The organism is Sinomonas mesophila (assembly GCF_001999765.1).
Taxonomy (GTDB): Bacteria; Actinomycetota; Actinomycetes; order Actinomycetales; family Micrococcaceae; genus Sinomonas; species Sinomonas mesophila.
This window is the reverse complement of record NZ_KV908333.1, coordinates 1-48,340: the sequence shown is the minus strand read 5'-3', so window position 1 is coordinate 48,340 and position 48,340 is coordinate 1. Positions and strand designations below refer to the sequence as shown.

Here is a 48,340-nt window from a genome sequence, read left to right as displayed (position 1 = left end):
GTGTTGGAGTCAGCGGTGCCGTCGTTGGCCTTGTAGGTGAAGGTGTCGGTGCCGTTGAAGTTCGCGTTCGGGGTGTAGGAGAACGACCCGTCCGCGTTGAGCGTCAGGGTGCCGTTGCCCGGCCCGGCCACCAGGACCGCGGTCAGCGGGTCCCCGTCCGGGTCGGTGTCGTTGCCCAGCACGCCCGGGGCCGGCTCGACCAGGGCCGTGTCCTCCGCCGTGGAGTACGCGTCGTCGACCGCCGTCGGCGCGTCGTTGGCCGCGGTCACCGTGATCGTGACGGTGGCCGTGTTCGAGTCAGCGGTGCCGTCGTTGGCCTTGTAGGTGAAGGTGTCCGTGCCGTTGAAGTTCGCGTTCGGGGTGTAGGAGAACGACCCGTCCGCGTTCAGCGTCAGCGTGCCGTTGCCCGGCCCGGCCACCAGGACCGCGGTCAGCGGGTCCCCGTCCGGGTCGGTGTCGTTGCCCAGCACGCCCGGGGCCGGCTCGACCAGGGCCGTGTCCTCCGCCGTCGAGTACGCGTCGTCCACCGCCGTCGGCGGTTGGTTGGCGGCGGCGACTGGCGACAGTTTCGTGACGAAGGCATCGGCACCGCTATTGAAGGTCGTGTCGAACGCCCCAGCCGTGGGGAAGCCCAAAGAGAGGGTCTCGCCGGTCACGTAGGCGTCGCCGGTTGCATCCAGGGCGATCCCGTGAGCCTGATCGTTCGAAGCCCCGCCGACGAAAGAGGAGTAGTCGACTGCCGAGCCCGTGAGGTTGAACTTCGTGACGAAGGCGTCATCGGCGCCGTTGTACGTCGTGTCGAACGCCCCCGTGGTGGTGGGGAAGCCCGTCGAGGAGGTACGGCCGGTCACGACGGCGCTGCTCCCCGCCGTATCGACGGCGATACCCGAGCCGCGGTCGGCGGAAGTCCCGCCCAGGTAAGTGGAGTAGGTGAGCCCCGTGCCCGTGAGGTTGACCTTGGTGACGAAGGCGTCCTCGAAGCCGCCGAAGCCCGTGTCGAACGCCCCCGTGGTGGTGGGGAAGTCGAGGGAGTTGGTCGCTCCGGTCACGTACGCGCTCCCCGTCGCGTCGACGGCGATCGCGAAACCTGCCTCGAGCGGACCGAACACCGCGCCTCCGGTTCCGCCCAGATAGGTGGAGTAGGCGAGGTCGCTGGCGCCGGTGCCGGCGGGGATGAGCTTCGTGACGAAGGCATCGTCGGGGCCGGCAAAGGTCGCGTCGAATGCCCCGAGGCTGGTGGGGAAGTTCGAGGAGGTGGTTTGGCCGGTCACGTAGGCGTTGCCGGCCGCGTCCAGGGCGATCGCACTCGTCGAGTCGCCTGCACTCCCGCCCAGATAGGTGGAGTAGACGAGATCGCTGGCGCCCGCGCCAGCGGGGTTGAGCTTTGCGACGAACGCGTCAAAGCCCCCGATGGGGCTGGTGGCGAACGCCCCGGGAGTGGTGGGGAAGCCGAAGAGGGTCTGGCCAGTCACGTACGCGTTCCCGAGCGCGTCGACGGCGATGCCATTACAGCCCGTCGGGCCCGCCGAACAGATCGTGGGGTTGTCGGGACCCGATCCCCCGAGATAGGTCGAATAAACCAGGGCCGTGCCAGCGACGTTCAGCTTCGTGACGAAGGCGTCACTGGAGCCGCCAAGGCTCGTGTCGAATGCCCCGAGGGTGGTTGGGAAGTTCACCGAATTTGTAAAGCCGCTCACATAGGCGTTCCCCGCGGAGTTGACGGCGATCCCGGTGCCATTCTCAGTGGACGTTCCGCCCAAGTAGGTCGAGTAGACGAGGGATGTCCCCGTGGCGTCGAGCTTCGTCACGAACGCGTCAGCACCGCCGTTGGCGGCCGTGTCGAACGCACCTGTGGTGGTCGGGAAGTCCGTAGAAGTGGTCGTGCCGGTCACGTAGGCGTTTCCCGCGGAGTCGACGGCGATACTGAAGCCTCGGTCGTCCATGGCTCCGCCCAGGAAGGTCGAGTAGTCGAGGGCGGGGTCGATCACGAGCGGGTGGTGGGTGTCGAAGCCGGCGAGGGCGAAACCGTAGGCTTCCGTCTGTGTGCCCTGCTCGAGCGCGAAGCGGCTTTGGACGGCGACCTCTCGCCCGCCGATCGGTTGGTAGCTGCGGGGCGTGGAGTCGCTCAGAGTCCCCAGCGGCGTGGAGATCAACAGCTCGCCCCCTTGGCCGAGCGCGAGCCCGTCGGCGCCAGCGTAGGAGAGGCGGATGTCGGAGGGATCGGCTCCGGGCGCCACGTGGAACTCGTACTTGAGCGTTCCGTCCCGGCCGGCGAAGATCATGTCGATGCCCGGCCACAGCCCCCGGTAGACGACCTGCTTGTAGGTGGGCAGGTTGGTGTGGTTCTCGCCCGCCGCCAGGTAGTTCACCGTCCCGGGAGCGGGCTCGCTCACCTCGAGGGTCGCGTCCGGGCTGGAGCCGAGGAACCCAAGTTCAAGCGCGTGGCCGCGGTCGCCCTTGGACAAGGACAGGACGGCCTTGTCCTCGGTGAAGAAGAAGCCGAAGCCGGCTCCCTGCGCGTAGTAGCGCACGCCCTCATCGGTCTGGCCGGCATTCGCCACGAAGGACAGCGGCAGCTTCCCGTAGGCCTCGAGGGCACTGTCCGTGCTCACCGGTGAGAGGCCGGCCGATCCCGGAACCCCAGCCTGGGGAAGGCCCAGGGCCGCCTGAGCGGCAGGCACCGGCCCGGCCGCCGCAGGCGCGGGGCCTCCAGCGGCTCTCAAGGTCGCCTGCGCCAGCACGACCGACACGACGGCGACCATGGCCAGGACGATCAGGACCATGGTGGACCTCACCCGATGTCGGCTTGGCCGGTTGCCGGGGCCTCCGCCCCAGTCGGTCACTCCCACAGGCGAGTATCCGGTCAGCACTGTCATGGCCCTACCCTCTCGTCCGAGCGTCCCGACCCGGCGTCCAGCGCCCGGGCGGCGACCGCCAACGTGAACACGCCGCCGCCCGCGGCCCCCACGGGAGATCCAATGGCACGGCGTGCCACCATAGAACCCGAGACGGCCCTGAGCGCACACGAGTAGTGGGTACCTGTTTCAGGATGTCGCGGGCATGGAGAACTACGCGTAGGCGGCCATGCCCGGCCTTCCCCGCCCGCTCACCCCGCGTCCGTTGGCCACGGTCAGGTCGTCGAGGCGCCGGCCCAGGTAGTCAGGGTCACTCCCCGTCGAGGAACTCGGCATCGCCGAGGACGGCCTCGTGGAGGTCGCGGCCGTGGAGCAGGCCACCCGATTCAGGGATGTCCGGATCGGTCTTCAAGATTCCCAGATGGAGATCTCGCCCCAGGCAACGAGACACTAAGCAATCCGTCAGGTCCGGACAGTTCCCACGGCTCGAACTCGTTTGAGGAGGACGGAAAGCTCGGGTCAACCCTTGTCAGTTGTCCCGTTGAATTGGTCATGTCACCCACACTCCTGAATAGTCTTTGCGGTATGTGAGGAGCAGCCTCGGAACCATGCTTCCCCGAGAGCAAAGAACACGCATGCTTGTTGCGCCATTTCCGTCTCACGTCAGGAGGCCTCCTAGAGCCGGCCCGCGTGGCTGACCGAGCACCTGCCGCAATCCATTCACGAACTCTTCGAGGGATGCTGCTTCGAGCGCGAGCTTGATCTCAAGCGTTGGGTCGGTGAGCCCGAGCTCAGTCAATTGATCGGCGTGAAAGGTCAAGCGAAGGCGTTGCTCTGAAACACTCGCCGAAGCCAGGCAACCGTAGCCGGTAGCCCCAGTGGGCAGCACCACGCAATAGGTATCAAGGCCAAGCTGACGATCCTGGTCGTCCGGGTCGAGCGGCCTTTGGAATTCCAAGTGCCAGGCAGGCATAGCGGTTCGATCGGCGAGCACGACCGCCTCGTAGCCCAAGCCTACCTCGATCGCGTGTTGTGCGACGCGAGCGACAGTATCGGGGTTGTGATCACTCTCCAGCACGCCACATCCCTCCGGGCCACTGATAGATTCAGTGCGTTCCCTGATGAGTTCCGTCCAATGTCGTCCATATGTCAGCCTTCGATGAACAAGTAGCCATCTATAGCGTGAGCCTCCTTGGCCGCCTCAAGCACCCTCCGGGAGCTCGCGCTCTCCTCAGGCGAGAGCACATCGGAGTCCAGAACCCGTGGAAAGTCCTCCATCCAGGCCGCCAGTTGGAAAAAGTTCAACATCGCGTCCGCGTACGGCCAAATGAAGTCGACGTATCGCACCCCGAGAGTAGTCGCGGCGCGACAGAACTTCAGGAAGGGCTCCCCTGGCGGCTCCACAAAGGTTCTCACCGTTTCGTGCAACTGATTCTGTACGTGAATTGTGAGCAGAATGGCCATTCATCACCTCGGAATTCCATCTGCATCGTGATGGTTCCCGCCCACCGCGTCCCAGTTGGCGGCATTACTCAGTGCTGCCATATCGTCCGACTTCAGGGCAAGTAACAAGAGTCTGGAGAAAGTCCGAAAAGGACGAGGCGATGACCCGAGGGACCCGGTCCTCGTCGACATAGACGACGCGAGGTTCTCCATCCTTGCCGCATTCCGTATAGTCGAGCATCACTGTGTCATGACCTCTGGATGGGGTGTCGCAGACGACTACTCCGAGATCTGGATAGCCCCATTCACGGATCAGATCAGCACTCCCCTGTCCTTCTTCAGCGTCGACGCCCAACCTACCGCCGAGTCCAAGCACGGCTGAAACCTCGAAGTGAGTGGGGGCCCAGGAAGTCGGAAACTGGGTCGGATAGCAGCGTTTGCGGGGAACGCCTCCGTTCCGCTGTTGGAGGAGGTCAAGATACGCGTGAGGAAGATGCAATCCGAGGGAACGCTCAGCTCGGTCAACCAGGTCAGGGGTTAGCGGCGGGCCAGTATAGTACTCGTCATCTTCAAAGAATTCGTTAGCCATATCTACCTCAGTGAGATGCCAGCTGGCCGGGTCGCGATCATTCGAAGAATCCGTCTGGCGCGTTCTCAACCACCCACCGCATGTTCTCAAGGGTAACTCTCGCGACAACAAGCAAATGCTTCTCCGTGAAGAGGCGCCCAGCGGAAGGGTCCGCAGCAATATCCTGCTGCAAACGAACGGGGGCGTAGAAGATGACATTGATCAGGCGGTCGTCGACCCGCACGGCGCCGCCCCAGAACACGCCCTTGTATTCCACCTCCCAGCCATAGTCATCAAAGTCCGGCGGCAGTACGAGTTCTCTCTTCATGGCTAGTAGCACTCAATTCCTGACAGGCATGCCTACATTGACCTGATGGTCGTCACGCCTCGATACCGGCTTCATGGCGGAGATAAACCCACTCCTCCCCTGTCATGAGCTCCCGAGGAGCCAGCAGCGATGCGCCAACCGCCTTGAAGCTGGCGATCGTCGGGGGCGTGAAGTCAGCGATGACATACGTCTCGACCTCAGCGACAATCTGAATTTCGTCCTCCGTGGGCTGGTGTTCATAGATGAATCTGGCCTCTATCAACGGCTCGGTAAGCCGAATCGCGACGCCCCGCAGGGGCGGCGTCACCATATCCCAGAGTGCTCGCTGGAAGGAGAGCAGCACTTGGAGGCGAAAGTCAAGAGTGCCGGGCAATTTGGGGCCTTCCCGAAACGATCTGCGCTGCCGTCCGCACGGCATGACAACTGCACCTTATGTTGCAACCCCGCATCGCAACACGCTGTCATGGCGGAGCCATGACAGCGTGTTGCGATGCGGGGTTGAGAACTGGGGCGCACCCCGCGTCAGTCGGTCGCCACCAGGTCGTCGAGGCGGCGGCCCAGGTAGTCCAGCGTCACTCCCCCGTCGAGGAACTCGGCATCGCCGAGGACGGCCTCGTGGAGGTCGCGCGTCGTCGCCAGCCCCCTGCCCTCGACCCTGAGCTCCGCGAGCGCGCGCCGCATGCGCCGGGCGGACTCCTCCCGGTCCGCGCCCCACGCGACGACCTTTGCCAGCAGCGCGTCGTAGTGCGGCGACACGTGCGTGCCGGCCTCGAGATGCGAGTCGACCCTGATCCAGGGCCCGGCCGGCAGGGCCAGGTCCGTGACGGTGCCCGTCCGCGGGGCGAAGCCGCTGCGCGGCTCCTCGGCGTTGATGCGGCATTCGATGGCGTGGCCGGTGACCTTGACGTCCTCCTGCCCGAACCAGAGCCGCTCCCCCGCCGCGACCCGCAGCTGCGCGGCCACGAGGTCGATCCCGGTGACCATCTCGGTCACGGGGTGCTCGACCTGGATCCGGGCGTTCATCTCCATGAACCAGAACCTGCCCTCGGCGTCCAGCAGGAACTCCATGGTGCCAGCCCCCTGGTAGCCGACGGCGAGCGCGCCGCGCACGGCGAGGGCGCCGACGTCGTCCCTCATCGCCGGGGTGAGCGCGGGCGAGGGCGCCTCCTCGAGGACCTTCTGGTGGCGCCGCTGCACGGAGCAGTCGCGCTCCCCGAGGTGGACGCCGTTGCCGTGGGCGTCGCACAGGATCTGGACCTCGATGTGGCGCGCGCCCTCGAGGTACCGCTCGATGTAGAGCGAGCCGTCGTTGAAGGCGAGCTTCGCTTGGGTGCGGGTCTCGCGGAACGCTTTGGCGAGGTGCTCCCTGCCCCGCACGACCGTCATGCCCCGCCCGCCGCCGCCAGCGGTGGCCTTGAGGATCAGCGGGAAGCCGATCTCCTCGGCCACGGCGAAGGCCTCGGCCTCGGACTGGACGGCCGCCGTCGTCCCCGGCAGGAGGGGCAGGCCGGCCTCGGTCATGAGGGCCCGCGTCTCGGCCTTGTCCGCGACCCGGGCCATGGCCTCGGCGGAGGGGCCCACGAACGTGAGACCGTTCTCGCGGCACACCGCGGCGAGGTCGGCGTCCTCGGACAGGAAGCCGTACCCGGGGTGCATGGCATCCGCCCTGGAGGCCAGGGCGGCCTCGACGACGGCGGGCGTGTAGAGGTAGCTGCGGGCCGGCTCAGGCGGGCCGATGCACACGGCGGCGTCCGCCATCCGCACCGGCCTCGTGTCCCGGTCCTGCGTCGAGTGCACCACGACCGTCTCGAGGCCGAGGTCCCGGCAGGCACGGATGATGCGCAGGGCGATCTCGCCGCGGTTGGCGATGAGTACGCGTCTCATGCCGCGTCCGTCCCGAGCGGCACGAGCCTCACGAGCGGCTGGCCGAACTCGACCCGGTCCCCGTCCTCGGGCAGGATCGCGGAGATGCGCCCGCGCTCGGGGGCCGTGATCGTGTTCATGAGCTTCATGGCCTCGACGATCGCGATGGTCTGGCCCTCCTCGACGACGTCCCCCACGGACACGAAGGGGTCCGCCTCGGGCGAGGGCGCCCGGTAGAACGTGCCCACGAGCGGCGACTCGACGGCGATGCCGGGCATCGCCCCGCCGTCGTCCGCCCCGGCGGCCGGGACGACGGCGGACGGCGCGCCCGTCAGGGCGAGGGGCTGCGGCGCGGCCGCCGCCGGGGTCTGGCTCCAGTCGACCTCGACCGACGCCCCGCCCACAGCAAGGGCGATGCGGGCCGGCGTGCGCCCGGAGGAGTCCGCGATGGCGAGGGCCTCGCGCAGGAGGATCGCGGCAGCCGCGATGTCGGCGGCCGGTGTCGCGTCGGTGTCGCTCGTGGTCATGCGCTCTGCGCTCCCATCGTGTGGTGGTTGAGTGGTACGACGGCGGCCTGATCACCGAACGCCTCGAAGGGCTCGAAGGCCCCGAAGGCCCGGAAGCGGCCCTGGCGCCGCTCGACGAGTTCCCCGGCGCCGAGGGGCACGAGCTCCGTGAGGTGCTCGACGAGCGCGGCACGGAGCCGCTCGGCCGTCGCGGCGGCGTCGAGGTGGGCCCCGCCGTCGGGCTCGCGGACCACGGCGTCCACGACGCCGAGGTCGAGGAGATCCGCGGGCGTGAGCCGCAGCGCCTCGGCGGCCCGATGGGCCTGGCCGGCGTCGTTGAAGAGGATCGTCGCACAGCCCTCGGGGCTGATGACCGAGTAGTAGCTGTTCTCGAGCGTGAGCACGCGGTCCGCGACCGCGAGCGCGAGCGCCCCGCCGCTTCCGCCCTCGCCGGTCACGCAGGCGACGACGGGCACGGGCAGCCGGGACGCCTCGAGGATGGACTCCGCGATCGCGACGGCCTGGCCGTGCTTCTCGGCGTCGATCCCCGGGTACGCCCCGGGCGTGTCGATTAGCGTCACGACGGGAACGCCGAACGTCACGGCGAGCTTCATGAGGCGCAGCGCCTTCCGGTACCCGTCCGGCTCGGGCATGCCGAAGTTCCGCAGGACGGACTCCCTCGTGCTCCGGCCCTTCTGGTGGCCGACCACGATCACAGGCACGCCCTCGAGGAGTGCGAGGCCGCCGACGATGGCCTTGCTGTCGTGGCCGAGCCGGTCGCCGTGGAACTCCGTGAACGAGTCGAAGGCGAGGGCCAGGTAGTCGAGGGTCGTGGGCCGGCCCGAGGTGCGGGCGAGCCGGACCGTGGCCGCCGCGTCCTGCCGGGGCAGGCGCGAGGGGTCGCGCACGACGGCGGCAACCGCACCGAGGGCGCCGGCCGTACCGACTGCACGGTCCCACCCGTGCGTCTGGTGCCATGCGCCGAAGACCCGCCCGAGGAAGCCGCGCGCCTCGGACCGCGGCAGCACCGCGTCGAGCATCCCGTGCTCGAGGAGGAACTCAGCGGTCTGGAACCCCTCCGGAAGCTCCTCCCCGATGGTCTGCCGGATGACCCCCGGCCCCGCGAAGCCAATCATCGCGCCGGGTTCCGCGACGACGAGGTCGCCGAGCATCGCGAACGAGGCCGTCACCCCGCCGTAGGTCGGGTCGGTCAGGAGGCACACGCTCAGGATGCCTGCCTCGCGCAGTCGGCCGAAGGCCTGCCCGGTCTTGGCCATCTGCATGAGGGACAGCGGCCCCTCCTGCATGCGCGCCCCGCCCGAGGCGCACACGACGAGCAGCGGCAGGCGGCTCTCGAGCGCACTCTCGGCCGCCCGGGTCACGAGCTCGCCGACGGCGCTGCCCATCGAGCCGCCCATGAAGGCGAAGTCCATGACGACGACGACGGCGGGCTGGCCCTCGATCCTCGCCGTGCCGTACACGGCGGCGTCCGTGAGCCCGGTCCTGCGCCGCGCCCCGTCGAGCCGTTCGGGGTAGGGGCGGGTGTCGGTGAAGCCGAGGACGTCCACGGAGCGGACCTCCGGGAGGTCCTCGGCGGGGACGAAGCTGCCGGGGTCCGCGAGGAGGTCGAGCCGCTCGCGCGAGCCCAGCCGGTGGTGCCGGCCGCAGCCCGGGCAGACGCCGAGGCTGCGGCGCACGCGCGGCAGGTAGTGGAGCTGCTGGCACCCGGGGCAGCGGTGCCAGGTGGCGTGGGTGTCGGACGGGTTCATTGGACTGGCCTTTCTGCAAGGGGGTTGGCAATTCAGGGGCGATGCCGCGCCGTGGGGATCGGGAACCTGTCTGGGAGCGGTCGTCCGCGACGACGTGCTTCCGCAGCCGACCCTTGTCGGCGAGACCGGTTCTTGGCCGCGATACCGGTGCTGTCGGGACCGGCCTCGCGAGGAAGCGCCGGTCTCACGTTCCTGGACCGCGAAACCGGCCCTGTTGGCACCGGTCTCGCAGGAGACTCCGTCTCGCCGGACGGGAGGCGTCTCGGGTACGGATCTGGATGCGGAAATCGGGTTTCGGGTACACGGACGGCGCGCGTTGCTGTACCCGGAATCCGCATTCGGCGACGAGATCCGTACCCGAGACGGGCGTGCAACGTCACGCTCATCCCGGCCACCGCCTGACGTCGCGTTCTACTCCCGTAGTGGAGAGATGGGTGGCGAAGTCCGCGATGGCGCGCGCCACGGTCCCCGGCTCCTTCGCGTGGACGGCGTGGGGGCTTCCCGCGACGAACACCTCGGTGGCGGGGACTGCCGTCGCGCGGAGTGCCCGGTGGGCGGACTCGGCGCTCAGGAGACCGCCGGCCGCCGTGTCCCCGCGGACGAGCAGGAGGGGGCACGGGAGCGCGGCGAGCATCTCGCGCGGGTCCTGCTCCGCGTGGGCGCGGCGTTCGGTCCACCGGGCCTCGAGGCCGGGATCCGCGAGGCGGAGGGACGGGTTCAGGGAGCGCATGACGGCGCCGGGCCGGGCGAAGGCCTCCATCTCCGCCTGCAGCTCCGCGGCCGGCTCGTAGAGGGCGGAGTCCTCGACGCCCACCCCGAGCAGGACGTCGGCGAGCCGCGGGGCGGCGAGGGCGCTGACCCAGCCGCCGAGGGAGTGCCCGTACAGGACCAGCGGCCCGCTGGTGACGGCGCGGACGAACTCCACGAGGTCGCCCGCGAAGTCCGCGAGCGCGTAGCGGCCGGTGGTCCAGGACGACTGCCCGTGCCCGCGCTGGTCGAAGGCGAGGACGGTCCATTCGGGCCCGATGTGCGCCATGAGCCTGCGGAACGTCTGCCAGCGCGCGCCGAGCCCGTGCACGAAGCAGAGGGTCCGCGGGCCGCCGGGCCGGACGGCGTAGGCGAGGCGGCGGCCGTCGAGCTCGAGGGAGCGCTGCTCGAGGACTGTGCTGTTCAGCCGAGTCATACCGGCCGTGCTGGTCATGCCGGCCGTGCCGGTCGTATCCCTCACGCCGCCCATGCCGCTCCCCCGTGCCAGCGCAGGCCCATGCCCGCGTACGTCCACTTGCTCGTCTCGATCGCGAGGAGCATGAGCGTGTCGCCCTCGGACAGCAGGCCCGTCGAGGCGGCCTCGTCGAGGGCGAGCGGTACCGCCGCGGAGCCGGTCGCGCCCACGCTGCCGATGTTCTCGTAGACCTTGTCCCGCAGGGCCATCCAGTCCTCGGTCAGCAGGCCCGCGGCCTCGAGCTCGCCGGTGACATAGCCCGCGTTGCCCTCGGGGATGACGATCAGGTCGACGTCGGCCGCGGCGGTCGAGGTGGCCGCGAGCAGCTCCTGGATCGAGCGGGTGAGCATGTGCGGGATGAACCGGCCGGACTCGACGACGTCGACGTACAGGTCCACGAGCCGGCGCGCGGCCTGCTGCTCGTGCAGCGGCGCGTGCGTGGCGCCGCCCGAGATCTTCATGCCGGGCTTGCGGAGCCCGCCGACGGTGCGCAGGACGGAGCCGGAGATGCCGGCCCCGGCGGGCAGCGCGCCGTCGTCCGCGCCGTCCGAAGCCTCGAGCAGCACCGCGCCCGCCCCGTCCCCGAAGGTGTAGGCGAGGATGCGGTCCCGCATACGCACCTTCCCCGGCTCCTTGCCCCGGTAGATGGGGTGCACGATCGGGGAGATGACCTCGGAGCCGATCACGAGGGCGCGGCGGGCCGCCCCCGCCTCGAGCTGGAGGCGCGCGATGTCCATGGCCTGGACGAACCCCGCGCAGCCCGAGCGGACGTCGAGGGCGGTGGCCTCGGGGATGCCGAGGAGCTCGAGCACGAGGCTCGAGACCGCCGGCAGGTGGAACTCGGGGCTCGCGGTGGAGACGACGACGAGGTCTACGTCGGCGGGCTCCAGACCCGCGCGGCCGAGGGCGTGCAGGGCCGCGTCCGCGGCCATGCGGGAGTTGCTCGTGCGGTGCTCGCCCGTGACGGGGTCGATGATCCAGTGGCGCTCGGTGACCTGGAGCCCCTCGAGCACCTCGGCGGGGAGGTGGCCCGCGAGCTCCTCGATGGTGCGGTTCGGGATCGGCTCGCCGGGGCGGTGGGATCCGGTGGAGATGAGGTTGACGATGGGCATGGCGGTCCTTCCGTGCGGAGTTGTGCCGGAGAGCGGCGTTCAGAGCGGGGCGAGGACGAGGCACACGTGGGTTCCGCCCCACGAGCTCGCGCTCACGACGACGGCGCCCCCCGAGGTCCTGGTGCTGGCCGGGGTGCCGGCGCCTCCCGAGGCGCGGGCGCCGAGCCGGCGCGCCGCGAGCGCGGCCCGCAGGAGCCCGCCGACGCCGATCGGCTCGCCGACCGCGGTCCACGCGCTCTCCCGCCGCGCGTCCGGGCCGAGGACCCTCTGGACGGCCTCGCGCTGGGGGCGGTCGTGCTCCTCCCAGCCGCAGTCGGCGGCCCACACCTCGGCCACGTCCCCGGGGGCGAGCCCGGCCAGCTCGAGGGCCTCGCGCATCGCGCGCTCGGCGCCGCGTCCGCGGGGGTCCCAGAGCCCCGGGCCCAGGGCGTCGGACGCCGTCGCGTGCGAGAGCAGCTCGGCGGAGGCGGCCGCGCCCCGTCGCTGTGCCGACTCCGCGGTCTCGAGGACGACGGCGGCCGCGGCCTCGCCGAGCGCGAGCCCGCCCCTGAACGGCACCCCGAGCCCGGCGTAGGCGCGGGCGACGGACGCGGTGAGGACGTCGCAGGCGGTCGCGACGATCGCGTCCGCGCGGTGCGTGCGCAGGAGGTCGGCGGCGTAGGCGAGCGCCGTCGCCCCGGCGGCGTGGCCGGTCGTGACGGTCGACGTCGGCCCGAGGGTGCGCAGGTGGGTCGCCACGGCGCCGGCGGCGGCGTTGTACACGAGGTTGGGGTACACGCCGGGGTTCGCCGCGGAGGCGCCGTCGGCCAGCACGGGCCGGTAGAACGACTCCATGGCCTCCATGGGGCCGATGCCCGTGCCGAACACGACGCCCACGCGCTCCGGCTCCGCCAGGAGCGACTCGCCCGCCTCGGCGAGCGCGTCCCCCGCCGCGAGGATCGAGAGCGTGCTGAGCCGGTCCATGCGGCGCGAGTCCCGCCGGGAGACATAGGGGTGCTCCTCTGGGGCCTGGACCCGGCGCACGGGGACGCCGCCGAGGCCCCGGGGGGCCGACGGCGAGCGCCTCGCCTCCTCGACGGCGCCCAGGCCGCGCCCCGCCGCGGTGACGGCCCCGGCCCCGGTCACGACGACGCGGATGTCGCCCGCCGGCCCGGGCCGGGACGGCGCGCCGGGGAGGCCCAGGACGAGGCTCGCGTTGGCGCCGCCGAAGGCGAAGTTGTTCGACACGGCGAGGCGCAGGGGCCGCTGCTCGGGCGCGTTGGGAACGTGCCGGAGCGCGCAGTCCTCGTCGGGGGCGGTCATGTTCGCCGTCGGCGGCACCGTCTGGTGCTGGAGCGCCTGGACGGTGACGACGGCCTCGACGGCCCCCGCCGCCCCGAGGAGGTGCCCGACCATGGACTTCGTGCTGCTCACGGGAACGTCGGTGCGGGCCCCGGGGATCGCGAGGACGGTGGCCCTCGACTCGGCCGAGTCGTTCTTGGGCGTCCCGGTCCCGTGGCTGTTGACGTAGTCCACGTCCTCCGGGGCCGCCCCGGCCTGCTCGAGGGCCGAGCGGATGGCCCGCGCCGCCCCGAGGCCCTCGGGGTGCGGGGCGGTCGGATGGAAGCCGTCCGCGGAGAGGCCGTACCCGCGGACCTCGGCCAGGACCTCGAGGCCGAGCTCGGCCGCGAGGCTGCTCGCGATCAGGACCATCATGCCCGAGCCCTCGCCGAGGGAGAGGCCGCTGCGGTCCGCGGCGTAGGGGGCGGCCGGGCGCGGCGAGAGCGAGCCGAGGCAGTTGAAGCCCGCGTACGAGAGGTCGGCCAGGCCGTCGCTCCCGCCGGCGAACACGAGGTCCGCGCGGCCGTCCGCGACGAGATCGGCCGCCAGCCCGAGCGCGTTGGCCCCGGCGGCGCACGCCGTGTTGACCGTCAGGACCGGCCCGCGGACGCCGTGGTGCGCGGCGAGGGACTCGGCCATCGACTGCGGCGGCCCGTAGAGAGGCAGCCTCGGATGGGCCGAGGGCTCGCGGTACCACTCGAGGGCGGAGAGCATCCCGGCGTTGCACGTGCCCAGGACGAGCCCGCGGCGCTCGGGCGGGACGGCGTCGAACGCGATCGCCGCCTTCCCCGACGCCTCGCCGGCAGCCGCGAACATGAAGTCGAAGGACCGGTCGCGGAAGCCGCCGACCGTCCCGGACACGGGCGAGGCGGAGACCTCTGCCTTGACCTCTCCGCCGAGCCGGGTCGTGTAGCCCTCGGTCGGCAGGTGCTCGACGGCGGAGATCGCGACCCGTCCCGCGCCGGCACCCTCCCACAGGTCCTCGGCGGTGGTGCCGTGGGCCGTCACCGCGCCGAGCGCGACGACGGCGACGGCGCGGCGGGCGGGTCGGGCCGGCATCGCCCCCGGCACTCCACCGGGCAGGACAGCAACAGCGGCGCTCATGAGGAGGCTCCTTCGAGGTCGGGGACGGAGGCGGGGCGCCCCGCCTCCTGCGGTGCGGCCGCGAGGGCGACCGCCACGGACTGCCCCTCGAGCCCGCGGGCGAGCGCGAGGGCCACGCGCGCCTCATGCATGGCGGGGCCGCCGCGCACGAGCCGCGGCGGGGCGTAGTCCGCGAGGGGCTCGGTGGTGAGGGTCGGCGGCAGGGCCCCCGTCGAGAGGGCCAGCGCGGCGAGCGCGACGTTGAGGGTCCCCGCCGCGGAGAGCTGGTGGCCGAGCGCGGCGTGGGCGCAGGTGACGAGCGGCTCGCCGCAGACCTCAGCGATGGCGGACGCCTCGATCGCGTCGCCGACGGCGTCGGCGCTGCCGTCCGCGAGGACGAGGCCCACCTCGGCGCCGGTGAGCCCGGCCTCCCGGAGGGCCTGCCGCATGGCGGTGGCCAGGCCGGGTCCCTGCCGCCAGAACTCGAGCGGCGCGCCGCGGTCCCAACCCGCCCCGAATCCGGTGACCTCGGCGTAGATGCGGGCGCCCCGCGCGCGGGCGGACTCGAGGTCCTCGAGCACGAGCATGCACGCGCCGTCGCCCAGGACGGTCCCGCGGCCGTCGGCGGAGAACGGACGGTACGCCTCGTCGTCGTCCACCTGTGCGGGGGCGAGCACGCCGAGGACGTCCATCTTGATCATCGACCACCAGGAGGCGGCGTCGTCGAACGCGCCGGCGACGGCGACGGAGCAGTCGCCCTGCGCGACCGCCCGGAAGGCGTTTCCGACCGCCGACGCCCCCGCGTCCGCGGAGCCGGAGTAGAAGGCGTTGGGGCCAGCGAAGCCGTACTGCTCGGAGGCGAAGAAGAGCGCGGCGGCGGGAAGCCCCTCGAGGAAGAACAGCGGGTACATCTCCATGGCCGCCTTGCCGAGGGCCTCGGGGTCGATCCCGCCGCCCGGGCGGCGGGCCTTGAGCGTCGCGGGGAGGACGTGGGTCGCGTCCGAGATCTGGTTCTCGCTCGCCATGTAGACGCCGACCCCGGAGGGATCAAGGGCCGCCGGGTCCAGGGCGGCGTCCCGCAGGGCGCCCGAGAGGGCGGACATCGCGAGCTGGGAGGCCCTGTTCATGAGCTTGACGGCGCGGCGCTTGCTCAGCGCGGGGCGCACGTCGAACTCGGGGACCTCGCCCGCGACCTGGGTGAGCAGCGCGGAGGGATCGTAGGCCGAGATCGGCCCGATGCCGGAGCCGCCCGCGAGGAGCGAGCCCCACACCTGCGGGACCTCGCGGCCGAGGGCCCCGGCCATGCCGATACCAGTCACGGCGACGCGCCTCATGGGGGCATTGCGCCTCATGCTCATGCCAGCACCTCCCTCGGGGAGGGGCCGGGCACCACGACGAAACGGCGCACGTCCATGAGAATCCCCTCGGGGACGGCGACCGAGCCGCGGAAGGCGGCGCCGCCGTCGTCCGTCGCGTCACCCAGCGGCCGGTGCGGCGCCAGCGCCTCCACGGAGACCGTCAGCTGGTCGCCAGGGCGGCCCATCCGGCGGAACTTGGCGCGCTGGACCTCGCGCAGCGTCGAGGATTCCACGGCATCGGGGTCGCCCTGAGCGACGACGAGGGCGGCCAGGTCCGCGAGGAGCTGGAGGTAGAGCACGCCGGGGACGATCGGCGAGCGCTGGAAGTGGGTGTCGAAGAGCGGCAGCGTGCTCGGGACGTTCACGAGCGCGCGGCCGGACGCGGCGGTGAGGCCGGTGATGCGGTCCAGCGCCAGTCCGTCCCCCGGTGCGGGGGTCGGTGCGGGGCTGGGCAGCGCGAAGCCGGGACCCGCGCACAGGCGCGCGGCCTCCCGAGTGAGAGTGCTACTGGGCATGAGGGCTCCTGAGGACGAGCGCGGCGTTCGTGCCGCCGAAGGCGAAGGCGTTGACGAGGGCACGGTCGACCCGCTGGGCGCGCGCCGTGTGGGGCACGTGGTCGAGGGTCAGCGCCGGGTCGGGCTGGTCGTAGTTGATGGTGGGCGGCATGGTCTGGTCGCGGAATGCGTAGACGGCAGCGAGGACGTTGAGCGCGCCGGCGCCGGCGGTGAGGTGGCCGGTCATGGACTTCGTCGCCGTCACCGCGAGGGAGTCGGCGTGGCCGCCGAAGACCGCCCGGATGGCGGTGGTCTCCGAGATGTCGTTGCCGGGCGTGCTGGTGCCATGCGCGAAGACGGCGTCGACCGCCTCGGGCCCCGTGCCGGCGTCGTCGAGCGCGCGGCGCATGACGTCGATCGAGCGGCCGCCGTCCGGGGGCGCGTCCGTGATGCGGTAGGCGTTCATGGTCGCGGCGTAGCCGTCGATCCAGGCGAGGACGCGCGCACCGCGGGCGAGCGCCGCCTCCCCGTCCTCGAGGACGGCGAACACGGCGCCCTCACCCAGAACGAAGCCGTCCCGCGTGGCCTCGAAGGGGCGCGACCCCGACTGCGGGTCGTCGTTGTGCGTCGTCGTGAGCGCGTCCAGGAGGGAGAACCCGGCAACATCGAGCCAGGTCGTGAGGCTGTCCTGCCCGCCCGCCACGGCGAGCGTGATCTCCCCGGCGCGGATGCGCCGCACGGCCTCGCCGAGGGCGTGGGCGGAGGACGCGCACGCGGTGCTGATGCCGATCACCGGGCCGTTGGCGTCGGCGATCTCAGCGATCGCGGTGATGTCCACCCCCTGGCTCGTGGTCAGGACGGACGCGAGGTCCCGCCGGCGCTCCGGCCGGCCGCCCGTGAGCGCCAGCGAGTGGGCGATCTCGGCGAGCTCCTCGGGCTCGGGCCGGCCGACGTGGCCGCCGACGAACACGCCGCGGCGGTCGGAGGGGTGCGCCTCGGCGGACGGGGCGGCCTGGTCCAGCGCCTCCGCCGCGGCCGCCGCGCCGAAGCCGGCCGCCCGGCCGAGGTACTCCGCGCCGGAGACCGCGGGGACAGAGGCCGCGTCGAAGCCGCGCACGTGCCCCGCGATGCGCACGGGGAACGACGACGGGTCGAAGGTCTCGATCTGTCCCACGCCGGAGCGGCCGGCGACGAGCCCCGCCCAGGTCGAGTCCGCCGTCGTACCCAGGGGCGTGACGGCGCCGATGCCGGTGATGGCAACGGCCCTCATGCCGCGGCCCCCGCAGACGCGGTATCCGCAACGACGGTTCCCGCAAAGACAGTGGCCTGGCGGTCTGACGTTGAGCGGGTATCCTCGAGGCCCCCGGCCTCGGTGATCGCGCACATGATGTCCTCGAGCGTTACGACGATGACGCCGTCCACGCTCGCGGTCCCGCGGACGACCATCGACGTGTCGGTGGCGGAGACAACGTCCACCGCGATGTCGACGACGTCGCCGGCCAGGACGGGGCCGTGGGCCTCGATGTGCCCGAACTGCAGAACGAGCCCGCGCTCGCGGCCGCCGCTGCCCGCATAGATGAGCCACGCGGCGGCCTGGCAGAAGGACTCGACGATGAGCGGCACGGGCATGCGGGCCGAGCGCCAGTACGGCTCGGCGTGGCTCGTGAGCTTGCGGGCTCGGAGCCCGCGCCCCGGGTCGATCTCGGTCACCCGGTCGATGAGGTGGAATCTCATGGGGATCCTTTGCGGTGAGTGGTGGCAGGGGTGTGACTCCCCGTCCCAGGTCTGGATGCGGGGTCACGTCCCAGCGATGCGGGGTCACGTCCCTGCGATGCGGGGTCATTCCTCTGAGGCCACCGCTGGTGCGGCGGCGACGGCCACGCAGACGGCGATGCCGCCCGTGTGTGAGATGGAGAGGTCGATCGGGCCCAGGCCCTGTGCCTCGGCGGAGGCCGCGGCGGCCCCCGTGAGCCGGACGCGCGGCGACCCGAGCCGGCCGCGCAGGACCTCGATCTCGAGGGGCCCCACACCGCGGGAGAAGCCCGTGCCGAGGACCTTCGCGACGGCCTCCTTCCCGGCGAACCGGCCGGCCAGGTACTCGGCGCCCGTGCCCCCGGCCAGCTCCTCGGGCGAGAAGACCGCGCCGAGGAGGCCCCCGCCGTCGTGCACGATCCGCTCGATGCGGGCGACGGCGACGAGGTCCACCCCGATGCGAGGCTCAGGAGCGGTCTGCGCCATGCGCGGCGACGATCGCGGCGAGGTTGCCGACGGTGAAGTGGTTCATGACGTCCTCGGCGGGGAGCTTCCCGGCGAGGGCCTCTTCGTCGATCTGCGGCATGGTCTTCTTCAACTGGGCGAGGCCCACGCTGCTCACCATGCCCTCGGGCGTCCCGAACTCCTCGTCGGGGATGCCGCCCTGGATGATCTCGCTCAGCTGGGCGGCCTGGATCTTCACGCCGAGCTCCTGCTCGATGCGGAAGAGGAAGTCCAGGAGGTCGATCGACTCGGTGCCGAGGTCGACGAAGAGCGTCGACTCCGGGGTGACCTCGTCCAAGTCGAGCGCGAGGGCGTCGGCGACGATGTTCTGCACGCTCGTCAGGGCGGAGGATTCGGTGACTGCGGTCATGGTTGCTCCTTCTCGTAGGTGCCCGCCCGCCGTGTGGGTGGGCAGGGGCCATCGGGACACGGCCCTGCAGGGCGTGCCCTCGCGCGCCAGAAGCGCACGGGTCTGGTGTGGTGTTGTGGCGGCAGGCCGCCGATGTCAGCGGGCCGCCGTCGTCAGCGGGCCGCCAGTGTCAGCGAGTGCGGCCCGCGGAGCTGTTCGGATGGCCGAGCAGCAGCGTCGCGGTCGCGCCGCCGTCGACCGGCAGGAGCGCGCCCGTCAGCTGGGACGGCCCCTCCTGGGCGAGGTAGGCGACGACGTCCGCGACCTCGTCTGCGGGCGCCGAGCGCCGCGTGGGCAGCTGGGCGCGGATGCCCCGCCCGCCGTCCTTCGCCATGAGGTCGGACACGAGGTCCGTCTCCACGAAGCCGGGCAGGACGGCGTTGACGCGCAGGCCGAACCGCGCGTACTCGATCGCGCACGAGCGCGTGAACGCGTTGATCGCGGCCTTGGACATCGAGTACGCGGAGCAGCCCCGCCAGCCGTTGACGCTCATGATCGACGAGACGTTGATGATCGAGCCTCCCCCGCGCATCCGCGACGCCGCGGCGCGGGTGCAGTTGAACACGCCGCCGAGGTTGATGCGCATGATGTCGAGCCAGTCGGCCTCGACCATGTCGTCGATGAGCCGGTTGCGCGTGGCCCCCGCGTTGTTGACCAGGATGTCGAGGCGGTCCCCCGCGCCGATGGCCTCGTCGACGATGCGTGCGGCGTCCGCGGCGTCGGAGACGTCTCCGCCCACGGCCGTGGCCGTGCCGCCCGCGCGGACGATCTGCTCGACGACATCCTGCGCTGCGTCCTTGCCGGTCCGGTAGTGGACGGCGACCTGAGCGCCGTCGGCCGCGAGCCGCAGGCAGATCGCGCGGCCGATCCCTCCGGACCCGCCCGTGACGAGCGCCACGCGTCCTTGCAAGCGTTCCATTGTTCCCCCCAATGCCGGGACTCCCCATGTCCCGAGGCGAAGCGCCTCGCGTGGGCTCTCCGTGAACTACTGTCCCCGCATCGGAATGGAATGGGAAGGGGTTCAGGGTAATTTATCCAATGATTTTCTAAATTCCAAGCTCGGCCTACTGCGCCTGCAGTAGGGACCCGCTGAGCCGACCGCTGAGCCGGTCGGGTGTGCGCACGACGGCGGGCCGCACCACAGTGGTGCGGCCCGCCGTCGTGCGTCATCCCCAACGCGGGGTCACATCCCAAGGATGCGGGGTCACATCTCAGGGATCCGGGGTCACGCCCTCCGCGACGCGGAGGGCGAGCTTCCCCCGCGCGTGGCCCGCGCGGCTCGCTTCGAGCGCGGCCGCGGCGCCGGCGAGCGGGTAGACGGCGGGCTCGTCGAGGGCGACGGCGCCGCTGTCCACGAGCTCGACGACGCGCGCCAGGAGGGCGCCGTCGGCCCGCAGCCACGAGAGCGTCCCGCCGCGCTTGACGACCACCGGGTCGACGCTCGAGACGAGCCCGCCGCCCTCGCGCAGGAGCGCGCGGCTGTCCCGCACGACGCCGCCCACGAAGTCGACGACGGCGTCGACCCCCTCCGGCGCGAGCTCGCGGACCCGCGCTGGCCAGTCCCCGTGGTAGTCGACGGGCTCGGCCCCGAGCTCGGCGAGGAAACCGTGGTTGGCCGGCGAGGCGGTCCCGATCACCCGATGGCCAAAGGCCGTCGCGGCCTTGACGGCGAACTGGCCGACGCCGCCGGCGGCCGCGTGGACGAGCACGGTGCGCGGCTCGCCTGCGCCGGCCCCGGCGCGCTCGAGGGCCCGCAGCGCCGTCATCCCGGCCAGCGGGAGCGCTGCGGCCGCCTCCCACGAGCCCTCGCGCGGCCGGGGAGCCAGCGACTCCGCCGGCAGCGCGACGTACTCGGCGAACGTCCCGCCCCGCACGACCTCCTTGCGGGCGTAGCCGACGACCTCGTCCCCCGGGCTGAATTCTGGGGTGTCTAGGCCGACGCGCTCGATGACGCCGGCCACGTCCCACCCGGGGACCGCGGGAAAGACCGTGTCGAGAATGGCGTCCAGGGAACCGTCCATGAGCTTCCAGTCAACGGGGTTCACGCCCGCCGCCATGACGCGCACGAGCACCCAGCCGGGCGGGACCTTCGGCACGGGCTGCTCGCCGAACCGGAGGACCTCGGGGCCGCCGAAGCCCGTGTAGTACGCGGCATTCATGTGGTTCATGCGCTTGGCGTTCGCTGCTCCCATACACCCAGCAACGGGGCGCCCCACGTCCGTGTTCCCCGCCACCGGCTGACGCCGTCGTTCCCGGGCTCTTCGGAGCAGGTAGGGACAGCCAGCCCACCCGGCCCAGCCTCACTCGCCACACGACTCCAGCAGGCGTACCGTCGAGGCATAATCCCCAGGGGTGCGCCATGGCGGTTCTCGGCGGGCGACGGCTCGCCCTCGTTGTCTCGGCAATCGCCGCGCTGCTGCTCGTGGCCGCGGCGGTCGCCATCGCTGTGCTGCGTCCGGCTGCCCTGGAGGGAGCGGCTCCGCCGCCGACGACGGGCGCGCCCGCGTCCGCAGGGCCCGCGACCGGCAGCGGTCAGCAGGGTTCCATCGCCTCTGGCGAGCCGGCCCCGACGGAGTCCGCGGACCCCACTGGCATCCCCGCGCCGCCGCCGGGGCACGGAACCCCCGGGGAGCCCGCGCCCGGGGAGGAGCCGGGCCCGGCCGACACCCCGGTCCCCGCACCTGCTCCTCCGCCTCAGCCTGGCTCCCAGGCGCCGAGCCCGCAGCCGGTGCCGCCGCCGTCGAACGCCCTCCCGGACGCGCTGCGCGGCCTCGACATCGAAAGGATCCCGACCACCCAACGCATCGCGGCGCTGACCTTCGACGCAGGCGCGAGCAGCGCCGGGCTCCCCTCGATCCTCGCGACACTGCGGGACGAAGGCGTCCCGGCCACGTTCTTCGTGACGGGCCAGTGGGCCCTGGCCAATCCGGGCGGGGTCGCCGGGATTGCGGCCGCCGGCCACCGGCTCGCCAGCCACTCGATGACGCACGCGGCGTTCACCGGACTGAGCGACGCCGAGATCGGCACGGACCTCGCCCGCGCGCAGGCAGCGATCATGGCGGTCGGCGCCGACCCGCGGCCGCTGTTCCGCTTCCCGTACGGCGACCGGGACGCCCGCACGATCGCCGCCGTCAATGCCAACGGGTACGCGGCGGTGCGCTGGACCGTCGACTCCCTCGGCTGGCAGGGCACGATGGGCGGCACACGCGGGCCTGACTTCGTCGTGTCCCGGGTCATGGGCGCGGCGCAGCACGGGCTGATCGCGCTCATGCACGTTGGCTCGCACCCTGAGGACGGCTCGACGCTCGACGCCGACGCCCTCCCCGCGCTCATCGCCCAGCTCCGGGCGGCGGGCTACGGCTTCGTGACGCTCGAGGCTCTGCTCTGACGTTCCCGTGCGACACGCGCGACAATGGGTAGTACATCCCCGAGGAGGTGTTGGCAATGCGACTGTTCCGCATGTGGAGGTCTCCCGCCACGGAGCGGCTGCACTGGTCCGGCGGGGCGACGCACGGTTCCGGGCGTGATCCGGCCATGCCGAACCTGGCCGCGGCCCAGATCCCAGGGCCCGGCACGCGTCTGCGGGGCCGGGAGAGCTACTGGATCGAGGTGACCCGAGACCCGTACGAGAAGGAGGGCCACGAGGTCCACCGCCACGGCCGGCACCGCAAGGACTGACCGCTCCCGCGCGACCCAACCCGCCGCGTCGCCCTTCACTCTCGGGTACGCATCTCGACGCCTTAAACGCATCTCGGGTACACGGCGGCCAGACCACAGTGCACCCGAGATGGGGATTCCGCGTCGAGATGCGTACCCGAAACGGAGGAGGGGGCTACTCGACGGTGACGGACTTCGCGAGGTTGCGCGGCTGGTCCACGTCGTAGCCCTTCGCGGAGGCGAGCTCGGCCGCGAAGATCTGCAGCGGGACCGTCGTCAGGAGCGGCATGAGCAGCACCGGGGTCTCGGGGACGTAGAAGACGTGCTCCGCGTACTCGCGCACGTCCTCGTCGCCCTCCTCCGCGATCACGAGCGTGCGCGCCCCGCGGGCCCGCACCTCCTGGATGTTGGAGACGACCTTCGCGTGCAGCGAGTTGCGCCCGCGCGGCGACGGCACGACGACGAACACGGGCTGCCCCTCGTCGATGAGCGCGATCGGGCCGTGCTTGAGCTCGCCCGCGGCGAAACCCTCGGCGTGGATGTACGCGATCTCCTTGAGCTTGAGCGCGCCCTCGAGCGCGACCGGGAAGCCCACGTGCCGGCCGAGGAACAGGACGGACTTCTCGTCCTTCATGCTCCGGGCGAGCTCGCGCAGCGGGCCGGCGGAGTCGAGGACCTTCTGGATCTTCTTCGGGATCTTGGCGAGGTCCGCGAGGACGTCCTTGATCTGGCCCGTGAAGATGTTCCCGCGCAGCTGTGCCAGGTAGAGGCCCAGCAGGTACGCGGCGGTGATCTGGGCCAGGAACGCCTTGGTCGAGGCGACAGCGATCTCCGGGCCCGCGTGCGTGTACAGCACGGCGTCGGACTCGCGCGGGATCGTTGACCCGTTCGTGTTGCAGATCGAGATCGTCTTGGCGCCCTGCTCGCGGGCGTAGCGCACGGCCATGAGCGTGTCCATGGTCTCGCCGGACTGGCTGATCGAGACGACGAGGGTGTTCGCGTCCACGATCGGGTCGCGGTAGCGGAACTCATGCGCGAGCTCGACCTCGGTCGGGATCCGGCACCAGTTCTCGATCGCGTACTTCGCCACGAGGCCCGCGTACGCGGCGGTGCCGCACGCGAGGACGATGATCTTGTCGACCCGCTTGAGCTCCTCAGGGTCGATCCGCAGCTCGTCGAGGACGAGCCGGCCGGACTTGTCGGAGCGGCCCAGGAGCGTATCGTGCACGGCGGCCGGCTGGTCGTGGATTTCCTTCTCCATGAAGGAGGGGAAGCCGCCCTTCTCCGCCGAGGCCGCGTCCCACGAGACCTCGAACTCCTTGCCCTGGGCGGGCTTGCCGAAGAAGTCGGTGACCTCGAACGTCTCCGGCGTGATCGTCACGATCTGGTCCTGGCCGAGCTCGACGGCGCGGCGCGTGTGGTCGATGAAGCCCGAGACGTCGGAGCCGAGGAAGTTCTCGCCGTCGCCGAGCCCGACGACGAGCGGCGAGTTCCGCCGCGCGGCCACCACGACGCCGGGCTGCTCCCCGTGGATGGCGAGGAGCGTGAACGCTCCCTCGAGCCGCTGGCAGGCGAGCTGCATCGCCTTGGTGATGTCGCCGTCGGCCGCGCCGCGGTACATCTCGCCGATGAGCGCCGCGGCGACCTCGGTGTCCGTCTCGGAGAGGAACTCGACGCCCTTGGCCTGGAGCTCGGCCTTGAGGGAGGCGTAGTTCTCGATGATGCCGTTGTGGATGACCGCGAGCTTCCCGCCGTCGGCCAAGTGCGGGTGCGCGTTGGCGTCCGTCGGGCCGCCGTGCGTGGCCCAGCGGGTGTGGCCGATGCCGGTCAGGCTCTCGGGGAGCGGGTGCTCCGAGAGCTCCTTCTCGAGGTTGGCGAGCTTGCCGGCCTTCTTCCGGGACTCGATCGAGCCCTCGGCCACCACGGCCACCCCCGCGGAGTCATATCCGCGGTACTCGAGGCGGCGCAGTCCTTCGATCACAACGTCCAGGGCACTGTGGCTAGGGCGCGCCTCGGCGCGGCCCACGTAGCCGACGATTCCACACATGCCGCCCATCCTACCGGCGGGCAGGTTCCCGCCTTATTTCGCGTAGCGCACGCCACTTGGCAGAATCACCATGGTGAGTCTGCAGAGGAGCGAGTTCGACGGCGATGGGGCAACCCCCTTCGTCGAGCTCGACCGTGCCACGTGGGCCCGCCTCGCGGACCGCATGGAACAGCCGCTCAACCAGGAGGACATCGACCGGGTCCGCGGCCTGGGCGACCCGCTCGACCTGCGCGAGATCCGGGACGTGTACCTCCCGCTCTCCCGCCTCCTGAACCTGTATGTCGAGGCCTCCGAGCAGCTTCACTCCGCGACGAACACGTTCCTCGGCGAACGCACCCAGCGCACGCCGTTCGTGATCGGCGTCGCCGGCTCGGTGGCGGTGGGCAAGTCCACGATCGCCCGCGTGCTGCGCGAGATGCTGCGCCGCTGGCCCTCGACGCCGGACGTGCAGCTCATCACGACCGACGGCTTCCTCTACCCGCTCGCCGAGCTGACCCGCCGCGGCCTGCTCGAGCGCAAGGGCTTCCCCGAGTCGTACGACCGCCGCGCGCTCCTGCGGTTCGTCGCCGAGATCAAGTCCGGCGCCGAGGAGGTCCGGGCGCCCTGGTACTCGCACCTGACCTACGACATCGTGCCCGGCAAGGAGGTCGTGGTCCGGCGGCCGGACGTGCTCATCGTCGAGGGCCTCAACGTCCTCGCCCCCGCCCGGGCCCGGCACGACGGGACCACGGGCCTGGCCCTGAGCGACTTCTTCGACTTCTCGCTCTACGTGGACGCCAAGACGAGCTACATCGAGCAGTGGTACGTCGAGCGGTTCCTCAAGCTGCGCACAAGCGCGTTCGCCCAACCCGAGAGCTACTTCCACCGCTACGCCTCGCTCTCCGACGAGGAGGCCGTCACCACCGCGCGCAGCATCTGGAAGCGGATCAACGAGCCGAACCTCGTCCAGAACGTCCTCCCGACCCGCGGCCGGGCCCAGCTCGTGCTCACGAAGGACGCGGACCACTCGATCCGCCGCATGCTCCTGAGGAAAGTGTGAACGGTGGCCGGTCGTAGCACGGGTGCGCTAGTACTCCTCGCCGTGGCCCTCCCGCTCGCGCTCTCCGCATGCTCCCCCGCGTCACCGCAGGCGACGGCGACGCCCGCGGCGGCGGCGACCGGCTCGCCGTCGTCCGCCCCCACCTCGGCGGCACAGGCCCCCACGTCGGCGGCACAGGCCCCCATTTCGGCGATGCGGGCACCGGCGGCGGCGACCGACCCGGCGAGCCCGCTCGTCGTCGTGAACAAGCGCACCCCGCTCACCCCGATCGACTACGCGCCGCCGCTCACCGTCCCCGCCGTCCCGCTCGCGGTGGACGGCGAGGGCGCGCAGCTGAGCCCGACGACGGCGCGCGCGGCCGAGGCGATGTTCGCCGCCGCGGCGCGGGACGGGGCGCCGATGGTGCTGCTGAGCGGCTACCGGTCCTACGCGACGCAGGCCGCGACGTACGACGGCTGGGTCGCGCGGCAGGGTCAGGAGGCGGCCGACGTCGCGTCGGCCCGGCCGGGCTACTCGGAGCACCAGACGGGGTTCGCGTTCGACATCGCGGACCCGGGCGGCGCGTGCTCGCTCATGCCGTGCTTCAAGGACACCCCCGCGGCGGTGTGGGTCGCGGCGCACGGGCACGAGCACGGGTTCATCGTGCGGTACCCGTGGTGGCACCACGAGACGACCGGCTACTACTACGAGCCGTGGCACCTGCGGTACATCGGGGCGGAGGCGGCGGCGGACATGCACGCACGCGGCATCCCGACGCTCGAGGAGTACCTGGGTCTCCCGGCGGCGCCGACGTACTGAGGCCCGGCGGGACGTAGACTGACGGGAGCCGCCCGGCCGCACGGCCACATGAGGGACACGATTCAACGGCGATGAGAGGGCGACATGGGTCAGGAAGACGGTTCGGCACTGCAGCAGCTGGTCGATGCTGCCCGGGAGATCGAGCAGCTGGCGCAAGGCGTCAGGGGGCGGGTCAACGGGCTCGAGTCCCGCCGCGACCTGGAGAAGATCATCCGCCTGGCACGGGACATCGAGAAGGGCATGGCCTCGGCGTAGCCTTCGAGGGGCGCCCCTACGCCTCCCCATCGTGACCGCTCTGGCCCGGGAGCTCCTCGACGGGAATCAGGACCATGTCGTGGATCTTCCAGTCGAGTGCGCGGCAGCCCTCGCGGGCCGTCTGCAGCACGCCGAGCGGGGGGAGCGCGCCCTCGTGGGGCACGACGAACGCCTCCACATGGAAGACGTGGCCCAGGTCGCGGACCCGGATCTCCGCCGCCGCGACCCAGTCGAGGCCGGTGAGGAACTCCTCGACGCGCTGCCCCACGGGATGCGGGGCCCTGTCGTCGTACGTCCTGGCCCGGGTGTCTGTGAGACCGGCGACCGCGGCGCGGAGGTTCCGCACGCCGTCGTGCAGGATGCCCACCGAGATCAGGAGCGCGGCGGCCGCGTCGGCCCACCAGAGCCCCACGCTGATGCCGAGGATGCCGATGATCGCGGCGCTGGCCGTCATCCAGTCGGCCTTGTTCATGTCGGCGTCGGCGTAGAGGACCTTGTCGTGGAGCTGCGCTGCGACCTCCATCTTCTTGCGGCCCAGGATGGCCGGCGCGATGGACGTCACGGCGAGCACGGCAATCATGAGCCAGCCGAGCCAGATCGTCTCGCCGACGACGTGCACGCCGCCGATGGTGGGATGCTTCGCCTGCAGGAGGTTGATCCCTGAGTCGACGACGAGGATGCCGCCCATGGTCAGGAGGGAGACCGCCCCGACCAGGTGGGCAACGCCGATGGAGCGGTGGAAGCCGTACGGGTGCTCCCGGTCGGGCTGGCGCCTGATGAACCGCCCGGCGATGAGGAAGGCGATCGGCGGCAGGAGCGAGAGCATGTCCTCGATCCAGGCCACCTTCATCGCCTGCGAATTGCCGAGCACGAGGAACACCAGCAGGACCGTGACCGAGAGGCTCCCGATCGACGTCCACTCGAGGCGCTTGGCCCTCAGGAGCGCCTCATGCTGCTCCTTGGGGAGTTCGGTGGTGCCGAAGCGGGCCCTCGCCGGCGGCCTGCTCATCCCTGCTTCCGATCCTGCAGGAACCTGTCCAGCTCGAGGAGGAAGGCGTTCTCGCCCTCGGGGACGAACAGGACGTGCTTCGCCGTCGCGCCGTGCTCGTCCACCGTCTCCCCGTAGGGCCGCGTCATGCCGGCCTTCTGCTGCCAGGGCGAGTCGTCCCTGAAGCCGCCCACCGCCGCGTCGAGCTCGCCGTCCTTCAGCCCCTCCACGAGCTCGCGCTCGCTGCCCTCGACCCACGTCACCTCGGCCCCGACGACGGCGGCGAACTCCCGGACGAGCTCGGGCTCGGTGCCCTGCGGATCGCCGTCGCCCGGCAGCTCCACGAAGCCCGGGTTCTCGGTCACGCCGACCCGCAGGACCCCGCCCCTGACCCTGTCGAGGGTTCCGTCGGGATCGGCGGGGACGGAGATCCCGCAGCCCGTCCCGAGCAGCACGATGCACACCGGCACCGCCGCCCACGCCCTGCCGATCGACTTGAGCATGCCCCAGCTCTATCAGCAGGCGTGCTGCCGGTCCAGCTCTCCGCGGCTTCTCCGCGACTTCTCCGCGGCTTCTGCGGCTCCTGCGCGGCGCACGACGGCGGGCAGGCCGGCCGACGCCGCCGGTTCAGCCGACATGGATTCCTGGTCGGCGCGCCGGATCGGGCTCGTGCTCGCGGATGATCTCCCGGACCACGGGCGGGGTGTCGCCTCGGCCCAGGAGGAGGTAGCGCATGAGGTGCGCGAGCGGGTGCCCCTCGGACCACTCGAAGTAGGCGTGCGGCCTGACGCCGGTGCCGTCCCGGAGCGCCAGCAGGATCGCGGCGATGGCGTTGGGGGCCGCCGGGCTCGCGGCCCTGAGGACCCGGTGGCCGCCCACCTCGAGCCCGCGCACGAGGAGGACGTCGCTGAAGGCGGACGGGTCGGCGATCTCGATCTCGAGGAAGATGACGTCCGCGGTGCCCGGGACGGGGTTCATGATCCGCTGCTCAATCTCCTTGACCGTGTACTCGGACGAGGGGTCCCCGGCCTCGGGCCGGTGGGCGATGAGGTTGAGGCGTCCGTCGAACTCCAGGGAGTCGAGAACGAACCGGCGCGCAGCCTCGTCGAACTCGATCCTGTCCGCCCGGAGCTCGGTGGTCCGGCTGACCCGCGAGACGAGGGAGACGACAACGATGCCGGCGACGAACCCCGCCGAGATCGCGATCCCGTCGGGCTTCTCGACGATGTTGGCCACGAGCGCGTAGAGGAAGACCAGCGTGAGGACTGCGAAGGCAGCCCCCGCCGCGCGCCGTCGTCTGCGGTACGCCGAGATGGTGACGGCGACGGCCCCGGAGACCATCATGGCGAGGATCCCGGTGGCGTAGGCGCCGGCCTGGGCGTTGACGTCGGCGTTGAAGCCGATCGTGATGGCGATGCTGATGCCCGTGTACACGAGCACCACGGGCCGGACGGCGCGGCCCCACTCCGGGGCCATGCCGTAGGAGGGAAGGTACCTCGGGACGATGTTGATCAGCCCGGCCATGGCGGAGGCCCCTGCGAACCAGAGGATGAGGATGCTGCTGACGTCGTAGACCGAGCCGAAGGCGTCGCCGAACCGCTCGTGGGCAAGGTACGCCAGGGCACGTCCGCTGGCCTCACCGCCCTCCTCGAACGCGTCGGCAGGGATGAGGACCGTCGTGACGACGCTGCTGCCGATGAGGTACATGCTCATGATGAGCGCGGCCGCGGTGAGGAGCTTGCGCGTGTTCCGCACCCGGTCGGCGAGCTGCTCCTCGGCGGTCTTCCCGCGGGCGGCCACGAGGGGCATCATGCTGACGCCGGTCTCGAACCCGGAGAGGCCCAGGACGAGCAGCGGGAAGGCCAGGAGCGCCGGCCCGAGCAGGCCGCCCGGGCCGCCGCCCGCCTCGGTGAGGGCCGAGCCCCAGTCGGCGAGCGCCGTCGGATGCGAGGCGATCTCCACCACGCCCGCGCCGATGATGGCGGCGTTGAGGCCCAGGAACACGGCGACGAGCGGGATGGCCACGACGACGGCCTCGGTGAAGCCGAGCAGGAAGACGCCGCCGAGGATCAGCAGGAGGACGACGGTGATCGGCACCGCCTGCCCGTCGAGGGCCGGCCGCAGGAACGGGTTCTCGAGGATGTGCACGGTGGCGTCGGCCGCTGAGAGGGTGATCGTGACGATCCAGGAGGTGGCCACGAAGCCCAGGAGCACGAGCACGAAGACCTTGCCGCGCCAGAAGGGCAGCAGCGTCTCGAGCATATGCACCGAGCCCTGGCCGTGCGGGCTCTCCTTGGCGACCCGGCGGTACATCGGCAGCATCCCGAGCAGGGTGAGCGCGACGATGAGCAGCGTGGCCAGCGGCGACAGGGCACCGGCTGCGAGCGCGGCGATGCCCGGGAGGTAGGAGAGGGTCGAGAAGTAGTCGACGCCGGTGAGGCACATGACCTTCCACCACGAGTGGGTCTCGAGGTGGTCCTCGGAGGCCTCGGGTCCCTGCGGCTGCTGGACGCGCTTCTCGAGCAGCCATGAGGTAAAGCGCGTCCCGGGAGGCATCAGCCTCGCGGGACCGGGGACGCTCTCTGGCATCGAGTAGTTTGCTGGTGCGCTCACCCTGCCAAGCTATGGCCTCCCTCGGCCCCGGCAGGAAACCTTAACGGACTCCTAACGCCCTCCCCCGGTCCAGAACCCTCCGCGCGCCAGTACGTTCGAAGTGCCAGTCATGGCGGCAGCTGTTTCGCGGCAACGGGAGGAGGAGGGGGCGGCGTGGGCGAGTGGTTCCGGCACCCGGTGCGGCTCATCCCCTTGGGCTTCCTCGGAGTGATCGCCATCGGGGCCCTCCTGCTCATGCTGCCCCTGGCACGCGTGGATCCGACCGGCGAGGCCGTGATGCCCGCCCTGTTCACCGCAGTCTCCGCCACCTGTGTGACCGGGCTGATCACGGTGGACACGCCCACGTACTGGACACCCTTCGGGCACATCGTGATCCTCTGCCTGATCCAGCTCGGCGGCTTCGGGATCATGTCCCTCGCGACCCTCCTGACCCTGCTCGTGCGCAAGAGCCTCGGGCTGCGGAGCCAGCTCCTCGCCCAGTCGGAGACCCAGGCCCTGAACCTCGGCGACGTCGGCGGGATTCTGGTGCGCGTGGCGAGGATCATGGCCATCGCCGAGGCTGCGATCGCGGCGGTCCTCGCCGTCCGCTTCTGGCAGTACCACCACGACGTCGGCACGGCCCTGTGGCACGGACTGTTCCATGCCATCTCCGCCTTCAACAATGCGGGCTTTGCCCTCTACAGCGACAGCCTCATCGGATTCGCCGCGGACCCGTGGATCATCCTCCCCATCTGCGCCGCCATTGTCGCGGGCGGCCTCGGCTTCCCGGTCTTCGCGGAGCTGCGCCAGCATGGCCTGCATCCGCGGCTGTGGAGCGTCCACACCCGGCTCACGGTCTACGGAACCGTCGGGCTGCTGGCGGTCGGGACGGCGCTGTTCGCCGTCCTGGAGTGGAACCGGCCCGAAACCCTCGGGCCCCTCTCCCCCGAGGGCAGGATCCTTGGGGCCCTGGCAGGCGGGGTCTTCCCCCGCACGGCGGGCTTCAACAGCATCGACTACGGGGCCGCCGCCCCAGAGACCCTCGTGATCACGGACGTCCTGATGTTCATCGGAGGGGGCAGCGCGGGCACGGCCGGGGGCATCAAGATCACGACCTTCCTCGTGCTGGGCTTCGCGATCGTCAACGAGGTGCGGGGACACGATCAGGTGACGATCGCCCACCGGAGCATCAGCCCCCCGGTCCAGCGGCAGGCCCTCTCGGTCGCCCTCCTGGCCGTGGCCGCCGTGATTGCGGGGACGTTCCTGCTCCTCGTGCTCACGGAGCACGACCTGGAGTCGGTGCTCTTCGAGTCCATCTCGGCCTTCGCCACGGTGGGGATGAGCACCGGCATCACCTTCCACCTCCCGCACGGCGCCCAGCTGGTCCTCATGGCGCTCATGTTCATCGGGCGTGTGGGGACCATCACGGTGGCCTCGGCCCTCGCCATCTCCACGCGGCAGCGGCTCTACCGGCTGCCGGAGGAGCGTCCGGTCATCGGGTGATGGCTCGCAGGGTCGAGAAACCTCGCGCCGACGCGCGAGTACTCACAACGGGCGTCCAAGTAACCCCGCCTGCAAAGACAGGTAGCGAATCCCAGAAGTCAGGTGCGCAGACCGACTGACCCGTCCCCGCCCCGCCCCCTAGCGTGGAGAGCATCGTCATCACCGCCTCTGCACCGCCGCAGAACCGCACCCAAGGGGCCCAGAATGAACCAGTCCACACCCCGCATCGCGCGCCGACTCGCGGGCGCCGTCGTCGTCCCCGGGATCCTGAGCGGCATGCTGGCCTTCTCTGCCCCCGCGGCAGTGGCCGCTCCGGCGGGCTCGCAGGAGGGCATCTGCAGCGGAATCGTCAACCAGCTGTCCTACCGCGGCTCCGTCCAGGAGGACCTGCTCAAGGCCGCTGCTCGCAAGAACGCCGCGCTGATCGCCCAGCTCGAGGCTGAGCGCGCAGCCCTGACAGCGCAGGCCGACGCGCTCAACGCCACGATTGCCGCCACCGAGCAGGAGATCGCCGATCTCGACGCGCAGAATGCGCAGACCGACGTCCAGATCGGCAGCAACCAGACGGAGCTCGCCGGGCTCGAGGCCTCCCGGGCCGCAACCGAGCAGTCGATCTCCGAGACTCAGACGCGGCTGGCGTCCCTGCAGGCCTCGTGGCAGGACACAAGGGACCGCCTCACCCCGCTCGAGGAGCAGTTGGCGGCAGCCCAGGCCGAGAACGCCCGGCTGCAGGCCGAGGAGGCCGACGTCGAAGCCCGGCTCGCCGAGCGGCAGGCTCAGCTCGGGACGGCCACGGCCGAACTCGAGGGTCTGAAGGCCGATGCCGACGCTGCCGCGGGTGCCGTCGGGGTCAAGACCACGCAGATCGCCGACGCCCGCGCCCAGCTCGAGACCCTCGTCCAGGCCGCAGAGCAGGCCGCCGCCGACGCCGCGAGCGCCGGCGCGGCCGTCGAGGCCGCAGCGGCAGAGCTCCTCCGGCTCGAGGGCATCGAGGGGATGGCCCAGGACGCCCTGGACGCCCAGCTCGCGGCCGTCCAGCAGGCCCAGGACACGCTTGGCACCCTCACCGCCGCCTCCGACGCCGCCGCCCTCGCCGTCGCTGGCACGACGGCCGAGATCGCCGCCGCGGAGGCCGAGCTCGCCACGCTCCAGAAGGAGCAGCAGAGCGCAGTCGCCACAGTGGAGGCGAAGACCGCCGAACTCGCTCGTGCCCAGACCGAGCTGGCCGCCCTGCAGCTGCAGGCGCAGCAGGCCGCCGACGCCCTGGCCGCCAACCAGGACGCCCTCGACGAGCTGGCTCAAGAACAGTCCGCCCTCGAACTGCAGCTCGCCGCGAAGCAGGCCGAGATCGAGACCGTCGAGGCCCAGCTGCAGCAGGCCCAGACTGACCTCGCAGCCCTCCAGGAACGCAGGACGTGGCTGGAGTCCGAGATCGCCCGCCTCACTGCGGTCAAGGACAACAACAAGAACGGCGAGAGGGACGCCCGCCTGGCCCTGATCGCCTCCTATCGGGCCGAGCTGGCCGGGGTCACGACGCAGATCACGGACAAGACCACACTCATCAACGGCCTCAGCGGTGACCTGGCCGTCCTCCAGAACGAGGTCCAGGCCCTCAACGCCGCGCTGCTGGCCAAGCAGCAGGAGAGCAGCGCCCTGCAGCAGCAGGCAGCGCCCCTGCAGGCGAGCCTCACGGCCGCAAACACGGCCGTAGCGACGAAGGAAGCCGAGATCGCGGCGCTCCAGGCGCAGCTCGCGGCAGCGGAGGCCAGCCTCCAAGCGACCACGGGCGCGGTGGAGGCCCAGGAGGGCGTGCTGGCCACCCTGAATGCGGAGCTTCCCGGGCTCCAGGCCACGGCGGCAGCCGCGGCGGACGCCGTCCTCCAGCAGGAGGAGGTGGTGCGCGGCCTCGAGGCGGCGCTCCCCGGCCTGACGGAGAACCTCGCCGCGGCAGAGCAGGAGGTCGCGCTGCAGCAGGGTGTCCTCGATGACCTCAGGGCGAAGAAGGCGGCGGCCGATCAGCTGCTCGCGGACGCGAACGCCGCCGTCGCGGCCGCGACCGCCCAGCTCGCGACCCTCGAGTCCGAGCTGCCCGGGCTCCAGAGCGCGCTGGACGCCGCCACGCAGGCCGTGGCCGCCAAGCAGGGCGAGATCGACGGGCTCAACGCCGACATCGACGGGCTCACCGCCGTGCTCGAAGCCCTCAACCCGCAGATCGACGCGAAGGAAGCCGAGATCCTGTCCCTGCAGGACCGTGTGGCCCCGCTCCAGGCGCTGCTGACGAGCCTCGAGGGCGAGATCAGCGCCACGGAGGCCCAGCTCAAAGACCTCCAGGCCCAGCTGACCTCCCTCGACAAGCAGGTCACCGACGCGCAGAGCACGCTCCGGACCCTCGAGTCCCAAAGGAGGCAGAACAAGGACGCGATTGCCGCCCAGAAGACCACGGTGGCGAACCTCCAGAACCAGATCGGAGAGGTTCAGACGAAGATCGCCGTCCTCGACTCGACCATCACGAACGGCGGCTGCGCTGTCTGATCCACGGGTTCCCCCTCAGTGGCGGGCGTAGGCTACTCCGCCCCGCCCCGCGGCCTGACCGGGGCCGCGGCCTGACCCGGCCCCGAAGATTGGCACCGGTCTCGCCACGAAGCCGGTGCCTTGCTGCGAGACCGGCGCGGAGCCGACCTGTCTCGCAGGGAAAGACCGGTTTCGGGCGACCGAACCTTGCCCTTGGGGCCCCGGCCTCCGGTCCACCGGTCGGAGAAGGAGAGAGGCCGGGCCTGCCCTCGGCCTGACCCGGCCCGCGGCCTGACCCGGCCCTGAGCATGCCGGGCCCCGAAGATTGGCACCGGTCTCGCCTTGAAGCCGGTGCCTTGCTGCGACACCGGCGCGGAGCCGACCTGTCTCGCGGGGAAGGGCCGGTTTCGGGCGAGACCGGCGCGGAACGGACCCGTCTCGCGGGGAAGGACCGGGTTTCCTGTCATCGATGTGAAGCCGTCGGCCGGTAGGGTGTGCAGCATGCTGAGTGGATTCAAAGCCTTCATCATGAAGGGCAACGTCGTCGATCTTGCCGTGGCCGTCATCATGGGCACGGCGTTCAGTGCCGTCGTGGACGCGCTCGTCAAGAGCGTCCTCATGCCCCTCATCTCCGTCCTCGTCGGCGAGCCGAACTTCGATGAATTCCTCGCGTTCGGGGACATCAGGTTCGGGGTGTTCCTGACGGCACTCGTGAACTTCCTGCTCGTCGCGTCGGCGATCTACTTCGTCATCGTCATGCCGATGAACCACCTCATCGAGCGACGCAACCGCAAGCTCGCCATCAAGGACGAGGAGCAGGGCGAGAAGGTCGATCCCCAGATCGCGCTCCTGACCGAGATCCGCGACACCCTCAAGGCGGCCCGGGACTAGAGGGCCGCCTCTCGGCCCTCACGACGGGCCGCCATTCTCCTCCAGAACAGACGTTATGGAGCGTTGTGTAGGATGGTGCCCCGTGATTGCGCCATTGACTACCGGAGTGGCTCTGGCTGCGTCAGTCGCAGGTGGGAGCCTCCCCGCCGCCGTCCCGGCGGAGGTCGCCCAGTGCGAGCCCAGGCTCATGCCAGTGACTGTGTGCGTCGAGGCCCAGGAGCCGCTCCTCTCCGCCCCCCTGCCCACCCTCGAGTCGTCCCTCTCACTGGAGGCGACATCACCGTCGGCAACAACGACGCCGGCGCCCTCGCCCCAGACGACAACGTCCCAGCCAGCGTCGTCGCCGACCACCGTGGCTCCCTCGTCCACCACCCCCGCTCCCTCGCCGGCCGCGCCCGCGCCGTCGAGCCCCGCCGCCGTGAACCCAGGCCCGAAACCCCCGGCCCCGGTGGTGGGGGCGCCGACGCAGACCGCTCGCGGGGCCGCCGGCGGGAACCCCGCGGCCGCCGGCGCCGGGGCCGCCGAGGCCTCGCCGTCTCCCGCTCCGGCTACTGAGTCGGCCGGCCGCTCCCCCTCGACCACCCCGTCCGCATCGCGCACCGGGATCTCAGCCGCGCCGGACGACGGCCACCTTGCCACCAGCCAGGGCGACAGGGAGCCCCTCGAGATCAGTCCGGCATCGATGGTCTTCGCCGCCGCGGGCCTGCTCCTGACGGGCGTCTCGGGCGTGGGCCTGTATCGCCGCTGGTCGAGCAACGCCTTGGAACGCCGCCTCGCAGAGGAGGCCCTCGGGGAATCCTGACGGACCGGGCCCCGCTCGGCGCCTACGGGCGCACCAGCCTCTCCCAGCCGCCACGACACCGAGGAGGCGCACCCTGTCGCGCGCCTCCAGAGCGCCTTAGACTTGCCTAAAGAAGAGGTTTCGGGATACCGAAACGGGGGCAAGGAGGCTCCGGGATGTCAGCCGCGCACACCAGGACGCACGACGACGGCCCTCACCGTGCGCCCGCAGGTCTCCGCCCTGCCCCGTCCCTGCCGAGCCGACGGTCCATGATGCTCTCGGGAGCAGCGGCGCTGGCCGGAGTGCCCCTCGTGACCGCCAAGCAGGTCCCAGCGGAGGGCGATACCCACACGGGGCACGGCGGCCCGGGCCCCTCGCCGGCACCTGCGCCCCCCGCCAGCGCGGCGAACGGGACCGGCATCGCCCACGCCGGCCATGCGGGGTTCCAGGGCGGCTCGGTGCCGCCAGAGCGGGCGGGCATCGATCCGACGGCGATCCTGCGCGACTTCGACCGGGGCAGGACGAGCTCCCTGCCCGACGGGCGGACCCTGCGCGAATGGGACCTCGTCGCGCTCGACAGGGAGTTCGAGATCGCCCCGGGCGTCACGTTCGCCGGCTGGACCTACAACGGGCGGATTCCCGGGCCGACGCTCTGGGCACGCGAGGGCGACCTGCTGCGCATCCACTTCACCAATGCCGGATCGCACCCCCATACCATCCACTTCCACGGCATCCACCGTGCGGAGATGGACGGCACCCCGGGCATCGGTGCCGGGTCGATCGACCCCGGCAGGGGGTTCACGTACGAATTCGACGCCGTCCCCTTCGGCACCCACCTCTACCACTGCCACCAGGCACCCCTTGCCCCGCACATCGCCAAGGGCCTCTACGGCGGTTTCATCATCGAGCCTCGCGAAGGGCGCCCGCCGGCGGACGACGAGATGGTCATGGTGATGAACGGCTACAACACCGACGGCGGTGACGACAACGAGTTCTACACGGTCAACGGCCTGCCCTTCCACTTCATGGACTTCCCCGTCCAGGTGAGGCAGAACGCGCTCGTCCGGATCCACCTGATCAACATCCTCGAGTACGACCCGGTCAACTCGTTCCACATCCACGGCAACTTCTTCCACTACTACCCGACCGGGACGATGCTCACGCCGAGCGAGTTCACCGACACCGTCTCCCAGGTGCAGGGCCAGCGCGGCATGCTCGAGCTCCGCTTCCCCTACCCGGGCAAGTACATGTTCCACGCCCACAAGACCGAGTTCGCCGAGCTCGGCTGGATGGGCTTCTTCGAGGTGAGTCCGGCATGAGCACCGAGGCAAGGCACAGGAACAGGGCCGGCTCAGGGCGCCCCGACGAGCCACGAGCCCGGCGACCGCTGCCGCGCTGGCTGCTGGGGCTCGGCCCGCTCGCCCTCATCGCGCTGGTCCTGGGCTTCTTGGCCCTCCTCAACGGGCCCGCCCTGGGCTCCCTCGGCGAGCGGGTCCCTCCCCGGGAGGAAGTCGTCGTCGAGGACGTGCGCCTCTCCCCCGGCGTCATCGAGGTCACAGTGCGCAACACGGGCCCGGACCCGGTCTCGATCGCCCAGGTCAACGTCTCCGACTACTTCGCGACGTTCACCCAGACGAGGGACACGATAGCCCCGCTCGAGTCCAGCACGGTCTCGGTCGACTACCACTGGGTGGACGGCGACCCCTACGAGATCGCCCTCGTGACGTCGATCGGCGGCAAGGTGATCGCCGAGGTGGACGCCGCCGCCGCCACGCCCGAGCGCGACGGATCCTTCTTCACCCTCATGGCCCTCCTCGGCGTCTACGTCGGCGTCATTCCCGTTGCCCTGGGCATGCTCTGGATGCCCTTCGTGCGCCGGTCCACGGGGCCGTGGGTGCGGCTCCTCCTGGGCGTCACCGTCGGTCTGCTGGCGTTCCTGGCGCTCGACGCCGTCGCGGAGGGCTTCGCGCTCGTGGCGGGGAACAGCGCCTTCGGCGGCCCGCTCGCGGTCCTGCTCGGGGCGCTGATCGCCGCGCTGCTGCTCGAGGGAGTGGACGCGTGGATGCGTGCGCGACGCCGGGGCGGCCCCGGAGCCGCCCCTCGGACGACGGCGCCGCGCACCCTCGCGCTGCTCGTCGCCGTCGGCATCGGTCTGCACAACCTCGGCGAGGGCCTCGCGATCGGCTCTGCCTATGCCGTGGGCTCGCTCGCGCTCGGCGCAGCGCTCATCGTGGGCTTCGCCATCCACAACACCACCGAGGGGCTCGCGATCGTCACGCCGCTGGCGAAGGAGCCGCCCGGGCTCGCCCGGCTCGTCGCGCTGGGTCTCATCGCGGGCGCCCCGGCCATCCTCGGGGCCGTCCTCGGGGCCAGCGTGTACCAGCCGTCGCTCTCCGCGTTCCTGCTCGGCCTCGGCGCCGGCGCCGTGGCGCAGGTGGCCGTCAAGCTGCTGCCGATGCTCAGGGACGGCGCGGGGCGCACCCTCAGCCCGGCCACCGTCGCCGGGATCATCGTCGGGATGGCGGTGATGTTCGCGACCGGGCTGCTGGTTCAGGCCTGAACGGGGCGAGCGGGGCGAGAGTACACATTTGCGTGTATTCAGCAGCCTCTGTAGCGTGGGCGGAATGGAGGCTCTCACCCATGCGCCTGTCCTGGCCCGCTTCGGCCACGCGATCTCCGATCCCACGCGCGCCCGCGTGCTCCTTGCCCTGGCCGAGGCGCCCGGCTACCCCTCGGACCTGGCCGAGTCCCTCGAGGTCTCGCGGCAGAGCATGTCCAACCACCTGACCTGCCTGCGCGGCTGCGGCCTCGTGGTGGCGGTCCCAGACGGCAGGCGCACGCGGTACGAGCTTGCCGACGCCAGGCTCGGCCATGCCCTGAGGGACCTGATCGGCGTCGTCCTGGCCGTGGACCCCGCCAGCTGCGCCCCGGACGGGACGTGCGTCGCATGAGCGCCGCCCTCGCCCCGGCCCGGCGGGCGGTCCTGAACCGCCGCATCCGGCTGTTCGCCGCGGCCACGATCACCTACAACGTCGTCGAGGCAGTCGCGGCGCTGTGGGCAGGCGGCGTCGCCGACTCGTCGGCGCTCCTCGGCTTCGGCCTCGACTCGGTCATCGAGGTCGCCTCCGCCCTCGCGCTGTCCTGGCAGTTCGCCTCCCAGGATCCCGAGCGGCGCGAGCACCTGACACTGCGGCTCATCGCGCTCTCCTTCTTCGCCCTCGCTGCATTCGTCGCCGTCGACGCCGTCCGATCGCTCGCCGGGGCCGGCGAGGCGCAGCATTCGACCCCGGGCATCGTGATCGCGGCCCTGAGCCTCGCGGTCATGCCGGCGCTGTCCTGGGCCCAGCGCCGGGCGGGGCGCGAACTCGGCTCGAAGACGGCGGTCGCGGACTCGAAGCAGACGCTCCTGTGCACGTACCTCTCCGCCGTCCTCCTGGCCGGCCTCGTGCTCAACAGCGCCCTCGGCTGGTGGTGGGCCGACGCCGGCGCCGCCCTCGTCATCGCGCTCGTCGCCGTGCGCGAGGGCGTCAACGCCTGGCGGGGCGACGTCTGCTGCACGGTCCCGCACACGGTGGGCGATTCCGAGAGCACAGACAACGACGCCGACGACGGCTGCTGCGATGAGTGCCAGGCGCCGCCACGGCCCCTGCTACAGGGCCTGCCGCTCACCCGCAGGCCCCATTAGCCGGCGGCCACGAGCTCCACGATCCCGTACACGCCCGTGTCGATGACCCGCCCCGGCGCGAACCCGGCCGCGGCCCCCAGCGCCTGCAGCTCGGCGGGCGACCGCTGGCGCCCCTCGGTCTGCGCGAGCATCATGAGGTCCGAGACCGAGACTGGGAACGAGGCCACGTTCGGCTCCTGCAGCCACTCGAGGACGAGCACCCGCGCCCCCGCGGGCGCCGCGGCCCGCACCGAGGCCAGGATCGCCCGGCACTGGTCGTCGTCCCAGTCGTGCAGGACGTCCTTGAGCAGGTACAGGTCCGCTTCGGCGTCGAACCCGGCGAACAGGTCGCCCTCGACGGTCCGGGCCCGCCCCGCGACGCCACGCGACGCGAGGTACTCCCCCGCCGAGGCGAGCGGGCCCGCCTGGTCGACCAGCACGCCGTCGAGCGCGGGACGCGCCCGCAGCACCTCGGCGAGCATCGCACCGGTCCCGCCGCCGACGTCGCACACCGTCCCCGCAGCGGGCCAGGGGTAAGCGGCCACGATGAACGGCGCGGACAGCAGCGTGAGCTCGCGCATGGTCCGCGCGAAGCCCGCCTCCTCCTCGGGGTGCTCCGCGAGGTGCTCCCAGATGCTCCGCCCTGTCGCGGCGTTGAAGGCCGGCCGACCGTCCCGCAGGCTCTCCGGCAGCCGCCGCCAGCCGGCCAGGTTCGCGTCCGAGGTCACGTAGCGGATCCACCCGGCCATGGAGTGCGGGTGCCCCTCGAGCAGCAGCTCGCCGACGCGGGTCAGCGCGAAGCGCCCGTCCCGGCCCAGGCGGGTGACGCCGTACACGGCCAGACCGCGCAGCACGCGATGGACGGTGTCGGCATGCAGCCCGAGCTCCCCGGCGACCTCCCCCGCCGTCGCCCTTCTCCCCGCGAGCGGCTCCACGAGCCGCGTCTCGAGCGCCGCCCGCAGGAGCAGCACCGCGGCGACGCCGCCGCTCACCTCGAGGAAGCGCGCCTGGGGCGGCTGGAGCGCGCCCGCCGCGCGCTGGAGGGCGGCCCCGAGCCGCTGGATCGTGCGGACGACGGCGGGCGGCGGGGTGCGCATGGAGCCCACCTTAGCGGCCGGTGCCCAGCACCACCCCTCTCAACCCCGCATCGCAACACGCCGCCATCCGAGAGGAATAGCGGCGTGTTGCGATGCGGCGTTGTGAAGCTAGGCCAGCGCGAGCTGGCTCTGCACGACTCCCGCGAGGCGCTGGGCGATCGCCTGGGCGGTCTCCTCGTCGGCCGCCTCGACCATGACCCGGACCACCGGCTCGGTTCCCGAGGGGCGCAGGAGCACCCGCCCGGTCTCCCCGAGCTCGGCCTCGGCGGCAGCGACGGCCGCGGCCACGCCGTCGTCCGCCGCGACCCGCGCCTTGTCCACGCCCTTGACGTTGATCAGCACCTGCGGGAGGCGGGTCATGACGGCGGCGAGCTCCTTGAGCGTGCTGCCTGTCCTGGCCACCTGCGCCGCGAGCTGGAGGCCCGTCAGGACGCCGTCGCCGGTCGTGGCGTAGTCGGAGAAGATCACGTGGCCTGACTGCTCGCCGCCGAGCGAGTACCCGCGGGCGCGCATCTCCTCGAGCACGTAGCGGTCGCCGACGGCCGTCTCGCGGATCGAGACGCCAGCCTCGCGCAGGGCGATCTTGAGGCCGAGGTTGCTCATGACGGTCGCGACGAGCACGTCGTCCTTGAGCTTCCCGGCCTGCTTGAGGGCCAGGCCCAGGATCGCCATGATCTGGTCGCCATCCACGACCGCGCCCTCATGGTCGACCGCAAGGCAGCGGTCGGCGTCGCCGTCGTGCGCGATGCCCAGGTCGGCGCCGTGGGAGACCACGGCGGCCTGGAGCTGCTCGAGGTGCGTGGACCCGACGCCGTCGTTGATGTTGAGCCCGTCCGGCTCGGCGCCGATGACGATGACCTTCGCGCCGGCGTCCTTGAACACCTGCGGCGAGCAGCCGGCCGCGGCGCCGTGCGCGCAGTCCAGGACCACGGTGAGGCCGTCCAGGCGGTGCGGGAGGGTCGTGAGGAGGTGCACGACGTAGCGGTCCTCGGCGTCGGAGAAGCGCTGGATGCGGCCGACGGCGCCGCCTGTCGGGCGCAGCGGCTCAGCGGTGAGCAGCGCCTCGATCTCGTCCTCGGTCTCGTCGGGGAGCTTGTGCCCGCCGCGCGCGAAGAACTTGATCCCGTTGTCGGGTGCGGGGTTGTGGCTCGCGGAGATCATGACGCCGAAGTCGGCGCCCAGGTCCGCGACGAGGTAGGCCGCGGCCGGCGTCGGGAGGACCCCGGCGTCGAAGACGTCCACGCCGGCGCTCGCGAGGCCGGCCTCGACGGCGGCGCTGAGGAACTCGCCGGAGGCGCGGGGGTCGCGGGCGACGACGGCGCGGGGCCGGCTGCCGGCCGTCACCTGCCGGTGTCCGAGGACGACGGCGGCCGCCTGGGAGAGCTTGAGTGCGAGCTGCGCGTCGAGCAGGCCGTTGGCCAGCCCGCGCACGCCATCTGTGCCGAAGAGCCTAGTCACCCGGCCAAGTCTACGTAGTGCGGCGACGTCGGAACCACACGCCGTCCTTTGTGGCACGCGCGGGCGCGGCGGGGGATGCACCGGGAAGGTCGATCCCGAGAAGCGGGAACGTCCAGTCGTCGAGCACGGCCCGGACGGCGCCCGCGAGCTCCTCGGCCGAGAGCCGCGGCTCCGGGACGGCCTGCTCGAGGACCTCCGCGTTGCGGTACCAGGCGGCCTCCCACGAGATCCCGTCCGTGATCGTGACGGGGGTCCAGACGCGGGCGGCGGCGAAGGCGCCCGCCATGCCGAGGAGGCCGAGGCGGTGCATGGCCGAGACGAGCTCGATCACCTGGCTCCCGGGCCACGATCGGCCCGTCGTGCCTGGCATGTGCGGGGCCGGCTCCGGGGTCGGCACGGGGCCCTCATGATGGCCCTCGAGGCACGAGCGCAGGAATTCCCGCCACACGGACAGCTCGGGGTCGTACGGCTCACCAGGGTGAGGTGCGCCCAGCAGCCGCCGCACCTCACGCCTGGCTTCGCCGACCGTGGACGGAGAGCTGGACGTCATGAACGCGTAGACCACGCTGCCCATGACGTCCCCCCAATGCTCCTCCGCCCTTGCCCGCCGCCGCACGTCGGTGCGGGCAAGATCGAGAATGACGAGCGTCCGGCCTGCCTCGCAGACCGCCCTCGCGTGCAGGGCCCGAGCCTCGGCGTCGTTGCCGGTGGCGCGCAGGGCCCCGATCCGGCCCCGCAGTTCTTCGACGTACGGGCCGAGGGCCGCAAGCTCCTCGCCGATCCGGTCGAGCCGGCACGGCTTGACCGCATTGCCGGACTCGTGCGAGCCCGTCCGCGACAGGTTCACCGGGCGGCCTAGACGCCTGCTCGGGATGAGTGAATGGACCATGGGGTCCCCCAATCGGAAGCGGGACATGTCCCTGGGGTTTCTACGTGGTGGAGTGGGACGTCGCTGTCGCTGACGACGTGCCTCTGCCGGTTTCATCCGTTGCAGCCCTTCCGCCGGCGGCCGCCTCGAATTGGGTGGCGGTGGCGCGTGAATGGCTGCTGCGCATGGTCTGAGTCCCTTCATTGGGTCCCGGTGGGGAGGCTGATGTAGTGAAGTTAGTCGTCGCGCGGGCGCGATGCACCACTGGTTGGGGAAGTCGAGTACCGCATTTTGAGTACCTATGGGGGCCTCGGGTGTACGCACTCTGAGGCCCCCGGGCGCTCGGATCGGGCCCTCCCCTTCGATGGAGCGATTCCGCGTGTGAGGCTGGGACGCTGGATCTGACCGCTGGGGCATCGCACCACTGGGCGTGGGAATTCGAGTACTGGCGTTCGCTACTCGATTCCATGACCTCTGTACTCGACTTCGTCAGAACCGCTAGTAGGCAGTCACAAGCGGCACCTAACTTGTCTGCATGACCACCGGCGATGGGGGCCTGGCGATCGACATTGTCGTACCCGTCTATAACGAAGAGACGGCACTCGCGGCAAGCGTGACCACGCTCGTTAACTACCTTGAAGAGTCCTTTCACGTGCCTTGGCGCGTGACGATTGCGGACAACGCGTCTACCGACGGCACGCGTGCCATCGGTGAATCCCTGGCGCTCCAGCTGCCAGGTGTCGTCTACCGACGGATGGAACGGAAGGGCCGGGGCTATGCCCTGCGGGACGCATGGTCCGCGTCCCCGGCTAAGGTCGTGGCCTATGTCGATGTGGACCTCTCCACTGACCTCGCGGCCCTCCCGCCGCTGATCGCGCCCCTGCTCTCGGGCCATTCGGACATTTCCATCGGCACTCGGCTCCGCCGTGATTCGAGAGTCATTCGCGGGCCCAAGCGGGAGTTCATTTCCCGGACGTACAACGCCATGCTGCACGGGGCGCTCAAGGTCCGCTTCTCGGACGCGCAGTGCGGCTTCAAGGCCGTGCGGGCGGACGTCGCCCGAGCCCTGATCCCGCACGTCGAGGACAACGCCTGGTTCTTCGACACCGAGCTGCTCGTCCTCGCCGAACGTGCGGGGCTGCGCATCCACGAGATCCCGGTCGACTGGACAGATGATCCGACTAGCTCGGTGGACATCGTCCAGACCGCCAAGGACGACATGCGAGGCATCGTTCGGGTGGCGCTGTCCCTCCTGCACGGGCGCATCCCCCTGGCGGCGATCTATGCCGAACTTGGACGGCGGCCGCTCGTGCCCGCCTCGCCGCCTTCCTTCTTCGGCCAAGTGCTCCGCTTCGGCACGGTGGGCGTCTTCTCTACCGTGGCGTTCGCGCTCCTGTTCCTGGCCTTGCAGCCGTTCCTGGGCGCACAGTCGGCAAACTTCTCTGCGCTGCTGATCACCGCTGTGCTCAACACGGCTGCGAACCGCCGCTTCACCTTCGGCATCCGAGGCCCCGAGCACTACGCGACCCAGCAGTTCCAAGGGCTCATCGTGTTCGGGCTCGCGTGGGCCCTGACATCGTCGTCCCTCACCGTCCTGCACATGACGCTTCCAGATTCCGGTGCCACCGCCGAGCTCGTGACGCTCACAGCTGCGAATGTGCTGGCAACCGTACTGAGGTTCGCACTGCTCAAGGCCTGGGTCTTCCGTCAGGGTGCCGTGAGAGCCAAGAGCTCGAGCCTGATCACAGAGCCCCTTCCCGCGGCTGACGTGGCATAGCCATGCGCAGCCAAAACGAGGCTATCCGCGCCCGGACAGACGATCCCAGCGCGCCGCAGCCAGCAGAGGGGCCCCGCCCCCAGCTCGAATGGCTCGCAATTGCCGGCCTCGCGTCGGTGAGCGCTTTCTTGAACCTGTGGAATCTCCAGTCGAACGGATGGGCCAACGCGTACTACACGGCCGCCGTCCAATCCGGCCTGCACAATGCCGAAGCCTTCCTCTTTGGGTCCAGCGAGTGGGGCAATGCGATCTCCGTGGACAAGCCACCGCTGAGCCTCTGGCTCATGGGGCTTTCAGTGCGGATCTTTGGCTTCAACAGCTGGGGGCTTCTCCTTCCACAGGCGCTCCTCGGCATCGCGACGACGCTTCTGATCTACAGGATCGTCAGGAAGCGCACTCGCGTAGTACCGGCGTTCCTCGCTGGACTGGCGTACGCGACGACCCCCATCGTTGTTCTAATGTCCAGGTACAACAACCCTGATCCCCTGCTGATCTTCCTTACGGTCGCGGCGGTTGCCGTGGCCCTGCGGGGTATCGAGAACGGCCGTGTCCGCTGGCTCGCCGCGGCAGGGGCGCTCCTGGGACTCGCCTTCCTCACGAAGCAGCTCCAGGCGATGCTGGTCGTGCCAGCACTCGCGGCTGGGGTCTTGTGGACGTGGCGGGCTGCTTGGGCGAAAATCGTGGCCGGGGCTGGTGCCGCTCTCGGAGGCCTCGCTGCGGTCGCCGGGAGCTGGATCGCGGTCGTGGAACTGACCCCCAAGGACCAGCGACCCTACGTCGGTGGATCGACGACCAACAGCATCGTGGAGCTCACGCTCGGCTACAACGGGATCAGCCGAATCACGGGACAGGAGTCCCTCGTGAACCGGCTCATCCCCCAGCAGTTCGTCGGTCAAGGCAGCGACGCGGGGCTGTTCCGATTGCTGAATGGCAACTACAACCAAGAGGCCTCCTGGCTTCTGGTTCTAGGCCTGGTGTCCGGAGTCACTTCCGTTATCTCGCTCAGGGCGTCGAGGGGTCGGCTCTTGGCACTCATCTCCTTGATCTGGCTCGTCACTGTATACCTCGTGCTGTCGTTCATGGGGAACGACATCCACACGTACTACACCATGAGTCTTGCCGCGCCGATCGCCCTGTGCGTTGGCATGGCTGTCGAGGCCATGACGAGGCGCCCGAGGTCTGTCCCTCTTCGAGCGACTGTTGCCCTTGGCATCGCCGCGAGTGCTGGCATAGGCTCCCTGACCCTCAATTCCACCCAAAACCCGCTGGCCCCAGCCCTCGCCGTGGCTTCCCTATGCGTGTCTCTCCTGGCCGCTGGACTCACCGCGATTCCCCCTCCACGGGAGTGGCTCAACAGCGTGGCATGCATCCTCGCAGTCGCAGGGCTGGCTGTGGGTCCCGTCGCGACAAACACTGCGACCCTCTCCACTTCCCAGCAAGGATCCAATCCTCTCTCGGGAACCCTAACCCGCAACCCCAGCACGATCAGCCATTTACTGGCCATGGTGCGGGCCGGGGACCCCGAGTGGCTCAGGAACATCGCCGTGGGTGCTCCCGTGGCGCCCAGGCCAGCTGACCTACTGAGAGGCGCGCCAGAAGAATGTATGTGGGCCGCAGCGACCCTGCCTGCACAGACCGCGGCGAATTGGCAGTTGGCCGCCGAAAGGCCTATCCTCCCGCTCGGGGGATTTTCTGCCGCGGACCCTTTTCCAAATCTTGAGAAATTCAAGTCCATGGCCGCAATGGGGGCAATTTGCTATTTCGTGGACTATCCCGAACTCGATCCCGTACTAGCCGAACGCCCCGAGATGAAGAGAATTATTGACTGGGTGAGGAGCGCCTTCATTCCCCAGAACATCGATGGCGTCCGAATTTTCGCACTGCATCAATAGCCAGACACGCGGTAGGCCCGCCCCGCACATGCGGGACGGGCCTACCGAGGAGACTCGCCGGGGCGAGGCCGAAGCCGATCTAGCGCTTCGAGTACTGCGGAGCGCGGCGGGCCTTCTTGAGACCGGCCTTCTTGCGCTCGACCACGCGGGCGTCGCGGGTCAGGAAGCCGGCCTTCTTGAGGGCCGGGCGGTTGTTCTCGGCATCGATCTCGTTGAGAGCGCGCGAGACACCGAGGCGCACGGCGCCGGCCTGGCCGGAGGGGCCACCGCCGTGGATGCGGACGATCACGTCGTAGGCGCCCTCGAGGTCGAGGAGCTTGAACGGGTCGTTCACCTCCTGCTGGTGCAGCTTGTTCGGGAAGTAATTCTCGAGCGTGCGGCCGTTGATGGTCCACTGGCCGGAGCCGGGGACGACGCGGACGCGGGCCACGGCCTCCTTGCGGCGGCCGACGGCAGCGCCGGACACCGTGAGGGCCGGGCGCTCGCGCTTGACGGCAGCCTCGGCGGCCGGGGCGCTCTCGCTCGTGTAGCTGGTCAGGTTCTCCTCGGCCTCGGGGGCCTGGGCAAGCTCGTCGTTCTGAGCCACAGTGATCTCCTTGGTGAATTTCTAGGTAGTGGCCAGGACTACTGAGCGACCTGGGTGATCTCGAAGGTCTTGGGCTGCTGCGCAGCGTGCGGGTGGTTCGGGCCCGCGTAGACCTTGAGCTTGGACAGCTGCTGGGCGGCCAGCTTGTTCTTTGGGAGCATGCCCTTGACGGCCTTCTCCACGGCGCGCACCGGGTTCTTCTCGAGGAGCTCGGCGTATGTGACGCTAGTCAAACCGCCCGGGAAGCCCGAGTGGCGGTAGGCGCGCTTCTGCTGGAGCTTGGCGCCGGTGAGGGCGACCTTGTCAGCGTTGATGATAATGACGAAATCGCCCATGTCCATGTGGGACGCAAAGGTCGGCTTGTGCTTCCCGCGCAGCAGTGTTGCGGTCTGGCTGGCAAGGCGACCCAGCACGACGTCGGTCGCGTCAATGACGTGCCACTGACGGTCGGCGTCGCCGGGCTTCGGAGTGTACGTACGCACAGTTATTGCCTTCGTTCTTGGTCTGGTGGGGCGCCGGTGAGATACACCCCGTTCTTCGGTGCGCTACCGGACCAGAGGTGAGGGCTCCCAGACCAGTCATCCCGTGTGTCTCGAATGCACCCCGGGAGCCGGTGTCCTGCAACTGGACACTCCCGCGGCGCGCACCATCGAGCTAGGACACGCACAACGACTATCAAGGGTACCCCGCCGCCTCTCAGCGGGTCAAAGCGAGCCGGGCCGCCGAGCATGAGCCGTCTCCCTAGTGATTGCAAGGGATCCGGGCCGAGTTCTGAGTACACCCGGCATGCGTCCAAGTAACCGAGCCGCGTGGAACTGAGTAGGTTCCCCACGCACCGCGTATCAAAAACAGGCGTTTTGTCTATTATTCGAGTACCGCTACGGATAGTTTTCACCCTCGCCGGCCGCAAAGCTTAGGGGATCGGAACCTGGCGGACCTACTGGGAGACGCCGCTGATGGAACCGAATTTCGCTGCACGGCAAATGCAAAGGACAAAGTCATGGACAGGTTTCTGGTCTCCCTTCAGATGTTCTGGAACGACATCACGGGCAAGGGCGAGAAGGAGAAGGGAGCAACGATGGTTGAGTACGGCGTCATGGTCGCCCTCATCGCCGTGGTCGTCATGCTCGCTGTGGGGCCGCTTGGCACGACGATCGCGACGCTCTTCACCGACATCGCGACTAAGGTCGGCGCCGTCTAAGAATCAACCACGCCGCGTGGTGGGCGATGTCCAAGAGCAAATCCTGACATCGCCCACCACGCGCTTACTGATCATCACAGCGATTCGGGGAACCATGAAAAGCAACTCCCATAGGCGCCGGGAGCGCGGCGCTGTGGCCGTCGAGTTCG

At 70.7% G+C, this 48,340-nt stretch carries 45 protein-coding genes; 16 read left to right on the top strand and 29 right to left on the bottom strand.

From position 1 onward, the window contains the following. The 20 genes from BV907_RS11240 to BV907_RS11145 form a co-directional block, all read right to left on the bottom strand. The coding region (locus BV907_RS11240) for a DUF7948 domain-containing protein (RefSeq protein WP_217697922.1) at positions 1-2,612 on the bottom strand (2,612 nt) is incomplete at its 3' end. 901 nt (positions 2,613-3,513) lie between these two features. Further along, the gene (locus BV907_RS11235; RefSeq protein ID WP_077489826.1) at positions 3,514-3,933 is read right to left on the bottom strand and encodes an Imm10 family immunity protein; all 420 of its coding nucleotides are present in this window, start codon (positions 3,931-3,933) and stop codon (positions 3,514-3,516) included. Positions 3,934-4,004: 71 nt separating this feature from the next. After that, on the bottom strand, positions 4,005-4,319 hold the full coding sequence (locus BV907_RS11230; protein WP_077489825.1) for a hypothetical protein: 315 nt from the start codon (positions 4,317-4,319) through the stop codon (positions 4,005-4,007). Between the two features lie 64 nt (positions 4,320-4,383). Continuing rightward, positions 4,384-4,887 carry an SMI1/KNR4 family protein gene (locus BV907_RS19775; RefSeq protein WP_077489824.1) on the bottom strand — a complete coding sequence of 168 codons (504 nt, stop codon included), beginning with the start codon at positions 4,885-4,887 and terminating at the stop codon, positions 4,384-4,386. Between the two features lie 37 nt (positions 4,888-4,924). Next, positions 4,925-5,194: a hypothetical protein gene (locus tag BV907_RS11220; RefSeq protein WP_077489823.1), complete on the bottom strand. Its 270-nt coding sequence runs from the start codon at positions 5,192-5,194 to the stop codon at positions 4,925-4,927. Between the two features lie 52 nt (positions 5,195-5,246). Then, positions 5,247-5,537 (bottom strand): MafI2 family immunity protein, encoded by a 291-nt coding sequence (locus BV907_RS11215; RefSeq protein WP_077489822.1) that lies wholly within the window; start codon positions 5,535-5,537, stop codon positions 5,247-5,249. 179 nt (positions 5,538-5,716) lie between these two features. After that, on the bottom strand, positions 5,717-7,078 hold the full coding sequence (locus BV907_RS11210; protein WP_077489821.1) for an acetyl-CoA carboxylase biotin carboxylase subunit: 1,362 nt from the start codon (positions 7,076-7,078) through the stop codon (positions 5,717-5,719). Beyond that, entirely contained in the window at positions 7,075-7,584 is a 510-nt protein-coding gene (locus BV907_RS19350) for an acetyl-CoA carboxylase biotin carboxyl carrier protein (protein WP_077489820.1), read from the bottom strand. The genes BV907_RS11210 and BV907_RS19350 overlap by 4 nt, the downstream gene beginning before the upstream one ends. After that, a complete protein-coding gene (locus BV907_RS11200; RefSeq protein ID WP_077489819.1) occupies positions 7,581-9,332 on the bottom strand; it encodes an acetyl-CoA carboxylase carboxyltransferase subunit alpha in 1,752 nt (583 codons plus the stop codon). The genes BV907_RS19350 and BV907_RS11200 overlap by 4 nt, the downstream gene beginning before the upstream one ends. A 382-nt stretch (positions 9,333-9,714) precedes the next feature. Further along, positions 9,715-10,560 carry an alpha/beta fold hydrolase gene (locus BV907_RS11195; RefSeq protein WP_217697921.1) on the bottom strand — a complete coding sequence of 282 codons (846 nt, stop codon included), beginning with the start codon at positions 10,558-10,560 and terminating at the stop codon, positions 9,715-9,717. Next, the gene (locus BV907_RS11190; protein WP_077489817.1) at positions 10,557-11,666 is read right to left on the bottom strand and encodes a 3-oxoacyl-ACP synthase III family protein; all 1,110 of its coding nucleotides are present in this window, start codon (positions 11,664-11,666) and stop codon (positions 10,557-10,559) included. Before BV907_RS11190 ends, BV907_RS11195 begins: the two co-directional genes overlap by 4 nt. 39 nt (positions 11,667-11,705) lie before the next feature. Next, a complete protein-coding gene (locus tag BV907_RS11185) occupies positions 11,706-14,090 on the bottom strand; it encodes a beta-ketoacyl-[acyl-carrier-protein] synthase family protein (RefSeq protein WP_217697920.1) in 2,385 nt (794 codons plus the stop codon). Next, on the bottom strand, positions 14,087-15,427 hold the full coding sequence (locus BV907_RS11180) for a beta-ketoacyl-[acyl-carrier-protein] synthase family protein (protein WP_077489815.1): 1,341 nt from the start codon (positions 15,425-15,427) through the stop codon (positions 14,087-14,089). The genes BV907_RS11185 and BV907_RS11180 overlap by 4 nt, the downstream gene beginning before the upstream one ends. Beyond that, a complete protein-coding gene (locus BV907_RS11175) occupies positions 15,424-15,942 on the bottom strand; it encodes an ApeI family dehydratase (RefSeq protein ID WP_077489814.1) in 519 nt (172 codons plus the stop codon). The genes BV907_RS11180 and BV907_RS11175 overlap by 4 nt, the downstream gene beginning before the upstream one ends. Next, positions 15,932-17,191, bottom strand: coding sequence for a beta-ketoacyl-[acyl-carrier-protein] synthase family protein (locus BV907_RS11170; protein ID WP_077489813.1), 1,260 nt, complete (start codon positions 17,189-17,191; stop codon positions 15,932-15,934). Before BV907_RS11170 ends, BV907_RS11175 begins: the two co-directional genes overlap by 11 nt. Continuing rightward, positions 17,188-17,655: a hotdog family protein gene (locus tag BV907_RS11165; protein WP_077489812.1), complete on the bottom strand. Its 468-nt coding sequence runs from the start codon at positions 17,653-17,655 to the stop codon at positions 17,188-17,190. The genes BV907_RS11170 and BV907_RS11165 overlap by 4 nt, the downstream gene beginning before the upstream one ends. A 105-nt stretch (positions 17,656-17,760) precedes the next feature. Next, on the bottom strand, positions 17,761-18,159 hold the full coding sequence (locus BV907_RS11160; protein ID WP_077489811.1) for a holo-ACP synthase: 399 nt from the start codon (positions 18,157-18,159) through the stop codon (positions 17,761-17,763). Further along, positions 18,140-18,547, bottom strand: a complete 408-nt coding sequence (locus BV907_RS11155) for a phosphopantetheine-binding protein (protein WP_077489810.1) — start codon at positions 18,545-18,547, stop codon at positions 18,140-18,142. Before BV907_RS11155 ends, BV907_RS11160 begins: the two co-directional genes overlap by 20 nt. A 169-nt stretch (positions 18,548-18,716) precedes the next feature. Further along, positions 18,717-19,484, bottom strand: coding sequence for an SDR family NAD(P)-dependent oxidoreductase (locus tag BV907_RS11150; protein WP_217697919.1), 768 nt, complete (start codon positions 19,482-19,484; stop codon positions 18,717-18,719). A 313-nt stretch (positions 19,485-19,797) separates the two neighbouring features. Next, a complete protein-coding gene (locus BV907_RS11145; RefSeq protein WP_139346729.1) occupies positions 19,798-20,745 on the bottom strand; it encodes an alcohol dehydrogenase catalytic domain-containing protein in 948 nt (315 codons plus the stop codon). Between the two features lie 200 nt (positions 20,746-20,945). Here BV907_RS11145 and BV907_RS11140 point away from each other — a divergent pair, with 200 nt between their 5' ends. Together BV907_RS11140 and BV907_RS11135 are read left to right on the top strand one after the other, a co-directional pair. Beyond that, the gene (locus BV907_RS11140; RefSeq protein WP_077489807.1) at positions 20,946-21,974 is read left to right on the top strand and encodes a polysaccharide deacetylase family protein; all 1,029 of its coding nucleotides are present in this window, start codon (positions 20,946-20,948) and stop codon (positions 21,972-21,974) included. 56 nt (positions 21,975-22,030) lie between these two features. Beyond that, complete coding sequence (locus BV907_RS11135; protein ID WP_077489806.1) at positions 22,031-22,264, top strand: hypothetical protein; 234 nt, start codon at positions 22,031-22,033, stop codon at positions 22,262-22,264. A gap of 154 nt (positions 22,265-22,418) precedes the next feature. Here BV907_RS11135 and glmS read toward each other — a convergent pair whose 3' ends face one another. Next, the gene (gene glmS / locus BV907_RS11130) at positions 22,419-24,290 is read right to left on the bottom strand and encodes a glutamine--fructose-6-phosphate transaminase (isomerizing) (RefSeq protein WP_077489805.1); all 1,872 of its coding nucleotides are present in this window, start codon (positions 24,288-24,290) and stop codon (positions 22,419-22,421) included. Between the two features lie 70 nt (positions 24,291-24,360). Between glmS and coaA the strand changes: the two genes are divergently transcribed. The 3 genes from coaA (at position 24,361) to BV907_RS18860 (ending at position 26,382) form a co-directional block, all read left to right on the top strand. Further along, positions 24,361-25,329: a type I pantothenate kinase gene (gene coaA / locus BV907_RS11125; RefSeq protein WP_077489804.1), complete on the top strand. Its 969-nt coding sequence runs from the start codon at positions 24,361-24,363 to the stop codon at positions 25,327-25,329. 3 nt (positions 25,330-25,332) lie between these two features. Further along, positions 25,333-26,127: a M15 family metallopeptidase gene (locus tag BV907_RS11120; protein ID WP_077489803.1), complete on the top strand. Its 795-nt coding sequence runs from the start codon at positions 25,333-25,335 to the stop codon at positions 26,125-26,127. A gap of 84 nt (positions 26,128-26,211) precedes the next feature. Continuing rightward, positions 26,212-26,382, top strand: a complete 171-nt coding sequence (locus BV907_RS18860; protein WP_175637442.1) for a hypothetical protein — start codon at positions 26,212-26,214, stop codon at positions 26,380-26,382. A gap of 16 nt (positions 26,383-26,398) precedes the next feature. On the opposite strand, the gene BV907_RS11115 is transcribed toward BV907_RS18860, so the two are convergent. From BV907_RS11115 to BV907_RS11105, 3 genes are all read right to left on the bottom strand, one after another. Continuing rightward, a complete protein-coding gene (locus tag BV907_RS11115) occupies positions 26,399-27,391 on the bottom strand; it encodes a cation efflux transmembrane domain-containing protein (RefSeq protein WP_077489802.1) in 993 nt (330 codons plus the stop codon). Beyond that, a complete protein-coding gene (locus BV907_RS11110) occupies positions 27,388-27,873 on the bottom strand; it encodes a substrate-binding periplasmic protein (RefSeq protein ID WP_077489801.1) in 486 nt (161 codons plus the stop codon). The genes BV907_RS11115 and BV907_RS11110 overlap by 4 nt, the downstream gene beginning before the upstream one ends. 124 nt (positions 27,874-27,997) lie before the next feature. Next, a complete protein-coding gene (locus tag BV907_RS11105) occupies positions 27,998-29,926 on the bottom strand; it encodes an APC family permease (protein ID WP_425441630.1) in 1,929 nt (642 codons plus the stop codon). Positions 29,927-30,136: 210 nt separating this feature from the next. On the opposite strand from BV907_RS11105, the gene BV907_RS11100 reads away from it, so the two are divergent. The 8 genes from BV907_RS11100 (at position 30,137) to BV907_RS11065 (ending at position 39,333) form a co-directional block, all read left to right on the top strand. Next, entirely contained in the window at positions 30,137-31,465 is a 1,329-nt protein-coding gene (locus tag BV907_RS11100) for a TrkH family potassium uptake protein (protein ID WP_245827927.1), read from the top strand. Positions 31,466-31,669: 204 nt separating this feature from the next. Further along, positions 31,670-33,997, top strand: coding sequence for a coiled-coil domain-containing protein (locus BV907_RS11095; protein WP_077489799.1), 2,328 nt, complete (start codon positions 31,670-31,672; stop codon positions 33,995-33,997). A gap of 480 nt (positions 33,998-34,477) precedes the next feature. Beyond that, on the top strand, positions 34,478-34,867 hold the full coding sequence (gene mscL / locus BV907_RS11090; RefSeq protein ID WP_077489798.1) for a large conductance mechanosensitive channel protein MscL: 390 nt from the start codon (positions 34,478-34,480) through the stop codon (positions 34,865-34,867). Positions 34,868-35,054: 187 nt separating this feature from the next. Continuing rightward, the gene (locus BV907_RS18370) at positions 35,055-35,669 is read left to right on the top strand and encodes a hypothetical protein (RefSeq protein WP_139346726.1); all 615 of its coding nucleotides are present in this window, start codon (positions 35,055-35,057) and stop codon (positions 35,667-35,669) included. A 155-nt stretch (positions 35,670-35,824) separates the two neighbouring features. Continuing rightward, the gene (locus BV907_RS11080; RefSeq protein ID WP_245827926.1) at positions 35,825-36,967 is read left to right on the top strand and encodes a multicopper oxidase domain-containing protein; all 1,143 of its coding nucleotides are present in this window, start codon (positions 35,825-35,827) and stop codon (positions 36,965-36,967) included. Continuing rightward, on the top strand, positions 36,964-38,208 hold the full coding sequence (locus BV907_RS11075; RefSeq protein ID WP_245827925.1) for a ZIP family metal transporter: 1,245 nt from the start codon (positions 36,964-36,966) through the stop codon (positions 38,206-38,208). Before BV907_RS11080 ends, BV907_RS11075 begins: the two co-directional genes overlap by 4 nt. A gap of 64 nt (positions 38,209-38,272) precedes the next feature. Further along, the gene (locus BV907_RS11070; protein ID WP_077489796.1) at positions 38,273-38,599 is read left to right on the top strand and encodes an ArsR/SmtB family transcription factor; all 327 of its coding nucleotides are present in this window, start codon (positions 38,273-38,275) and stop codon (positions 38,597-38,599) included. Next, complete coding sequence (locus BV907_RS11065) at positions 38,596-39,333, top strand: cation diffusion facilitator family transporter (RefSeq protein ID WP_077489795.1); 738 nt, start codon at positions 38,596-38,598, stop codon at positions 39,331-39,333. Before BV907_RS11070 ends, BV907_RS11065 begins: the two co-directional genes overlap by 4 nt. On the opposite strand, the gene BV907_RS11060 is transcribed toward BV907_RS11065, so the two are convergent. The 3 genes from BV907_RS11060 to BV907_RS11050 form a co-directional block, all read right to left on the bottom strand. After that, the gene (locus BV907_RS11060; RefSeq protein ID WP_077489794.1) at positions 39,330-40,409 is read right to left on the bottom strand and encodes a methyltransferase; all 1,080 of its coding nucleotides are present in this window, start codon (positions 40,407-40,409) and stop codon (positions 39,330-39,332) included. The two genes, BV907_RS11065 and BV907_RS11060, sit on opposite strands and share 4 nt — an antisense overlap. 108 nt (positions 40,410-40,517) lie before the next feature. After that, positions 40,518-41,867, bottom strand: coding sequence for a phosphoglucosamine mutase (gene glmM / locus BV907_RS11055; protein ID WP_077489793.1), 1,350 nt, complete (start codon positions 41,865-41,867; stop codon positions 40,518-40,520). A 10-nt stretch (positions 41,868-41,877) separates the two neighbouring features. Further along, positions 41,878-42,714: a hypothetical protein gene (locus BV907_RS11050; protein ID WP_077489792.1), complete on the bottom strand. Its 837-nt coding sequence runs from the start codon at positions 42,712-42,714 to the stop codon at positions 41,878-41,880. Between the two features lie 556 nt (positions 42,715-43,270). Here BV907_RS11050 and BV907_RS11045 point away from each other — a divergent pair. Further along, the gene (locus BV907_RS11045) at positions 43,271-44,512 is read left to right on the top strand and encodes a bifunctional glycosyltransferase family 2/GtrA family protein (protein ID WP_077489791.1); all 1,242 of its coding nucleotides are present in this window, start codon (positions 43,271-43,273) and stop codon (positions 44,510-44,512) included. Between the two features lie 116 nt (positions 44,513-44,628). Continuing rightward, entirely contained in the window at positions 44,629-46,404 is a 1,776-nt protein-coding gene (locus BV907_RS11040) for an ArnT family glycosyltransferase (protein WP_175637441.1), read from the top strand. Between the two features lie 79 nt (positions 46,405-46,483). Here the strand turns inward: BV907_RS11040 and rpsI are convergent, their stop codons facing one another. Both rpsI and rplM read right to left on the bottom strand, forming a co-directional pair. Then, on the bottom strand, positions 46,484-46,990 hold the full coding sequence (gene rpsI / locus BV907_RS11035) for a 30S ribosomal protein S9 (protein ID WP_077489789.1): 507 nt from the start codon (positions 46,988-46,990) through the stop codon (positions 46,484-46,486). Positions 46,991-47,028: 38 nt separating this feature from the next. Next, a complete protein-coding gene (rplM, locus tag BV907_RS11030) occupies positions 47,029-47,472 on the bottom strand; it encodes a 50S ribosomal protein L13 (protein WP_077489788.1) in 444 nt (147 codons plus the stop codon). Between the two features lie 518 nt (positions 47,473-47,990). Between rplM and BV907_RS11025 the strand changes: the two genes are divergently transcribed. Further along, positions 47,991-48,191 (top strand): Flp family type IVb pilin, encoded by a 201-nt coding sequence (locus tag BV907_RS11025; protein WP_077489787.1) that lies wholly within the window; start codon positions 47,991-47,993, stop codon positions 48,189-48,191. The last annotated feature ends 149 nt before the right edge of the window (positions 48,192-48,340 follow it).

Excerpts from the sequence above, each read along its gene's own strand:
- BV907_RS11230 (WP_077489825.1), bottom strand. The coding sequence starts at position 4,319 with ATGGCCATTCTGCTCACAATTCACGTACAGAATCAGTTGCACGAAACG.
- BV907_RS19775 (WP_077489824.1), bottom strand. The coding sequence starts at position 4,887 with ATGGCTAACGAATTCTTTGAAGATGACGAGTACTATACTGGCCCGCCG.
- BV907_RS11220 (WP_077489823.1), bottom strand. The coding sequence starts at position 5,194 with ATGAAGAGAGAACTCGTACTGCCGCCGGACTTTGATGACTATGGCTGG.
- BV907_RS11210 (WP_077489821.1), bottom strand. The coding sequence starts at position 7,078 with ATGAGACGCGTACTCATCGCCAACCGCGGCGAGATCGCCCTGCGCATC.
- BV907_RS19350 (WP_077489820.1), bottom strand. The coding sequence starts at position 7,584 with ATGACCACGAGCGACACCGACGCGACACCGGCCGCCGACATCGCGGCT.
- BV907_RS11200 (WP_077489819.1), bottom strand. The coding sequence starts at position 9,332 with ATGAACCCGTCCGACACCCACGCCACCTGGCACCGCTGCCCCGGGTGC.
- BV907_RS11190 (WP_077489817.1), bottom strand. The coding sequence starts at position 11,666 with ATGCCCATCGTCAACCTCATCTCCACCGGATCCCACCGCCCCGGCGAG.
- BV907_RS11185 (WP_217697920.1), bottom strand. The coding sequence starts at position 14,090 with ATGAGCGCCGCTGTTGCTGTCCTGCCCGGTGGAGTGCCGGGGGCGATG.
- BV907_RS11180 (WP_077489815.1), bottom strand. The coding sequence starts at position 15,427 with ATGAGCATGAGGCGCAATGCCCCCATGAGGCGCGTCGCCGTGACTGGT.
- BV907_RS11175 (WP_077489814.1), bottom strand. The coding sequence starts at position 15,942 with ATGCCCAGTAGCACTCTCACTCGGGAGGCCGCGCGCCTGTGCGCGGGT.
- BV907_RS11170 (WP_077489813.1), bottom strand. The coding sequence starts at position 17,191 with ATGAGGGCCGTTGCCATCACCGGCATCGGCGCCGTCACGCCCCTGGGT.
- BV907_RS11165 (WP_077489812.1), bottom strand. The coding sequence starts at position 17,655 with ATGAGATTCCACCTCATCGACCGGGTGACCGAGATCGACCCGGGGCGC.
- BV907_RS11160 (WP_077489811.1), bottom strand. The coding sequence starts at position 18,159 with ATGGCGCAGACCGCTCCTGAGCCTCGCATCGGGGTGGACCTCGTCGCC.
- BV907_RS11155 (WP_077489810.1), bottom strand. The coding sequence starts at position 18,547 with ATGACCGCAGTCACCGAATCCTCCGCCCTGACGAGCGTGCAGAACATC.
- BV907_RS11145 (WP_139346729.1), bottom strand. The coding sequence starts at position 20,745 with ATGAATGCCGCGTACTACACGGGCTTCGGCGGCCCCGAGGTCCTCCGG.
- BV907_RS11140 (WP_077489807.1), top strand. The coding sequence starts at position 20,946 with ATGGCGGTTCTCGGCGGGCGACGGCTCGCCCTCGTTGTCTCGGCAATC.
- BV907_RS11135 (WP_077489806.1), top strand. The coding sequence starts at position 22,031 with ATGCGACTGTTCCGCATGTGGAGGTCTCCCGCCACGGAGCGGCTGCAC.
- glmS (WP_077489805.1), bottom strand. The coding sequence starts at position 24,290 with ATGTGTGGAATCGTCGGCTACGTGGGCCGCGCCGAGGCGCGCCCTAGC.
- coaA (WP_077489804.1), top strand. The coding sequence starts at position 24,361 with ATGGTGAGTCTGCAGAGGAGCGAGTTCGACGGCGATGGGGCAACCCCC.
- BV907_RS18860 (WP_175637442.1), top strand. The coding sequence starts at position 26,212 with ATGGGTCAGGAAGACGGTTCGGCACTGCAGCAGCTGGTCGATGCTGCC.
- BV907_RS11115 (WP_077489802.1), bottom strand. The coding sequence starts at position 27,391 with ATGAGCAGGCCGCCGGCGAGGGCCCGCTTCGGCACCACCGAACTCCCC.
- BV907_RS11110 (WP_077489801.1), bottom strand. The coding sequence starts at position 27,873 with ATGCTCAAGTCGATCGGCAGGGCGTGGGCGGCGGTGCCGGTGTGCATC.
- BV907_RS11105 (WP_425441630.1), bottom strand. The coding sequence starts at position 29,926 with ATGCCTCCCGGGACGCGCTTTACCTCATGGCTGCTCGAGAAGCGCGTC.
- BV907_RS11095 (WP_077489799.1), top strand. The coding sequence starts at position 31,670 with ATGAACCAGTCCACACCCCGCATCGCGCGCCGACTCGCGGGCGCCGTC.
- mscL (WP_077489798.1), top strand. The coding sequence starts at position 34,478 with ATGCTGAGTGGATTCAAAGCCTTCATCATGAAGGGCAACGTCGTCGAT.
- BV907_RS18370 (WP_139346726.1), top strand. The coding sequence starts at position 35,055 with ATGCCAGTGACTGTGTGCGTCGAGGCCCAGGAGCCGCTCCTCTCCGCC.
- BV907_RS11080 (WP_245827926.1), top strand. The coding sequence starts at position 35,825 with ATGTCAGCCGCGCACACCAGGACGCACGACGACGGCCCTCACCGTGCG.
- BV907_RS11075 (WP_245827925.1), top strand. The coding sequence starts at position 36,964 with ATGAGCACCGAGGCAAGGCACAGGAACAGGGCCGGCTCAGGGCGCCCC.
- BV907_RS11070 (WP_077489796.1), top strand. The coding sequence starts at position 38,273 with ATGGAGGCTCTCACCCATGCGCCTGTCCTGGCCCGCTTCGGCCACGCG.
- BV907_RS11065 (WP_077489795.1), top strand. The coding sequence starts at position 38,596 with ATGAGCGCCGCCCTCGCCCCGGCCCGGCGGGCGGTCCTGAACCGCCGC.
- BV907_RS11060 (WP_077489794.1), bottom strand. The coding sequence starts at position 40,409 with ATGCGCACCCCGCCGCCCGCCGTCGTCCGCACGATCCAGCGGCTCGGG.
- BV907_RS11045 (WP_077489791.1), top strand. The coding sequence starts at position 43,271 with ATGACCACCGGCGATGGGGGCCTGGCGATCGACATTGTCGTACCCGTC.
- BV907_RS11025 (WP_077489787.1), top strand. The coding sequence starts at position 47,991 with ATGGACAGGTTTCTGGTCTCCCTTCAGATGTTCTGGAACGACATCACG.